Source organism: Frondihabitans sp. PhB188, from assembly GCF_003752365.1.
GTDB lineage: Bacteria > Actinomycetota > Actinomycetes > Actinomycetales > Microbacteriaceae > Frondihabitans.
This window is the reverse complement of record NZ_RJUO01000003.1, coordinates 399,593-456,460: the sequence shown is the minus strand read 5'-3', so window position 1 is coordinate 456,460 and position 56,868 is coordinate 399,593. Positions and strand designations below refer to the sequence as shown.

Here is a 56,868-nt window from a genome sequence, read left to right as displayed (position 1 = left end):
GACGGCGGGTCCTCGCGGCAGACGTGGTCGCTCCGATCGACCTCCCTCCCTTCGACAACTCGCAGATGGACGGCTATGCCGTTCGCAGCCGCGAGCTCGCCGACGGGCCGAGAGCCCTGACGATCGGGCGCAGGATCCCGGCCGGCGTCGCACCCCCACCCTTAGAGGCCGGCACCGCCGCCCCGATCATGACCGGCGCACCCATCCCCGATGGGGCCGACGCGGTCGTGCAGATCGAGGTCGCCGACCCGCCGCGGTTCCTTCCCGAGGGCGAGCACGGCGACGTCGTGCTCCCGCACGCGCCCGCCGGGCAGTTCGTGCGGACCGCAGGCTCCGACGTCCGCCGAAACGACCTGCTGTTCGCCGCGGGCACGGTGCTCGGCCCGGCCCACTGGGGCGTGCTCGCCTCGGCCGGGGTCGCCGCCGTCGACGTCGTCGCCCAGCCGCGCGTCGCTGTCGTCTCGACGGGGTCGGAGCTGCGGGTCGAGGCCTCACCCGCATCGGCACCCGCACTGAGACCTGCGTCCGGGCAAGCACCTGCGTCCGCGCCGGCACCTGCGTCTGCGCTCGCCGCCGCTGAGATCCACGACGCCAACGCGGCATCTCTCAGCGTCGCCCTCACCGATCTCGGGGCTCGAGTCGAGGTGTTCCAGGTGCCCGACGCCGTCGACGCCCTCCTGGCGCTGCTCGTCGGGTTCGCCACCGCCGACGGCCCGGCGTTCGACCTCGTCGTCACCACCGGCGGCGTGAGCGCCGGTGCCTACGAGGTCGTCCGCGAGGCGCTGGAGCCCCGTGGCATCGAGTTCGGCTCGGTCGCCATGCAGCCCGGCGGCCCGCAGGGGTGGGGTACCCTTCCCGTCGGCGAGGCCTCGCTGCCGGTGGTGTGCTTCCCGGGCAATCCCGTCAGCGCACTCATCTCGTTCCAGGCTTTTCTGCGGGTGCCGCTCGCCGCCGGGGCCCGCCGAGCGCTCCCGCGACGCGACGCGACGGCGGTCCTCGCCGAGGGTGCCGACTCTCCTCCAGGCAAGCACCAGCTCCGTCGAGCCCGCCTCGATGCCGCCGGGCTCGTCCACTTCGTCGGCGGCCCGTCGTCGCACCTCCTCCACCAGTACGCGCAGGCCACCGTGCTCGCGCACATCCCCGTCGGCGTCGGCCGCGTCGAGGCCGGCGACGAGGTCGTAGTGTGGGCGCTCGATGACTGACACCACGCCTCCCGGAACGCCGCAGCCCGCCCTCTCGCACGTCCGCGCCGACGGCAGCGCCCACATGGTCGACGTGACGGCGAAGGCCGAGACGAAGCGGATCGCGACCGCGCAGGCCGTGCTCCGCACCCGCGTCGACGTCGTCGCCCGGATCGTCGACGGCAGCCTGCCCAAGGGCGAGGCGCTCAGCACGGCCCGCATCGCCGGGATCATGGCGGCGAAGCAGACGTCGACGCTGATACCGCTGTGCCACCCGCTGCCCATCGGATCGGTGACCGTCGACTTCACCTCCGAGGGCGACTCGGTCACCGTCATGGCGACCGTGTCGACGCGCGGGGTCACCGGCGTCGAGATGGAGGCGCTCACCGCCGCCAGCGTCGCGGCGCTCACCCTCTACGACATGATCAAGGCCGTCGACAAGCTCGCCGAGATCGGCGAGATCAAGGTGCTGGAGAAGTCGGGTGGCAAGAGCGGCGACTGGAGCCGGGCATGACGGCGGGCGACCCCGCCGAGTCGACCCCGGCGACCCCGCTCGGTCAGCCTCGCACGGCGCTCGTGGTGGTGGCGTCGACGCGGGCAGCGGCCGGGACGGCTGAGGATCGCACCGGCCCCGTGATCCTGCGCTGGCTTCGCGACCGCGGCTTCGCCGTCGACGAGCCGGCCATCGTGGCCGACGGCGAACCGGTCGGTCGGGCTCTGATCGCCGGCATCGCGCAGCCTGTCGACCTCGTCGTCACGACCGGCGGCACCGGCGTGACGCCCACCGACGCGACGCCCGAGATGACGCTGCCCCTGCTCGACAGGCAGCTGCCCGGGGTCGAGGAGGAGCTGCGGCGCCGTGGCCTGGCGGTCACGCCCACGGCTATGCTGAGCCGCGGCGTGGTCGGCGTCGCGGGGCGCACGCTGGTCGTCAACCTCCCGGGATCGCCCGGCGGGGTGAAGGATGGCCTGGCGGTGCTCGACACCGTGCTCGACCACCTGCTCGACCAGATCACCGGGAGCGACCATGGCTGAATCGTCCGTCCTGCAGGCTCGCGTCACGTCCGACGTGCTGGGCGTCTCCGACTGCGCCGACCTCGTGCGGCGCGCGCACGCCGGTGCCGTGGTCACGTTCGAGGGCGTGGTCCGCGACCACGACGGCGGCCGGGAGGTGGCGGCGCTCGAGTACGAGTCGCATCCGACGGCCGGTGACGTGATGGCAGAGGTCGCGGCCGAGGTCGCGAAGGCCCACCCCGGCGTGCACATCGCCGTCGAGCACCGCGTCGGCGCGCTGATGATCGGCGACGTCGCGCTCGCCGCCGCCGTGTCGAGCGCGCACCGCGCCGAGGCGTTCGCGGCCTGCGGCGCCCTGGTCGACGAGATCAAGAAACGCGTGCCGATCTGGAAGAAGCAGGACTTCGCCGACGGATCGAGCGAGTGGGTGGCGTCGCTGGGCTGAGAGGTCGGCGGGGGTCGGCGTCAGCCCGTGCCGCCGGGCGGAGCCCCGCCGTTTCGGCTCGCGCCCGCCGTCGCGCGGGCGGGATCCTGCCGATTCAGCGGGCCCAGCCCCGCGGCCGCGAGCCCGTTCCGCCACCGCAGGGCCCAGCCGGTCGGACCGCCGGCCGATACCGCCTACCCTTGTCAGGTGGCACACCTCCTCGGCGCAGAAGCGCTTCACCTCGAGTTCCCGACCCGCGTCGTCTTCGAAGGCGTCACCCTCGGCATCGACGAAGGCTCGCGCATCGGCGTCGTCGGCCGCAACGGCGACGGCAAGTCGACGCTCCTCTCCATCCTCGCGGGGCGGCTCGAGCCCGACTCCGGCCGGGTCACGACTCGCCGCGGCGTCACGATGGGCGTGCTCGACCAGCGCGACATCCTGCCCCTCGACGCCATCGTCAGCGAGGTCATCGTCGGCGACCGTGAGGAGCACGAGTGGGCCGGCGACTCGCGCATCCGCGACGTCATCTCCGGTCTCGCGACCGATATCCCGTGGGGCTCCACGATCAATGACCTCTCCGGCGGCCAGCGCCGCCGTGTCGCCCTCGCGGCCCTGCTCGTCGGCGACTGGGACATCCTGTTCTTGGACGAGCCCACCAACCACCTCGACGTCGAGGGCGTGGCATGGCTGGCCGAGCACCTCAAGCGCCGCTGGTCGTCGAACCAGGGCGCGCTCGTCGTCGTGACGCACGACCGGTGGTTCCTCGACGAGGTGTCGACCGACACGTGGGAGGTGCACGACGGCATCGTCGAGCCCTTCGAGGGCGGCTACGCGGCGTACGTGCTGCAGCGCGTGGAGCGCGACCGCTCGGCCTCGGTCACGGAGGCAAAGCGGCAGAACCTGATGAAGAAGGAGCTGGCCTGGCTCCGCCGCGGTGCTCCGGCCCGCACGGCGAAGCCGAAGTTCCGGATCGAGGCCGCCGAGACGCTGATCGCCGACGAGCCGCCCGTCCGCGACAAGGTGGCCCTGAGCCAGATGGCGACGTCGCGCCTGGGCAAGCAGGTCGTCGACATCATCGAGGCTGACGTGTCGTACGGCGAGCGGCAGATCCTGAAGAACATCGAGTGGCGCATCGCACCGGGGGAGCGCACCGGCATCCTCGGCGTCAACGGGGCCGGCAAGTCGACGCTGCTCAAGCTCGTCACGGGCGAGGTCGAGGCCACGGCAGGCCGCGTCACGCGCGGCAAGACGGTCAAGTTCGCGATTCTCGACCAGCAGCTCTCCGACCTGGCCGAGTTCGCTGACGAGCGGGTCAACACCGTGGTCGGCCGCTACCGCACCTCGTACGTCTCGGGCGGCAAGGAGATGACGCCCGGCCAGCTCCTCGAGCGCCTCGGGTTCACCACGCCGCAGCTCCAGACCGCCGTCAAAGACCTGTCGGGTGGCCAGAAGCGCCGCCTGCAACTCCTGCTGATCCTGCTCGACGAGCCGAACGTCCTGATTCTCGACGAGCCCACGAACGACCTCGACACCGACATGCTCGCCGCGATGGAAGACCTGCTCGACACCTGGCCGGGCACTCTCCTCGTCGTGTCGCACGACCGGTACCTGCTCGAGCGCGTCACCGACATGCAGTACGCCGTCATCGGCGGACGCATGCAGCACCTCCCCGGCGGAGTCGACCAGTACCTGGCTATCCGCCGCGAAGCCGTCGACGGTCAGGGCGAGGCGACCGACCGGCCCACCGCCACCCAGGGGGCCAGTGCCTCGGTGGTCGCCGCCGCGAAGGCCTCCGGGCTGTCGGGCGCCGAGAAGCGCAACGCCGAGAAGGAGCTCGCCTCCCTCGACCGCCGCCTCAAGAAGGCCGGGGTCGAGCGCCAGACCCTCCTCGACACGTTCGCCGCGCACGACCCCAACGACTACGCCGGGCTCGGCGAGCTCCAGAAGCAGGTCGCCGCGGTCGAGTCCAAGGCCGAGGAGCTCGAGCTCGCCTGGCTGGCCGTCAGCGAGAAGCTCGAGGGCTAGCGGCTCGGCCCTGCACAGGGCTGAATCGACGCAGGAACGACCGGCCTCAGTCCCCGAGGCTCAGCGACAGCGCCCGGAGCAACCCCGCCAGCGCCTGCCGCTCGTCGGGGGAGAGGTCGACGAGGAGTTCCTGCTCTGCCTCGACCAGCTTCTCGATGGCCGCGTCGACGACCCGCCCGCCCTCGCGCGTGAGCCGCACGAGGATTCCGCGACCGTCGCTCGGGTCGGTGCGCCGATCGACGAGCCCGCGGGTCTTCAGGCGGTCGATGCGGTTCGTCATGGTGCCGCTGGACACCAGGGTCTGCGTCAGGAGCGCCTTGGGCGACAGCTCGTAGGGGGCGCCGGCGCGGCGGAGGGCGGAGAGCACGTCGAACTCCCACGACTCGAGCTCGCTCGCGGCGAAAGCGGAGCGGCGTGCCCGGTCGAGGTGCTTCGACATGCGGCCGACCCGCGACAGCACGTGGAGGGGCGCGAAGTCGAGGTCGGGGCGCTCGCGGTTCCACGCGGCGACGATGCGGTCCACCTCGTCGTGCGTGCCCTCGGCGTCGGGTTCGAGCATCCTGCCATTATGGCCGTGCCCGCCGTGTCGGCGGGGTGCTTCGGCGGGTGCCGGTCGGCTCGGGCGGGCCTCCGGGGGCGTGCCCGTACCGACCAGCACCCGCCTACACCGCGCGAGCCGCTCCGCGCGCCGGCACAGGCGCGATCTGGCAGACTGATTCGGCGCCTGAGCGCGCGATCCGCCTTGGTGTAATGGCAGCACGACAGCCTTTGGAGCTGTTAGGTCTAGGTTCGAGTCCTGGAGGCGGAGCCGAGCGAGCGGTCAGCTCTCGCCGGAAAAGCGCCGTGCCGCCGCCATTATGGTGGCGGCCACCGCCTGCACGGGCTCGTTCTGATACAGGGCGGCGGACAGCTCACGCTGCAGGAGCTCGTTCTGCTCGGCATCGAGACCGGGGACGGAGATCGAGTCGGTCTCCGTGTCGTAGGTGATCCTCATCGCGTCGGCTTCCTTCTCTGCAGATCTGCTGCTCAGTAGGCGGGTGTGGCGCCGGCGATGGTGATCGTGGCCCCGGAGGTGTAGCTGGATTCGGGGCTGACGAGGTGGACGTACGCGGCGCCGAGCTCCGCCGGCTGCCCCGGACGACCGTACGGGGCCTGCTCGCCGAACGAGAAGACGGTCTCGGCGTCGTCGGATCCGGGCTGCAGCGGGGTCCAGACGGGGCCGGGCGCGACGGAGTTGACGCGGATGCCCTTGGGGGCGAGCTGCTGAGCGAGGGCGGCCGTGAAGACTCCGATGGCGCCCTTGGTGACCGCGTAGTCGATCTTGTCGGGAGACGGCTGCGCGCCTTGGACGGACCCCGTGGTGACGATGCTGGAGCCGGGCTCCAGGTGCGGGATCGCCGCCTGGCACAGCCAGAGGAGCGAGTACACGTTGGTCTTCATGGTCGAGTCGAACGCCTCGGTGGTCAGCGTGAGGATGTCGTCGTTGCTGTCCATGCGGCCGGCGACCATCACGAGGGTGTCGAGCCCGCCGAGCTCCGAGACGGCCTTCTCGACGAGGTCGTGGCAGTACTGCTCGTCCGAGATGTCGCCGGGGAACAGGATCGCCCGGCGCCCCTCGCCCTCGAGGAGATCGCGGACTTCCTCGGCATCGGTCTGCTCGTCGGGAAGGTAGCCGATGACGAGGTCGGCTCCCTCGCGGGAGAGGGCGATCGCCGCTGCTCGGCCGATGCCGGAGTCGCCGCCCGTGACCACGCCGCGGAATCCCTTCAGGCGTCCGAGCCCGACGTAGCTGCTCTCGCCGTGGTCCGGTCTCGGGTCCATCTTCCAGGCGCCGCCGGGAAGCGACTGCTCCTGCTTCGGGAACGGCGGGGCCGGGTAGAGGGAAACGGGGTCGACTTTGTCGTACTGGCTCATGGGTCCAGCATTCTCGTCGCCCTCGTCGTCGGGCCGAACTCGCCTACCCCTTGACAGGAGGTCCATCGGGCTCGGCCCGGTCGGAGAAGCTCAGGACACCCCGGGCCCGGATCTGCAGGTCGACGTCCCTGCGCGGCCCCACGGCCGCCGCGCCGTAAGCTGATCCGGCGTCCGGAACCCGACGACCTCAGGAGAAACCGTGCCCCCACTCGCCGTCATCGTCCTCGCCGCTGGGCAGGGCACGCGCATGAAGTCCTCCACCCCGAAGGTGCTGCACCGCCTCGCCGGCATGCCGATCGTGCACCACGTGCTCGAGACCGCCCGCGCGCTGGAGCCGGAGCACCTGCTCGTCGTGGTGCGTCACGACCGCGAGGTCGTCGCCGAGAGCGTCCGCGAGGCCGCGCCGCACGCCCGCTTCGTCGACCAGGACGAGATGCCCGGCACCGGCCGTGCCGTCGAGCAGGCAGTCGAGCAGCTCCCCGCCGACTTCGACGGCGACGTCGTCGTGGTCAGCGCCGACGTCCCCTTCCTCGACCTCGCCAGCGTCTCGGCCCTGCTCGAGCTGCACCGCGAGCAGGCGGCCGAGGTCACGCTGCTGAGCGCGATCGTCGCCGACCCGACGGGCTACGGCCGCGTGATCCGCCAGGGCCGCTCGGTGACGCGCATCGTCGAGCAGAAGGACGCATCGGCGGACGAGCTCGCGGTCACCGAGATCAACTCGGGCACGTACGCGTTCACCGTCGCCGCGCTCCGCAGGCATCTCCAGTTCGTCACGGCCGCGAACGCCCAGAACGAGAAGTACCTCACCGACATCGTCGGCCTGGTCGCGGTCAACGGCGGTGTCGTGGCCGCGCTCCCGGTCTCGGAGTCGTGGCGCGTCGAGGGCATCAACGACCGCGTGCAGCTCGCCGCGGCTGCCCGTCGCCTCAACGACCGGATCGTCGAGCACTGGCAGCGCGAGGGCGTCACGATCCTCGACCCCCAGACGACGTGGATCGACCGCGACGTGAGCCTCGCCGCCGATGTGGAGATCCTGCCGGGAACCCAGTTGAAGGGGGCGACCGTCGTCGAGACCGGCGCGATCATCGGCCCCGACACCACCCTGGTCGACACGGAGGTGGGCGAGGGCGCGACCGTGAAGCGCACGGACGCCACGCTCGCCGTGATCGGCGCCGGTGCCACGGTGGGTCCGTTCTCGTATCTGCGGGCCGGCACGATCCTCGGGGCCGACGGCAAGATCGGCGCATTCGTCGAGACGAAGAACGCCGACATCGGGCGCGGCTCGAAGGTGCCGCACCTCAGCTATGTCGGCGACGCCGAGGTCGGAGAGAGCGTGAACCTCGGTGCCGGGTCGATCACGGCGAACTACGACGGCGTGGACAAGCACCGCACCGTCATCGGCTCTCACGTGCACGGAGGCGCGCACACGGTCTACGTCGCGCCCGTTAGGATTGGCGACGGAGCGGCGACCGGGGCCGGAGCAGTCGTGCGCAAAGACGTGCCGGCGGGTTCGCTGGCCCTCACTGTCGCTCCGCAGCGCATCATCAGCGGATGGACCGAGGCCAAGCACCCCGGTTCGGCTGGGGCCCAGGCCGCAGCCGCCGCACGAGACGACGAATCGGCAGCCGTTCCCTCCGAGCGGGCCAGTGCCGAGGCCTCACGGCCAGAGAGCGAGTGACGTGTCCGGAATCAAGATCACCGGCGAGAACCGACTCGTGCTGGTGACAGGCCGCGCACACCCTCAGCTCGCGATCGACATCGCGGGAGAGCTCGGCACGGAGCTCACTCACACCGACGCTCGCACCTTCGCGTCGAGCGAGATCTACGCCCGCTACGACGACAGCGTCCGCGGCTCCGACGCGTTCGTGATCCAGTCGCACACCCGCCCGATCAACGAGTGGCTCATGGAGCAGCTCATCATGGTCGACGCCCTCAAGCGCGCCTCGGCCAAGCGGATCACGGTCGTCGCTCCCTATTACCCCTACGCACGCCAAGACAAGAAGGGCCGCGGCCGCGAGCCGATCTCGGCCCGCCTGGTCGCCGACCTGTTCAAGGCCGCCGGCGCGCACCGCATCATGAGCGTCGACCTGCACGCCCCGCAGATCCAGGGTTTCTTCGACGGCCCCGTCGACCACCTCTTCGCGATGCCCGTGCTGCTCAAGCACTTCCAGGAGAAGCTCGACGCGAGCACGCTGACCGTCGTCTCGCCCGACATGGGGCGCGTCAAGGTGGCCGACATCTGGAGCGAGAAGCTCGGCGCCCCGCTCGCCATCATCCACAAGCGCCGCGACCCCCGCGTCATGAACGAGGTCTCGGTGCACGAGATCGTCGGCCAGGTCGAGGGGCGCGTGTGCCTGCTCGTCGACGACCTCATCGACACGGGCCGCACGATCGCGAAGGCCGCCGAGGCCCTCAAGAAGGCCGGCGCGCTCGGCGTCATCGTCGCCGCGACCCACGCCGTCTTCTCCGACCCGGCGCCCGAGATCCTGCACAACGAGTTCATCGACTCGGTCGTCGTCACCGACACCCTGCCGCTCACCGAGCACCAGAAGTTCCCGACGCTGACCGTGCTGCCGATCGCACCTCTCATCGCGCGGGCGATCCACGAGGTGTTCGACAACGGCTCGGTCACGTCCATGTTCGACGGAGCCGCCTAGCCCGTGGCCTCTGAAGCTGCGCTGCCGAAGCTCGTCGTGCTCGACTTCGACGGCACGGTGTGCCTCGGCGACGACCCCGTCCTCAGCTACGCGCGGCACCTCGACGAGGCGCTGCCAGCGCCGCGGCGGGTGGTCGAGGCGACGGTGGCGCAGTTCCTGCGCGGCCCTGATGAGCAGGTCGCAGGGCTGCGTTCGTCTGCAGGGCTGCATTCGTCGGCAGTAACTCGCGCCGCTCACCTCGACTCCGTGGTCGACGCCGCCGACGGCTACGCGGCCGCCGCCACGCTCGCGACGGAGCTCGGGGCGACCCCGGCGCAGCTCGGAGCCGCGTACGAGGCCAGCCGCGTCGAGCTGGCGGAGGGTCGCCTGGAGACGTGGGCCCCCGAGGGGGTGGGCGAGTTCCTGCGCGAGATCGACGCGATCACCGTGCTCGTCACGAACGCGACGGCGACCGGCGTGGAGGCGCAGCTCGTGCACCTCGGCCTCGACGGAGTGTTCGACGAGGTCGTCACCAGCGCTGGCAAGCCCGCGGGCATGGGCCCGATCCTGACGAGGCTCCGCGCCGCGCACGGCCTGGCCGAGGCTCCGGAGCGCCTGCTGAGCGTCGGCGACATCTGGCGCAACGATCTGGCTCCCGCCGCCGAGCAGGGGTCGGTGACGGCGCTCATCGAGCGGTTCGCCGCCGCCGAGGCCGCGCCGTCGTACCGGGCGCCGACGTTCGAGCAGCTGTACGCGCCCCTTCGGCTTGGGCCGCCACCGCCTGACGCCCTCGGCGAGTTGCCCCGATCTGGGCGACCGCGTCGTCGAGCTGCCCCGATCGGGGGAAGTCGGCAGCGCCGTCGCCGACTACGCCCCGACGGGCGCCGGCGTCACCTTGAACCGGCGGCCCGGGTGGTCGGCCGACAGATGCGCGCCGGGGCGCCCGAGAACCTGCTCGCGCAGCGTCCCCTCCAGCGGCTCGGCGGGCATCCGACCGCGGCGACGGAGCTCGGGCACCACGAGCTCGGCGAAGTCGACGCAGTCGGCCGTGCCGAAGAGCGGCTCGATCATGAAGCCGTCGAGGTCGGTCTCGTCCATGATCTGCTCGAGCCGGTCGGCGACCTCGATCGGGTCTCCGACGAGCTGCAGCCCGCGGGTGCCCTTGCCCTTGAGGTCGTCGAGGATCTCGCGCACCGTCGGCGGCTTCGATCCGTCGGTGGGGAGGAACCTGTCGATGTTGCTCTGCGCGATCTGGCCGATCTGGCCGCCGTCGTCGCGGAGCTGCGTGAGGTCGCGCTCCGGGTCGAGGTCGAGCAGGTTGATCCCGGTGTTGCCGGCGTAGAGCACAGCCACCACCTCGTCGCTCTGCATGGCGTCGAACTCGGCGCGGAGGCGGTGGGCCTCCTCGCTCGTCGGGGCGACGGTGACCGAGAGGCCGATCATCGTGACGATCGACGCGGGGTCGCGTCCGTTCTCTGCCGCCTTGGCGCGGATGTCGGCGACGTTGGCCTTGGTCGCGGGCCCGGTCGTGTACTGCACGAACACGCCCTCGGCGTTGCGCGCGGCGTAGGCGCGGCCGCGGGCCGAGGTGCCGGCCTGGAACAGCACCGGGGTGCGCTGCGGCGACGGCGTCGAGGTGAAGTAGCCGTCGGAGCGGAAGTGCTTGCCCTCGAAGGTGATGCGGTGGATCTTCGACCGGTCGGCGAGCACCTGCGTCTCCTTGTCGCCGATGTAGGCGTCGTCCTCCCACGATCCTTCCCAGAGGGTCATGGCGAGGTCCAGGTACTCGTCGGCTTGGTCGTAGCGGTCGTCGTGCTTGACCATCTCGGTGTGGCCGAACAGCTCGGCGACCGTGTTGGCCGAGCCGCCCGTGACGATGTTCCAGCCGACGCGGCCGCCGGTGAGGTGGTCGAGCGTGGCGAAGCGGCGGGCGGTCTGCAGCGGGTGGTCGAGGCCGGTGGCGGCGGTGACGACGAAGCCGAGGCGCGAGGTCTCGCGGGCCAGCGTGGGGATCAGGAGCGCAGGATCGATGCCGGCGAAGTTGATGCCGCCGCGGGCCGCCATCTCGGGGAGGTCGCCGTCGATCGACGGATAGCCGAAGCCGTCGGCGAAGAACAGGAAGTCGAAGCCGGCGTCGTCGAGGACTTTCGCCATGCCGATCCAGAGGTCGAGCTCGCGGTAGCGGACGGAGTCGCTGCGGGGGTGGAACCAGCTGCGGGTACCGCCGACCTGGGGGGAGGCGACTTCGAACACGCCGAGGTGGATCTGCTTCATGGGATCAGTGAACCAAGTGGTTCAGGTCAAGTCCAGCCACGAAACAGAGACTTAACAATCCATCGGGTCAGGGCCGGGTCGCACGGGCCACGAGGCCCGCGTGAGCGTTCGCCGCGGCCCGGCGGACCACGGCCCCATCGCCCAGGCTCAGGAGCGAGGCCTGGAGTCCGCGCCACAGGGCGACCGTCTCGTGGCCGGCGTCGAGGGCCTCGTCGGCGGAGAGCCCCGCGTCTTCGAAGGCCGCGGCCACGTGCTGCACCCACTCGGTGCCGATGAGCCCGAGCAGCGCCTCGAACCTCTCGCGCTCGAAGCCGGCGAGGCCGAAGATCTCGAAGAAGAGCCGGTGAAACGGGAGGTTCTCGGGCAGCGCGATGACGTCCCAGGCGCTGCCGATCCGCTCGGCGAGCGAGAGCGACCGGTCGTCGAGCAGCTCGGCGACGAGGGCCATCGTCGGGAAGCGCGACTCGGCGCCGTGGAGGGCCGTGACGATGAGCTCCTCGCGGCTGCCGAAGTAGTAGAGCAGCATCCTGTTGTTCGAACCGACAGCTGTCGCCAAACTGCGTAAGGTGATCTGCGCGATGCCGTGGTCGATGACGTGGTCGACGATCTTCGCGAGGAGATCGTCGCGGCGCCCGGTCGGATCCGGCGTCGGGTGCTCGTTCATGGAAGCGACGCTAACGGTTCGCCGAGGATGCGACGACGGCAACACTCCCGAAATACGGGGGTAACAATCGCCGTCTAGCGTTCCGAGAATCACGGATTGATGCCAGGGCATGCAGCGGAAACAAACTCGCCCCGAACGATCCCCACTTCCCGAGACACCTAGCCCCTTGGAGTGCCCATGAGCGCCTTCTCTGCCCCGCCCGTGCTGAAGAAAGACCTCGACCGTCGCGCGTTCTTCCGCCTCGGCGGAACCGTCGGCCTCGTCGCCGGAACCACCGCGCTCCTCGCAGCGTGCTCCACCGACAGCCCCTCGTCGACCTCGTCGTCGGGTGGAGCCGCCGCCGCCGGAAGCCTCGGCACCATCGCCGTCCAGCTCTCGTGGATCAAGAACATCGAGTTCGCCGGCGAGTACTTCGCCACCGAGAAGGGCTACTACACCAAGGCCGGCTTCAAGGGCGTCACGCTCCTCGCCGGTGGTGGCCAGACCGGTGCCGAAGAGGCGCTCGTCGCCGGCCAGGCGCTCGTCGGCCTGTCGGGCCCGTCGATCACGGCTCCGGCGATCCTCAAGGGCGCACCCCTGAAGATCATCGGAACCACGTACCAGAAGAACCCCTTCTGCCTCCTGTCGCTCGAGGAGAAGACGCCGATCAAGACGGTCGCCGACCTCAAGGGCAAGAAGATCGGCGTGCAGTCCGGCGGCAACCAGACCACCTTCGAGGGCTTCCTCAAGGCCAACGGCCTGACGACCTCCGACGTGACGCTCGTCACCACGCAGTACGACATCGCCCCCCTCGAGGCCGGCAAGTACGACGCGCACATGTCGTACCTCACCAACGAGCCGCTTCTCGCCGAGGCCGACGGCTTCACGCCCGTCACCCTGGGCTTCGCCGACAACGGCCTCCCGTTCGTCGCCGAGACCTTCACGGTCACGCAGGACACCATCGACAACAAGCGCGACACCCTCAAGGCCTTCCTCAAGGCCGAGATCCAGGGCTGGACCGACGCGGTCAAGGACCCCGAGCAGAGCGCGAAGTACGCCGTCGAGAAGTACGGCAAGGACCAGGACCTCGACCAGGCCGAGCAGGTCAAGGAGATGACGGCCCAGAACAGCCTCGTCCTCACCGACGACGTCAACTCGAACGGCCTCTTCACGATGACCGACGAGCTCGTCTCCGAGACCATCAAGTCGCTCGGCGACATGGGCACGACCATCACGGCCGACAAGCTCTTCGACCTCTCGATCCTGAAAGAGGTCTACAAGGAGAACCCCGACCTCATCACCTCCTTCACGATCCCGGCTTCCTGATAGCTCCGCTCCAGTAGAGATGTCCTTCATGCCCAGTACTCAGCTCGCCCTCGCCACGAACGACCCGGCCGGTTCGCCGGACCTTGCGACCGGCATCAACATTCAGGGACTCACCAAGACGTTCCAGCTCGGCCGCAAGTCGGTGCAGGCGCTGTCCGAGGTGAACCTGGGCACGAAGAAGGATGCCTTCCTCACGCTCCTCGGCCCGTCGGGATGCGGAAAATCGACGATTCTCCGCATCCTGGCGGGGCTGGAGACCCCGACCACCGGCTCCGTCGTCGTGAACGGCAAGTCGTCGGCCGAGGTCCAGAAGAGCCACGAGACCGGCATCGCCTTCCAGGACAGCGCGCTGCTGCCCTGGCGCACGGTCGCCAAGAACATCCGGCTGCCCCTCGAGGTGGCCGGCATCACCCCCGAACCCGGCCTCATCGACGACCTGATCGACCTCGTCGGCCTCAAGGGCTTCGAGAACGCCAAGCCCGCCCAGCTCTCGGGCGGAATGCGCCAGCGCGTGTCGATCGCCCGCTGCCTCGCGGTGCAGCCGACGATCATGCTCCTCGACGAGCCGTTCGGCGCCCTCGACGACATGACGCGCCAGCGCATGAACGTCGAGCTCCTCCGCATCTGGACCGAGAAGCCCTCGACCACCCTCATGGTGACGCACGGTATCTCGGAGGCGGTCTTCCTCTCCGACGTCGTCGCGGTCATGAGCGCTCGCCCCGGACGCATCGCCGAGGTCGTCGAGATCGACCTTCCGCGCCCGCGCCTCCCTGAGCTGACCCGCACCCCCGAGTTCCACGCCTACGTCGACCAGATCTCGGAGATCCTCTTCGGAGCGCACGGGGCGGCGACCGATGACTGACATCAGGAGAGAGTACGAACGCGATCTCTCGCAGAGCATCGCGCTCGACGCCGAGACGAGCAGACGCACCCGCCGCTCCGTCATGGGCACGTTCCACGCCATGCCGCCGTGGGTCGGGGCCGTCGTCGGCATCGTCGTGATCCTGATCGTCTGGCAGATCGTCGCCGTCACGATCTTCAAGGTCACCGGCAGCGTGCCGCAGCCCGGCCTCGTCTTCGCGCAGCTCTTCCACGACCTGACCGACTCGGTCTACTGGAACGCCATCGCCAAGACCGCGTCCAGCGCCGGCTGGGGCTTCCTCTGGGGCAACGTCATCGCGCTCGTGCTCGCCGCGCTCGTGCTGGTCTTCCCCTGGTTCGAGGGCATGTCGACGCAGCTCGCGGTGGTCACGACATGCATCCCGCTGACTGCGATCGCCCCGATCGTCACCCTGCTGATGCCGGCCGGCAGCCGCACGACGTCGATCTTCCTGGCGGCGCTCAGTGTCATCTTCACGACGGTGGTCGGCACGATCCTCGGCCTGAACGCCGCCAGCCAGACTCAGATCGACGTGATCCGCGCCTACGGCGGCTCGCGCTTCACCGTGCTGGTGAAGGTGCGCCTCATCGCGGCCCTCCCGAGCATCATGGCCGCCCTCAAGCTCGCGGCGCCCGCGGCGTTCCTCGGCGCCGTCCTCGGCGAGTACTTCCTCATCGGGGTCGACTCCGGCATCGGCATCCTCCTGCTCGCAGCGACGGCCACCGCCGCCTCGGTGAAGCTCTGGGCGGTCGCGCTCATCAGCGCCGGCGTGGCCGGCCTCGCCTACTTCGTCATCGGACGCATCGGACGCCTCGTGGCGCCCTGGTCGGCCGGCGACGCCCGAGCTGGAGGAGGGTTCTGATGGCCACCGCACTCACCACCGCCCGTCGCGCTCCCGTGACAACGACGGCGAGCGCGTCCACCGCCCGGTTCATCGGGCGCCGCGTCGGGCGCACCGTGCTGACGATCGCGATCTCGCTGATCCTCATCTGCATCGCCTGGCAGCTCGCCCTGATCGCTCTGCACGCCAATCCGCTGATCGCCAAGACGCCACTCGACGTGTACCGCTACCTGTTCGTGGACAGCGCGGGCACCCCCGCGAACGACGCCTCGAAGAACCGCGAGGTGCTCGTGGGCCTCAGCGGCGAGACGCTCTTCCACTCTCTCATCGGCTTCGTGTTCGGCGTCGGGGGGTCGGTCGTCATCGCGATCGCCTTCACGCTGATCCGCCCGCTCGAGTTCATGTTCATGCCGATCGCCATGGTGCTCCGCACCGTGCCGCTGCTGGCCATGGCCCCCGTCATCTTCCTGATCTTCGGCGTCGGCTGGGTCACGGCCGCCTTCGTCGGCGGCGTGGTCGTCTTCTTCCCGCTCCTGGTCAATCTGACACTGGGCTTCAACTCGGTCAGCGCGCAGTCGGTCGACCTGATCCGCGTCTACGGCGGCAACCGCTGGACGATCATGCGCCGCGTCGCGATCCCGACGGCGCTCCCGCACTTCTTCGCCTCGATGCGGATCGCCGTCCCCGGTGCGATCACGGGTGCGATGCTCTACGAGTGGCTCTTCACGTACCAGGGGCTCGGCGCCGCAGTCACCAGCGCCAAGGCGCAGTTCGACTACGGCCAGATCTGGGCCATCGGCGTGATCGTCACGGCCCTGTCGGTGCTCTTCTACACGATCGCGACCTTCGTCGAGACGGCTGTCCTGGCCAAGTGGGGCCCTGACGCCGGAAAGGCCGTCACGAAGTGACCCGCACCGTCCACGTCGATACCGATACCGGCATCGACGACGCGTTGGCCCTGCTCTTCCTCGCCGCGCAGCCGGATGTCGAGATCGTCGGCATCAGCGCCGTCTACGGCAACTGCGTCGTCGACGACGCCCTCCGCAACATCGGCCACGTCACGCGCCTCGGAGGCCGGCCTCTGACGCCCGTCTCCCGGGGGGCCGCCGGCCCGCTCGCCGCGGAGGCGCACATCGCGCACTACGTCCACGGTCACGACGGCCTCGGCGACGTCGTCGAGACGCGTCTCCTCCCCGAGGTGCTCCTCGAGCTGACGGCGGCCGAGCACCTCGTGAAGTCCGCGAACGACGCCCCGGGCGAGGTCGACCTGCTCACGCTCGGCCCCCTGACGAACCTGGCCCTGGCACTGGCGCAGGATCCCCTGCTCTTGACGAAGTTCCGGTCCGTCACGATCATGGGCGGCAGCGGGCCCTTCCCCGAGCTCGGCGCCAGCCACATGTTCGACGCCAACATCCAGAACGACCCGAAGGCGGCTAAGGCGGTCTTCTCCGCACCGGCCACCCGTCGGGTCATGGTCGGAGTGAACGCCACGGGGACTGTCTTCACCGACGAGGCCGACATCAAGGCCCTGCACGCCTCCGGCACCCCGACCGGCACCTTCGCCGCCGACATCCTGGAGTCGTACCTCGACTTCTACCAGTTCGCCTGGGGTCGCCGCGTCAGCCCGGTGCACGACGGACTGGCCGCAGCCCTGACGGTCCGCCCCGAGTGGATCGCCGAGTCGGCGAGCGGGCCCGTCAACATCACCGACGACGGATTCACGGTCCGGGCGCGCATCATGACCGCCGCCGACGGCACCCCCGTGCCGTGGGCGATCGACGAGGTCCCCGACACGATCGCCGTCCTCACCGTCGACATCGACGCATTCCACCGAGCATTCCTCGACGCCCTCGTCGGCGGCGGGGCTCGCACCCAAGGAGCACCCGAATGACCGAAGCACCCGCAGCCGTCCGCGACCTCGTCGCCGTCCGCGACCTGAAGGACCTCCCGAAGGCCCACCTCCACATCCACCACGAGGCGGCCATCCGGCCAGAGACCCTCGCCGAGATGGGGGCGGCGGAGGGCGTCGATGTCAGCGTCCCCGATCACTTCGACGACTTCAGCGACTTCAGCCAGACCTACCGCGGCATGCTGCAGGTGCTGTCGATCAAGGAGAACCTGTTCCGCCTGATCGAGGAGTCGATCGAGGACTGCGCTCGCGACGGCGTCGCCTACGCCGAGTTCGGCGCGAGCCCGCACTTCTACGTCGACACCTTCGGCTCGACCGAGCTGGCCCTCGACGCCATGATCGAGAAGGCCCGCGAGTACGGCGCCAAGTGGGGCGTCGAGGTCGGCTACATGATCACGGCCGACCGCGTCGAGAGTCCCGACGAGGCAGTGACCTACGCGAAGACGGTCGCTCCCTACGCGGGCCGCGGCGTCGTCTCGTTCGGTCTCGCCAACGACGAGCGCGGCCACCCTGCCGCGCAGTTCGAGGAGGCCTTCCGCATCGCCAAGGAGGCCGGGCTCCTCGCGACTCCGCACGCCGGCGAGCTGGCCGGCCCCGACGAGATCCTGTCGGCGCTCGACGTGCTCGGTGCCGACCGCATCCTGCACGGTGCCACCGCCGTGCAGAGCGACGAGCTCGTCGCCCGCCTCGCGCAGGACGGCACCTGCCTCGACCTCTGCCCGACGTCGAACCTGCTGCTCGGCGTGGTGCCGACCCTCGAGGCGCACCCGCTGAAGACGCTGCTCGACGCCGGCGTGCGCTGCTCGATCAACGCGGACGACCCGGTGCTGTTCGGCCCCGGAATCCTCGAGGAGTACCAGCTCTGCCGCGATGTGCTCGGCCTCAGCGACGAAGAGCTCGCCGCGTGCGCGCTCTCGTCGATCGAGTGCAGCGGGGCGTCCGAGGTCGTGAAGCAGAAGGCCGTCGCCGGCATCGCGGCGTGGCTGGCGTGACCCGGCGCCTCGTCTTCGAGGGCGCCTATGTCGCGACGGTCGACGCGGCGGGCTCCGAGTTCGCGGCGGGCCACGTCGTCGTCGACGACTCGCGCATCGTCGCGGTGGGCGACGGGCCCGCCCCGGAGTGGGCCGGCCGTGCGTCGGGCGACGTGACCGTCGAGCGCATCGACGCTCGCGGACGCCTCCTGACGCCCGGACTCGTCAACACCCACCACCACCTGTACCAGTGGCTCACGCGCGGCATCGCGCAGGACTCCATCCTGTTCGACTGGCTGGTCGCGCTGTACCCGACCTGGGCGCGCATCGACGAGACGCTCGTCGAGGCCGGCGCGGAGGCAGGACTGTCCGTCCTCGCCAAATCGGGCTGCACCCTCGCCGCCGACCACCACTACGTCTTCCCCGCAGGATCCGGCGACATCCTCGGCGGGATCGTCCGGGCGGCGGCCCGTGTCGGAATCCGGCTCCACGGCACCCGCGGCTCGATGGACCTCGGACGCTCGGCCGGCGGCCTCCCGCCCGACTTCGCCGTCGAGACCACGTCCGCCGCCCTCGAGGCGTCCGCGGTCGCCGTCGAGAAGTACCACGACGCGTCTCCCGACGCCATGACGCAGATCGCGCTGGCGCCGTGCTCGCCGTTCTCGGTGACGTCCGACCTGCTGCGCGAGGCCGCCGTGCTCGGGCGCTCGCTCGGGGTGCGGCTGCATACGCACGGTTCCGAGACCGTCGAAGAGGACGCCTTCTGCCAGGAGCGCTTCGGAAAGACGCCGACCCAGTACCTCGACGATCTCGGCTGGCTCGGCGACGACGTGTGGATGGCGCACAGCGTCCACCTCGACGAGCACGCGATCGCCCGCTTCGGCTCCACCGGCACCGGCAGCGCGCACTGCCCGTCCTCCAACGCGCGCCTCGCCGCGGGGATCGCGCCGATCCCGCAGCTGCTCGCCGCCGGGGCTCCCGTCGGGCTCGGCGTCGACGGCTCGGCCTCGAACGAGTCCGGCCAGCTCGGCACCGAGATCCGCCAGGCCGTGCTGATGAACCGGCTCCGCGCCGGGGCCGACGGCTTCAGCGTGCGCGACGGACTCCGCATCGCGACCATCGGCGGCGCCCGGGTGCTCGGACGAGACGCCGATCTCGGCTCGATCGAGGTCGGCAAGCTGGCCGACCTGGCGCTCTGGGACGTCTCGGGCGTCGAGTTCGCCGGCCTGGTCGACCCGGTCGCAGCTCTCGGCCTGGCGTCGATGCCGCCGGTGGCGGGACTGTTCGTCGGCGGCGACCGCGTCGTCACGGACGGCCGCCTGACGACGGTGGACGAGGTCGGCGTCGCGGAAGCGGCGGCACGGGCGACGACGGAGCTGCTCGGGCGGGTGTGAGACGGACGGGCGGCGGGACAGTTCCTGCGCCCGCCGCCCGTGCTCTTCTCTGATCTGCCTCTAGTGCGTCGAAGGGTCCTGTGCCACCTCGCTGCGGTCGTCCGACCACAGCGTGTGGAAGGTGCCCTCCTTGTCGACGCGCTTGTAGGTGTGCGCTCCGAAGAAGTCGCGCTGGCCCTGGATCAGGCTCGCGGGCAGGCGCTCGGAGGCGAGCGAGTCGTAGTAGCTGAGCGCGGACGCGAAGCCGGGAACGGGGATCCCCGACAGGGCGGCCTTGGCGACGATTCGCCGCCAGGCATCCTCGCCGTCGGCCACGGCCTTGGCGAAGTACTCGTCTTCGAGGAGCGTCGCGATGGTCGAGTCGTTCTCGTAGGCGTCGACGATGCGGTTCAGGAACTGGGCCCGGATGATGCAGCCGCCCCGCCAGATCTTGGCGACGGCGCCCTTGTCGATGTCCCAGCCGTACTCCTTGGCCCCGGCGATGATCGCGTCGAAGCCCTGAGCGTAGGCGACCATCTTCGAGGCGTAGAGCGCCTTCTGCACGTCGTCTTCGAAGCCCTCGCCGGCCTCCTGGATGTCGGGACGGTTCTTGAGCGTCTTCTGCACCGCGGCGCGCTGGTCGGGCTTGGACGACACGGCGCGCGCGAACACGGCCTCGGCGATGCCGCCGACGGGGACGCCCAGGCCGACCGAGTTCTGCACGGTCCAGACGCCGGTGCCTTTGGAGCCCGCCTCGTCGAGGATGAGGTCGACGAGCGGCGTGCCGGTCTCGGCGTCCTTCTGCTTGAGCACCTCGGCGGTGATCTCGATCAGGTACGACTCGAGCTCGCCCTTGTTCCACTCCTCGAACACGGCGGCGATCGCGTCGGGGTCGTGGCCGCCGACGCGGCGGAGCAGGTCGTACGACTCGGCGATGAGCTGCATGTCGGCGTACTCGATGCCGTTGTGGATCATCTTGACGAAGTGCCCGGCGCCGTCGGTGCCGATGTGCGTCACACACGGCTCGCCCTCGGCGACCGCGGCGATCGACTTCAGGATCGGGCCGAGCGTCTCCCAGGCCTCGGCGCTGCCGCCCGGCATGATCGACGGGCCCTTGAGCGCGCCCTCCTCGCCGCCCGAGATGCCGGTGCCCACGAAGTTGAGGCCCTTCTCCTTCAGGTCGTGCTCGCGGCGGATCGTGTCGTGGAAGTTGGCGTTGCCGCCGTCGACGATGATGTCGCCCTCCTCGAACAGGTCGGCGAGCTGGCCGATGACGGCGTCGGTGCCACGGCCCGCCTGGACCATGATGATCGCCGTGCGGGGCTTCGACAGCGAGGCGACGAAGTCCTCGATCGACTTCGACGCGATGAACCCGGCGTCGCCGTGCTCGTCCATGAGCAGGTCGGTGCGCTCGGGGGAGCGGTTGTAGACGGCAACGGTGTTGCCCTCTCGGCTGGCAAGGTTGCGGGCGAGGTTCGAGCCCATGACGGCCAGCCCCACGACGCCGATGTTCGCCTTTGCGGTCTCTCCGTGTTCGGCCACGGTGCCTCCTTCACAGTAAGTACGGACAATCTATCCACGCTCCTGGGCGGACAGCCAGGGTCTGGCAGTACGAGGTTCGACCATCCGGTGAACGTGCCGTAGACTCCTACCCGAACTTCGGCGAGGGGTGCGGTGCACCCGTTATCGACGCGGTGGGCGGACAGTCCCTGTCTTTCCTCACGCTTATTGATGCGTTCGAGTTGAATTCCCGGGCTCCACGAGAGCCCACCACTTCCAGAAGGAGACACACATGTCTGACGACAACAAGCTGTCCGTCGAGATCCGCACGAGCTTCGGCAAGGGCGCGGCCCGCAAGATCCGCGCCGTCAACAAGATCCCCGCCGTCATCTACGGCCACGGCACCGAGCCGGTCCACGTGACCATGCCCGGCCACGAGACCATGCTGATCACCCGCCGCTCGAACTCGGTCCTCGAGCTCGACATCGAGGGCACCAAGCAGCTCGCCCTCGTCAAGGACATCCAGCGCGACCCGGTCCGCCAGATCATCGAGCACATCGACCTCGTCATCGTCCGCGCCGGCGAGCGCGTCGAGGTCGAGGTCCCCGTTCACATCGAGGGCGAGTCGTACCCCGGCACGATCCACGTGATCGAGTCGAACACTCTGCTGCTCGACGTCGAGGCCACCCACATCCCGCAGAACGTCGTCGTCTCGATCGAGGGCCTCGAGGACGGCGCCCAGATCCTGGCCTCGGCCGTGGAGCTGCCGTCCGGCGCCAAGCTGATCAGCGACCCCGAGTCGCTCGTCGTCATCATCAGCCTCCCTCGCGCCGAGGTGGCTGCGGAGGACGAGGTCGCTGCCGAGGGCGACGTGCCCTCGATCGAAGACGAAGAGCGCTCCGAGTAGGTTCTCGCAGCGGCACATCCCGAAGGCGGATCAGCGAAGGGCGCAGTCCTGGACGACAACAGATGGCTCGTGGTCGGGCTCGGCAACCCCGGGCCCGGCTACGCTTCCACCCGGCACAACGTCGGCCAGATGGTGCTGTCGCTGCTCGCTGACCGTCTTCACTCGGGTTTCAAGACCCACAAGACGCAGGCCACGGTCGCCGAGGGACGCTCGTTCCCCGGCGGCCCTCGGCTGGTCCTGGCGAAGCCCACCACGTTCATGAACGTGTCCGGCCCGCCCGTGGCAGCACTGCTGCGCTTCTACGACCTCGACGTGTCGCGGCTCATCGTCGTGCACGACGAGCTCGACATCCCGTTCGACACCCTCAAGATCAAGCAGGGCGGCGGGCACGGAGGCCACAACGGCCTCCGCGACATCATCTCCGCGTGCGGCTCGAAGGACTTCCTCCGGGTGCGGGTCGGCATCGGCCGTCCCCCCGGTCGGCAGGACGCCGCCGATTTCGTGCTGCATGACTTCAGCGCCACCGAGCGCAAGACGCTCCCCAACCTCCTCGACGAGGCGGCCGACGCGGTCGAGCTCATCGCGACCGACGGTCTGACCGCGGCGCAGCTCCGGTTCCACACGGCGAGTTAGGTCCGCGCTGCGGGTCGGGTCGCCGCGGCGGGCCCTGTGCGCGGCCTCCGCCCGGGCCAGTGTCGCCCGGGAGGACTCAGCCTGTGTGGCTTCTCACCTCCGCCGTACCCGCATGCCGAGACGGCCTTCGCGGATCTCCTTGCGGACTGTCAGCAAGACGGACACGGATACGCCGCCAACGACGACGAGTAGCAGACCCAAGTCATTCACGGCGAAGCTCACGTCGGGCAGGCCGTCGTTTTCCGCGAACCGTCCGGCAACGAGCCCCGGCAGGCGGATATCGACCGCACTGAACAGTGATATCGAGACCGCCGTGAGGATGACAACGACTAGTACGGCCAGCCCGCCCAGCGCGCCGCGTAGGGCGCCTGCAACGAGTCTCATAGTTACACGCAATCTGTCCTCCAGGAGCTCGCGTCACGTATGAATACAGAATTCCACACTGATCCGTGGGGCGCATCCTCTGAGCAGATAAAACCGTGCACAAAAGAGGACTCTCGTGATGGCGACCTCCGCCCGGGCCAGTGTCAGAGGGGGCCCGTACACTCGTACGAGTGATCCTCCAGGGCTTGATTCCTGCGCTTTCGCGCGCCTCGACGTTCGGCGACGCCCTCGAGGGGGCTGAGAGATCGAGCGACTTCTCCGTGGTCGACGGGCTGCGCGTTCCGCTGCTCGCCGGGCTCCTCTCCAGCCGGGAGGGGCCGCAGCGCCAGACCCCCCAGTGCCTCCTCGTCATCACCGCGACGGGCCGGGAGTCCGAGGCAGTCCGCTCGGCGATCTCCTCCTACATCCCCGAGGCCGAGGTGCTCGAGTTCCCCGCGTGGGAGACCCTGCCCCACGAGCGCCTCAGCCCGAGTGCCGAGACCGTGGGCAAGCGCATCCGCGCGCTCCGGCGCCTCGCGGAGTGGGAGAAGACCGACAAGGTCGCAGGAACTCCGCCACTCGTCGTCGTCGCCGGCGTCCGCGCGGCCCTCCAGCCCCTCTCCGACAACCTCGCCGACGTCGACCCCGTCGTGCTCGCCACCGGCACGCGCGGCCACGACCTGTCGGGCATCGCCACGCAGCTCGTCGACCTCGCCTACGCCCGCGTCGACATGGTCACGCGACGCGGCGAGTTCGCCGTGCGCGGCGGCATCCTCGACGTCTTCCCGCCGACAGCCGAGCACCCCGTCCGCGTCGACTTCTTCGGCGACGAGGTCGACCAGATCCGTCCGTTCTCCGTGGCCGACCAGCGCAGCCTCGACTCCGAGGTGACCGAGGTCGAGTTGCCGCCGAGCCGCGAGATGCTGCTCACCGAAGTCGTCCGACAGCGTGCGCGCGAGATGCAGCACGAGTTCCCGAGCCTGGCGCAGATGCTCGAGAAGCTCGGCCAGGGGATCCCCGTCGAGGGCATGGAGTCGCTGGCACCGGCGCTGGTGCACCGCCTGGTGCCGATCACGCACTATCTGCCGCAGAGTGCGGCCATCGCGGTGCTGTCTCCCGAGCGAGTCGTGTCGCGGGCGAAGAGCCTGGCCGAGACGAACCGCGAGTTCCTGCAGGCTGCCTGGATCGCGGCCACCGCCGGCGCCGAGGCCCCGATCGACCTCGACTCGGGCGACTTCCTCACCGTCGGCGACCTGCGGCTGAAGGCCGACGGCCGAGCCTGGTGGTCGATCTCGGGCTTCGACTCGGGTCTCGTGCTCACCGACGAAGAGAAGATCGAGGCCGCCGGCGACTACCGCCGCGTCGACGCCGAGACCGTCCCCAGCTTCGCCGGCAACGCCGAGGGCGCCGCCCTGCACGTCGCCGAGCGCGTCTCCGAGGGCTGGACCGTCGTCGTCACGGCCCGCGGCACCGGGCTCGTCGACCGCGCCCGCGACGTGCTCGCCGAGCTCGGCGTCGCGGCACGCGTTCAGGAGTCCCTGCCCGCCGACCCCGAACCCGGCGTCGCGCACCTCGTCACCGCCGGCGTCGAGGCCGGCTTCGAGATCCCGTCGGCGAAGCTCTCCGTGCTCAGCGAGTCCGACTTCTTCGGCCGGGCCGCCGGCTACGAGTCGCGGCAGGTCAAGAAGCTCGCCTCGCGACGCAAGAACGTCGTCGACCCCTTGCAGCTCAAGGCCGGAGACATCGTCGTGCACTCCACGCACGGCATCGGCCGGTTCCTGGAGCTCACCAGCCGCGAGGTGTCGACCGGCGGCCGCAACGCCGTCAAGCACAACCGCGAGTACCTCGTGCTCGAGTACGCGCCGTCGAAGCGCGGCCAGGCGGGCGACCGCCTCTACGTGCCGACCGACCAGCTCGACCTCCTCAGCCGCTACGTCGGCGGCGAGGCCCCGAAGCTCAGCAAGATGGGCGGCAGCGACTGGTCTCAGGCCAAGGGCAAGGCCCGCAAGGCCGTCCGCGACATCGCCGTCGAGCTCGTGAAGCTCTACTCCGCGCGCATGGCCTCGAAGGGGTACGCGTTCGGCCCCGACACCCCGTGGCAGCGCGAGCTCGAAGAGGCGTTCCCGTTCGCCGAGACGCCCGACCAGCTCACGACCATCGACGAGATCAAGGCCGACATGGAGCGGCCCATCCCGATGGACCGCCTCATCTCGGGCGACGTCGGCTACGGCAAGACGGAGGTCGCGATCCGTGCCGCCTTCAAGGCCGTGCAAGACGGCAAGCAGGTCGCCATGCTCGTCCCGACGACACTGCTCGTGAAGCAGCACATGGAGACCTTCTCGGAGCGCTTCGCCGGGTTCCCGGTGCACCTGCGCGCCCTCAGCCGCTTCCAGTCGGCGAAGGAGTCGAAAGAGACGATCAAGGGCATCGGCGACGGCACCGTCGACATCGTCATCGGCACGCACCGCATCCTGACCGAGGGCCTCGCCTTCAAAGACCTCGGCCTCGTCATCATCGACGAGGAGCAGCGGTTCGGCGTGGAGCACAAAGACCAGCTGAAGAAGCTCAAGACCAACGTCGACATCCTCGCGATGAGCGCGACGCCGATCCCGCGCACGCTCGAGATGGCGGTCACGGGAATCCGCGAGATGTCGACGCTGGCGACGCCACCCGAAGATCGGCACCCGATCCTCACCTTCGTGGGGCCGAACAGCGACCGCCAGATCGCCGCCGCCATCCGGCGGGAGCTGCTGCGCGAGGGTCAGATCTTCTTCGTGCACAACCGCGTCTCGTCGATCAACCGCATCGCCGCCCAGCTCGCCGAGCTCGTGCCCGAGGCGCGCATCGCCGTCGCTCACGGGCAGATGCCCGAGTCGGCGCTCGAGCAGGTCATGGTCGACTTCTGGGAGCGCAAGTTCGACGTGCTCGTCTCGACGACCATCATCGAGACCGGTCTCGACATCGCCAACGCGAACACCCTGATCATCGACCGCGCCGACCGGTACGGCCTCTCGCAGCTGCACCAGCTCCGCGGCCGCGTCGGCCGCGGGCGCGAGCGCGGCTACGCGTACTTCCTCTTCGACGCCGACAAGCCGCTCAGCGAGACTGCTCAAGACCGCCTGGAGACGATCGCCGCCAACAACGAGCTCGGCGCGGGCATGCAGGTCGCGCTGAAAGACCTGGAGATCCGAGGCGCCGGAAACCTGCTCGGCGGCGAGCAGTCGGGCCACATCGCGGGTGTCGGCTTCGACCTCTACCTGCGGATGATCGGCGAGGCCGTGAATGCGTTCCGCGGCGATGTGGCCGAGGGCCAGACCGAGCTGCGGCTCGAGCTGCCGGTCGACGCCCACATCCCCGAAGACTACGTCGAGAGCGAGCGCCTGCGCCTCGAGGCCTACCAGAAGCTGTCCACCGCCTCGTCGCCGACCTCCACCGACGAGCAGATCGACTCCGTCCTCGACGAGATGAAAGACCGGTACGGCGAGCCGCCCGCCGAGGTGCTCGCGCTCATCGAGGTCTCGCGCCTCCGCCGCATGGCCCAGAAGACGGGTCTGAGCGAAGTCGTCGCCATGGGCTCCAACCTCCGGGTGGCGGCGCAGGAACTCCCCGACTCCGTCCAACTCCGCCTCGGCCGGCTGTTCCCCGGCGGCCGCTACTTCGCGCAGACGAAGTCCGTGTCGGTGCCCATGCCGCGGAAGAACGGCGAGCCCCTGCCGGACGCCGAGCTGATCGAGTGGGTCGAGCAGCTGCTCACCGCGATCTACGATGCGGCGCCGGCGAAGCCGGCCGGCAGCGCGGCGCCGTCGCCGGGGTAGGCGCCGCGCGATCTGCGGGGCGCGAGATCGCGATCCGCGTCGGGTCCGACCCGGGGCGGCGACGGGAAGTGCGATCTCGCGGCCGCGTCGTGGGGCGGTCGGGCGGCGGGTCCGGAGTTCCTGCGCCCGGGGCTGCCCCTCGGAATCGGCACGGAGAGACGCGGTCGGCTGCAGAGTCCACGCGCTCGGTGCGGCCGCGCGGCTGGCTTGGGCGCGAGATCGCGATTGGCGTCGGGTCTGACCCGGCGGGGCGACGAGAAGTGCGATCTCGCCGCCTCGGCCTGCGGCCCGGTGAGGTGCGGCGGGCGCGAGGAATGCGCCGGCGCGAGGAATGCGCCGGCGCGGGGAACGCGGCGGGCGCGAGGAACGCGGCGGCGCGAGGGGCGGCGCTCGGCGGGGCGCGGCGCGGGCCGGGCTCAGCGCACGCGACGTTGGTGCGCGCGCTTGAGCATGCTCACCAGGACGGCCGCGATGACGATCGAGATGCCCGAGCCGAGGAGCACGGCGAGCGTGCCCTCGTCGACGATCTCCTCCGACTGCTTGAAGGCGAGCTCGTTCATGAGGAGCGAGACGGTGAAGCCGATGCCGCCCAGCATCGCGACGGTGACGATCTCGACCATCGACAGCGTCTGACTGCGGCGGGCCGGGTCGGGGTTGCGGAAGATGCGGGAGGCGATCCCGCCGGCGAGAGTGATCCCGATGAGCTTGCCGACGGGGAGCGCGATGACGATCGCCCAGAACACGGGGCGGAGCTCGCCGAGCCCGACGCTCGGCACGACGACCGCCGCGGCGGCGAACGCGAAGACGGGCAGCACGATGCCGTTGGTGAACGGCTCGAGCGCGTGGACGGCCTTGCGGGCCGGACCGAGCGGCAGCACCAGGCCGACGGCGACCGCGGCGATCGTCGCGTGCACGCCCGAGCGGTAGACGAGGTACCAGGTGACGACGGCCAGGACGGTGATCATCACGACAACGGCGACGCCGGCGGCGCCCGTGCGACGGCCGAGCAGCTTGCCCGCGGCGAAGGTGGCGATCACGGCCACGACGCCGAGCGCGAGAAACAGCAGGTTGCTGCCGTGGGTGAAGAACACCGCGATGATCAGGATGGCGATGAGGTCGTCGAGCACGGCGAGCGCCAGCAGGAACACCCGGATGCGACCCGGCAACGCCGACCCGAAGACCGCGAGGACGCCGAGGGCGAAGGCGATGTCGGTGGCGGTCGGCACCGGCCAGCCCGAGGAGTACCGGGTGCCGGCCGTGACGAGCAGGTAGACGCCGGCCGGGACGATCACGCCGCCGACCGCGGCGATCGCCGGCACGAGGGCCTTCGACACCGAGTTGAGGTCGCCGCGCACCAGCTCGTGCTTGAGATCGACGGCGACGACGAAGAAGAAGAGGGCGAGGAGGCCGTCCGAGATCCAGTGCCCCACCGACAGGTCGAGCCCGATGGACGGGAAGCCGAAGTGGAAGGCCTTGATGTCGAGCAGAGCGGGCCCGGTGGCGAGGTTCGCGAGGAGGAGGCCGAGCACGGCGGCGCCGAGGAGGATGCCCGCGGACGCGCGCTCCGAGCGGAAGAGAGAGCTCATGGAGTCCTGACTGATGAGGTCGAGCCCCGAGAAGAGGTCGACGGAGGAAGCGTCGACCAGACTTCCCGACTCACCGAGAAGCATTCTATCGTGAGACCACCGACATCGGCTGGGACAGGAGACACGTGACGGACCACGACGCGGGCACGGCCATCGAGGCTCTTCAGCACACGGTCGACGCCCTGCTCGACCCGCCCGGCTGCGAGTGGAACCGCGCCCAGACCCACGCCTCGCTCGTGACCTACCTGCTCGAGGAGTCCTACGAGCTGGTCGAGGCCATCGAGGCGGGCTCGGCTGACGATCTCCGCGAGGAGCTCGGCGACGTGCTGTACCAGGTGGTGCTCCACGCCGGTATCGCCCAGCGCGCGGGGGAGGGTTTCGGCCTGGCCGAGGTCGTCGAGGACGTCGATGCGAAGATCCGGAGGAGGCACCCGCACGTGTTCGGCGCGGACACAGCCGCCGACGTCGACGACATCGTCCGGCTCTGGTCGGCGGCGAAGGCCGTCGAGAAGGCGGGGCGCGAGAGCGCGTTCGACGGGGTCCCTCTCGGACTCCCGGCGCTGTCGCGCGTTCAGAAGATCGCGGGTCGCGCAGGCGAGGCAAGGGGCGCAGGAACTCGACGCGGCACCTTTGCCGCCGACACCGAGCTCGACTGGGGACGCCACCTGCTCGCCGAGGTCGACGAGGCATCGGCTCGCGGCTGGGATGCGGAACGGGCTCTGCGCGAGGCTCTGCGTGAGCGCGAGCGGGCGCTGCGTGCCCGAGAAAAGTCGCTCCGCACCCGAGAAAAGTCGCTCCGCACCCGAGAAAAGTCGCTGCGCGGAGAAGAAGAGTGGCGGGGCGCCCCACAACCCGAATAGAGGGGACCCCGCCCGGATCAGTGATCAGCCGACCCGATCGCGCTTGTTCAGCGCGACGTGATCACTCTACACCAGACTGAAATGTCATCTGAACATTCTCGGTATTTCACCAGGTCGTTTTCGTGTGCGACTGCTCTGTTATCGTGATTCAGCTTGCTCGGGGGCGCAGGGTCTCCGGAGGCGGGCAATCGTGAAGGACGGCTCGTGCCCCGGAAACCCGACCCCACTCGCAAGCCGGAGCTCCTGGGGCGGATTCTCGAGCATCTCGCCGGCCGCACGCTCGCGACCGTGTCGTTCCGGACGCTGGCCGAGGCCCTCGGTGTCAGCACGTACGTCTTCGTCTACCACTTCGGCAACCGGTCGCAGCTCGTCGATGAGATCGTGCGCGCGATCGTCGCCCGCCAGGACGCCCTCCTGGCCGTCGACCCGGTCGACCTCGACGAGCCTGCGTGGCTCCAGTTCATCGAGACGGCCTGGACCGAGGTATCGACGCCGTACAACCTGCAGCTGATGCGCCTCGAGTACGAGGCGGCGATGCTGGAGATGATCGACGGCGATGCCGGCGGGATCGCGCGCTCGGCCGTGTCGCGGTGGCAGGCCTTCACCAAGGACTGGTGCATCGCGCGCGGCCTCGACGCCGACGTCGCCGACGTGGAGTCGCGGCTGTTCACCGACACGATCTACGGGCTGCAGTACGACGCTCTGGCGACGGGCGACACCGAGCGGGTCACGGCGGCGTTCCGCCTCCACGTGCGCGCGTTCGCGGCACGAGTGCGGGCGACGGCAGCCGCGGCCGTCTGACCTGTCAGTCGTGAGATGAACGGTGCCCCGCGCTCTAGCGCGGGGCACCGCCAGCCTGGCCGGGATCGTCGCCGCAGGGAAGGGACGAGCCGCCAGGCAGACGAGCGCGCAACCCGATTCGCGCTCGTCGGTCTCGGGGAGCAGCAGTCACGACGAAGGGGTGACTCGTGTCTGCTGCTCTGCCATGCGGGCGACACCCAGCGTACATGACATGTCACATGGAGACAAGTCACGGCTTCATCCGCCCATCTGGGAGGATTGATGCATGCCCTCTCCCGTGAACCCGCCCCGCGGAATGCGCGACTTCCTCCCGGCCGACAAGCGACGGCGCGACCTCGTGCTCGGGACCATCCGCGAGACCTATCGCTCGTACGGCTTCGACGAGATCGAGACGCCCGTCGTCGAGGAGAGCTCGCGGCTGCATGCCGGGCTCGGCGGAGACAACGAGAAGCTCGCCTTCGCGATCATGAAGCGCGGCCTGAGCACTGAGAAGCTGCAGAGCGCCGAAACGGCGCTCGACCTCGCCGATCTCGGCCTCCGCTTCGACCTCACCGTGCCGCTCGCCCGGTTCTACGCCACCCACCGCGCGACGCTTCCGACCGTCTTCCGCGCCATCCAGATCGCCCCGGTGTGGCGCGCAGAGCGTCCGCAGAAGGGTCGCTACCGCCAGTTCGTGCAGTGCGACATCGACATCATCGGCGAAGCCGGCCCGATGGCCGAGATCGAGCTGATCAGCGCGACCGCCGAGGTGCTCGGGCGCCTCGGCCTCGTCGGCACCACCATCCGAATCAACGACCGGCGCATCCTCCTCGGGCTGCTGTCGCACTGGAAGGTGCCGACGGAGCGATTCGACACCGCGCTGGTGATCATCGACAAGCTCGACAAGATCGGGATCGACGGCGTCGTCGGCGAGCTGGCCGAGATCGGAGTCCCGACCGACGACCTCGCGGCGCAGCTGGCGGAGCTGGCGGGGGCCACCTGGGAGTCCTCGGCGGGTGCTCGGTGGCTCGACGCCGAGGCCTTCGGCGACCTGCTGTCGCTGCGCGAGGCGCTTCCGGACGCCCGGCTCGAGTTCGACCCGACGCTGGTGCGCGGCATGGGCTACTACACGGGCACCATCTTCGAGGTGGCCCACCCCGACTTCGGCTACTCGCTCGGCGGCGGCGGGCGCTACGACGGGATGATCGGGCGGTTCCTCGGCGCCGACGTGCCGGCGGCCGGCTTCTCGCTCGGCTTCGAGCGGCTCGTCGACCTCGTCGAGCTGCCCGGCGGCTCGGCCGAGGGCTCCGTCATCCTCTACGACGCCACAGTCCCACCCGCCGAGCTGGTGCGCCTCCAGCACGAGCTCGCCGCCGACGGCACCCGGGTGCGCCTCGACAGGCGCGCGAAGAACCTCAAGAACCAGCTCGCCGGCCTGGCCGAGCTCGGCTACACGCGCTTCGCCACCCTCGCCGATGCGGCAGCGCCCTTGGAGTGGAAGCCGCTCAGCTAGACGGGGCGGCTACGGCCGAGCGGGGCCTGTGGAGAACGTCTCCTCCCCGATGAGGCCGGTGGGTAGGATTGGGGCCGGGTCAGCGCCGGTGACGCTCGCGGCCCTCGTAGTCAGTCAACCGAAGGAGTAATTCCGTGGCAGCAATCGACGCCGTAGGCGCCCGCGAAATCCTCGACTCGCGGGGCAACCCCACGGTCGAGGTCGAAGTCCTGCTCGACGACGGCGTGGTCGCCCGCGCCGCAGTGCCGTCCGGCGCATCGACCGGTGCCTTCGAGGCGTACGAGCTCCGCGACGGAGACAAGGCCCGTTACCAGGGCAAAGGCGTGCTCAAGGCCGTCGCCGCCGTCATCGACGAGATCGGCCCTGAGATCGAGGGCCTCGACGCCACCGACCAGCGCGTCATCGACGGCGCCATGATCGCCCTCGACGGCACCGACAACAAGGCCCGCCTCGGCGCCAACGCCATCCTCGGCGTCTCGCTCGCCGTCGCCCGTGCCGCAGCCGACTCGGCCGACCTGCCGCTGTTCCGCTACATCGGCGGCCCGAACGCGCACACGCTGCCCGTGCCGATGATGAACGTCATCAACGGCGGCTCGCACGCCGACAGCAACGTCGACATCCAGGAGTTCATGATCCTGCCGATCGGCGCCTCGACGTTCTCCGAGGCGCTCCGCTGGGGCACCGAGACCTACCACGTGCTCAAGGGCCTGCTCAAGTCTCAGGGCCTCTCGACCGGCCTGGGCGACGAGGGCGGCTTCGCGCCCAACCTCTCGAGCAATCGCGCCGCGCTCGACCTCCTCGTCGAGGCGATCACGACCGCCGGCTTCACCCCCGGCAAAGACATCGCGCTCGGCCTCGACGTCGCCTCCAGCGAGTTCTTCAAGGACGGCTCGTACACCTTCGAGGGCTCCGCGAAGTCGGCCGAGCAGATGTCGTCGTACTACGAGGAGCTCGTGGCCTCGTACCCCCTCGTCACCATCGAAGACCCCCTCGACGAAGACGACTGGGAGGGCTGGGCTCACCTGACGTCCGTCATCGGCTCGAAGACCCAGATCGTGGGCGACGACCTGTTCGTCACGAACCCGACGCGCCTCGCCAAGGGCATCGAGAACGGCGCCGCCAACGCGCTACTCGTCAAGGTCAACCAGATCGGCACGCTGACCGAGACCCTCGACGCCGTCGCGCTCGCTCAGCGCTCCGGCTACAAGACGGTCATGTCGCACCGATCGGGCGAGACCGAAGACAACACGATCTCCGACCTCGCGGTCGCGACCGACGGCGGCCAGATCAAGACCGGCGCCCCGGCTCGCTCCGAGCGCGTCGCGAAGTACAACCAGCTGCTCCGCATCGAGGAGGAGCTCGGCGAGGCCGCGGTCTACGCCGGCGCGTCGGCGTTCCCGCGCTTCACGGCGTAGTCACGAGCACCGGCAGGCCCGCCCCGCGCACGTCGCGGGGCGGGCCTTCGCCGTGTCGGCGGCGGGGTGGCAGTTCCTGCGCCCAGAGCACTCTCAGCGACCCACCGCCGCAGCGGCTCGAGATGCCGGAACGGTCGCCTAGGGTCGGAGCATGGCCGAGACACCCCGCACCCGCAGTGCGTCCGACAGGCGGGCACCCGTCAAGCGCGTCCCCGTCAGCCTGCCGGCGATGGAGAGCGCCGCCGGCGGGTGGCTCCGCGGCATGCGGTTCTCCGGCTTCAGTCTGCTCATGCTCGTGATAATCGTGCTCTTCGTCGTCATCCTGGCCCCGAGCCTGCGCACGCTCATCCAGCAGCAGCAGCAGATCACGCAGCTGCAGGGGCAGGTCGACGAGCAGAAGCAGAACGTGGACGACCTCAAAGACGACGTCGCGCGCTGGAACGACCCGGCCTACATCGAGGCACAGGCCCGCGACCGCCTGCTCTACGTCTACCCGGGCGAGTACAGCTACCTGGTGATGGACGACTCGAAGTCGAGCGGCACGACGTCGACCACGTCGACCGGCACGAAGATCACCAGAGACATCCAGACCCCGACGGTCGACTGGGTGAGCGCGATGCAGGCGTCGATCCTCGATGCGGGGCTGACCGACGAGCCGGCGACGAAGCTTGTCGCCCCCGACATCAGCGGCAAGAAGTAGCGTTTAGGCTTGGTGGCGAAATGACCACGCCTCCCTTCGCCGCCGTCGCCGAGCGCGACATCCAGATCGTGTCCGCCCAGCTCGGCCGCCCCGCGCGCAACGTGATCGGCATCGCAGCGCGGTGCGTCTGCGGCAACCCCACGGTGGTCTCGACGAAGCCGCGTCTCGCCGACGGGACGCCGTTCCCCACCCTGTACTACCTGTGCCACCCGGGCGCGACCGCCGCCATCTCGACCCTCGAGGCGAACGGCGTCATGGCCGAGTTCACCGACCAGATGGCATCGAGCCCCGAGCTCAAGCAGCAGTATGCCGCGGCGCACGAGGCCTACCTCGCCGACCGCGAGAGCGTCGAGCACGTCGACGAGATCGCGCACGTGACCGCCGGCGGCATGCCCGAGCGCATCAAGTGCCTGCACGCGCTGGCCGGCCACTCCCTGGCCGCCGGCCCCGGCGTCAACCCGTTCGGCGACCTCGCCCTCGAGCGCGCGACCTGGAGCCCTGACGTCTGCACCTGCGACGACTACCTCCTCGAGAGCTGATCGGATGCGCCGGGGGAGCGCCATCGCGGCGTTCGTCGCCGCAGTCGCCCTTGCCCTCCTGCTGCCGGCCTCGGCGGCGTCGGCCGACTCGATCCGCGACCGCGAGTACTGGCTGAGCGACTACGGCATCGAGCGGGCGTGGGCGACGACCCGCGGCGAGGGGGTGAAGATCGCCGTCATCGACTCGGGCGTCGACGGCAGCGTCCGAGAGCTGCAGGGCGCCGTCGCGGGCGGCACCGACTTCTCGGGGTCGGGCGGAGCGAACGGCCAGACCCCGATCGGCGACGACTCCGCGCACGGCACGCTCGTCGCCTCCCTTCTCGTCGGGAGGGGCACGGGCGCAGGAACCGGCGTGATCGGCGTCGCACCCGACGCCCAGGTGCTCAGCATCTCCGTCGGGTTCGGCGCCCAAGCCACGGACGCCGACGACCAGATCGCCAAGGCGGTGCGGTGGGCTGTCGACCACGGCGCCAAGGTCATCAACATGTCGTTGACACGCAACACGCTGGACTGGCCGCAGAGCTGGGACTCCGCGTTCCTCTATGCGATGAAGAAGAACGTCGTAGTCGTGGCTGCCGCAGGCAACCGGGGGAGCGGCACGGACGAGGTCGGGGCGCCGGCGACCATGCCCGGCGTGCTCGCCGTGGCCGGTGTCGACCAGTCGCAGAACGCCTCGTTCGACGCGTCGAGCCAGGGCATCACCATCGGCGTGGCCGCACCGAGCGAAGGCCTCGTCGGCGTCGGCCCCGGTGGGCAGTACCTGCTCTGGTCAGGAACCAGCGGTGCGGCCCCGCTCGTCTCGGGCATCGCCGCTCTCGTGATCGCGGCGCACCCCGGCATCAGCGCGGATGACGTGATCCAGCGCATCGTCTCGACGGCGACGCCGAAAGGCAGCCCGTCGCCCGGGCCGATCTACGGGCACGGACTGGTGAACGCCGAGGCGGCTGTCACGCGCGACGTCGCCCACGCCACCGAGAACCCTCTCGGCAGCCTGACCGACTGGGTGCGGCTGCACCGTCGGGCCGAGGCCGCGCCCATCCCGACCTCGTCGCCCGAGCCCTCGGCTCCTGTGACGGCGACGCCGACGACAGCTGTCGCCAATAGGGACGGAAACGCTGGGTTCCCCCCGTCAACCCAGGAGCTGCGCTCCACTGCCATCCCGCTGGCGGTTTACGCTGGTCTCGGTGTCAGTGTGATCGCCGTCGTCATCGGGGCCGTTCGGCATTTCAAACGCTTACGCAACAGGCACTAGCCTGTTTCTCGTCCACACCTACCAAGGAGTCAATCCCTCGTGCCCAAAATCCTGATCGTCGGCGGCGGCTACGCCGGTTTCTACACCGCCTGGAAGCTCGAGAAGTGGCTGCGCAAGGGCGAGGCGGATGTCACGGTCGTCGACCCCCTGCCGTACATGACCTACCAGCCCTTCCTCCCCGAGGTCGCCGCCGGCTCGATCGAGCCCCGCCACGCCATCGTGTCGCTGCGCCGTCACCTCACGCGCACCAACGTCGTCACCGCGAAGGTGACCAAGGTCGACCACGCCTCCAAGACCGCCACCATCACCCCCGAGGTCGGCGATGCCTGGGAGATGGAGTACGACCAGATCGTCATGACGGCCGGCGCAGTGTCGCGCACCTTCCCGATCCCGGGTGTCGCTGACGAGGCCATCGGACTCAAGACGATCGAAGAGGCCGAGGCGATCCGCGACAAGCTCCTCACCAACTTCCAGAAGGCGGCGAACCTCGACGCCGGCCCCGAGCGCGACCGCCTGCTCACGACCGTGGTCGTCGGCGGAGGCTTCGCCGGCATCGAGGTCTTCGCCGAGCTCCGCAGCTTCGCGACCGACCTCCTCAAGAACTACCCGAACCTCACCATCGATGACACGCACTTCCACCTCGTCGAGGCGATGGGCCGGATCATGCCCGAGGTCGCTCTGGAGACCAGCCACTGGGTGCTGAAGAACCTCGCCGAGCGCCAGGCGATCGTGCACCTCGACACGCAGCTCCAGTCCGCCGTCGGCGGCAAGGTCGAGCTCTCCACCGGCGAGTCGTTCGAGTCCGACCTCATCATCTGGACCGCGGGCGTCATGGCGAATCCCGTCGTCCGCAGCACCGACTTCCCGCTCGAGGCCCGTGGCCGCATCACCGTGCAGCCCGACCTCCGCATCGTCACCGAAGACGGCACCGTCGTCCCCGACGCGTGGGCCTGCGGCGATGTCGCAGCGACCCCCGATCTCACCGGCGCCGGCGTCGGCGGCTTCTGCGTGCCCAACGCGCAGCACGCCGTCCGCATGGGCAAGCAGCTCGCTAAGAACATCACCGCGGTGCTCCGCGGCGAGAACACGAAGGACTACCGCCACGACAACCTCGGCGCTGTCGCGGGCCTGGGTCTCGGCATCGGCGTGTTCCAGAGCGGCAAGTTCGCGCTCAAGGGCTTCCCGGCCTGGGCCGCGCACCGCGGCTACCACGGCATGGCGATGCCGTCGTTCGAGCGCAAGATCCGCGTCGTCACCGGCTGGGCCAACAACATGATCCTCGGCCGCGACATCGCCTCGCTCGACAACGTGACCAGGCCGCGTGCGGCCTTCGAGGAGTTCGCGTCGCGTCCGAAGCCGGCCGCCCCGGCCGAGGCCTCTGCTCCGGCGCCCGAGATCGGTGCGCCGAAGGACGCCCCTGGTCCCGCTTACGCGACGCCGGCCGACTCGTCCACCGAGGCTGCGCCCGTGAAGAAGGCTCCGGCCCGCAAGGCCGCCGCCAAGAAGGCTCCGGTCGCCGAGTAGCTGTCAGCTGCCGGAACGCCCCGCGTCGACATCGGTCGGGCGGGGCGTTCCTGCGTGCGGTACATCCCCCGGCCGCTCGCACCACGATCGGGACTCCGCACCACGGCTTCGCGTGGTGCCGAGTCCCGATCGTGGGTCGAAGCGCGGCCGGGGTGGTGTCGAGTCCGGATCGTGGTGCGGCGGCGGGAGGCCGGGCGTCCCCTACGCTGGAAGCCCGCGCCCCCGTAGCCCAATTGGCAGAGGCAGGCGACTTAAAATCGCTTCAGTCAGGGTTCGAACCCCTGCGGGGGCACCGCGTGACCAGGTCAGACGTAGTCGTCGGTCGCCGGCTCGACGAACCGCACCCACGCCCACGCGCCGAGGGCGACCACGGCGAACGCTATCGCGGCGACGACCAGCGGGCCGATGGGGAAGGCCTCGGCAGGGCCCCCGGCGTAGACGACCGCGGCGGCAGCGACCCCGACGATCGCGAGCCCGACGAGGGTCGGCTTCGACCACGAGTAGAGCGCGCGGCCGGGCAGCCTGCCGACGGGCACGAGCAGCACGATGAGCGACCCGAGGCCCGCCAGGCACACGGTGGCCAGCGTCTCGCGGGTGATCTCGACGGCGAAGACGGCGTTACCCGCGGGAACGAGGCCGTGGGCGACCCAGGCGACGAGCGAGACGAGGGCGAGGCTGCCGAGCTGCGCGGTGGCGACGATTCCGCCGCGCCGCACGTCGCCGATCTCATCGAGGTCGCGCCCGGCGGTGTCGACCAGGCCGGCCGCGAGGAGCACGCCCAGCACCATCGGCGGGTCGAGGTCGAGGATGCGCGTCGCGAGGCAGGCGAGGGCCGCGGCCAGCAGCAGGCGGGGCGACAGGGTGAGACGCAGGCGCAGGCCCAGTCGGCGCCCGGCGATCCACGTCGGCAGGACGATGCCGAGCCCGTTGATGAGGCCGAGCCCGATGACGATGGCCACGGCGAGGCGGACGTAGCGGACCTGGTCGTCGACCCCGGCGGCGAGGGCGACGAGGAGAGCGCCCGCCGCCAGGGCGGTGGCCACGGCGGCGGCCGGAGAGAGCGCAGGCTGCGCGGAGTCGTCGCGGCGGGAGCGGTTGCGGCCGGTGAGGTGCCGGGCCCGCATCGCGAGGCGGCCGCCGAGCGCCGACGCGGCGAGCCTCATCGGAGCGAGCACCAGGGCGACGAAGACCAGCCCGAGAAGGAGCGCCCACGCCCACGCGGAGCCGCCCACGCTCTCCGAGAGGGTCGGCAGACTGCGGCCGAAGCCCGTCGAGGCCGTCCAGGAGGAGGCCTCGGACAGGGCGGAGCCCGGTGCGGCGGCCGAGCCGTGAGTTCCTGCGCCGCCGTCACCGGGGACAGCCCCGCCGGAGCCCGGGCCTCCTGCGCTGCCGGGGCCGCCGCCGGTCGACCCGCCGCCGCCGGGCACGCTCGGTGCGGCGGTCGAAGAGGAGCCGGGGTCGCTCGGCGTCTGGCCGCTGCCGGGTGCCTGCCCCGGCGTGTTCGTCGAGGGGGCCGACGGCGTCGACGACGGGGTGGCCTCGGCGAAGTCGACCTTCACGGCAGCGCTCGGTGCGCCGTAGTTGCCGGCGGCGTCGCGCTGCGCGGCCTGGACGCTTCGCGTACCGGAGGGAAGCAGGAGCCCGGCCGAGGTGCAGCTCCAGTAGCCGTTCTTCACGACCGCGGTGCAGACCGGGTTGCTGTCGACGTAGGTGGTGACGGTCGCGCCGTTCTGGCCGTTGCCGTCGAACGTGAGGGGCTGCGTCGAGACCGTCGAGCCGGCGGCGGGGTGCAGGAGCCGCGGGGCGGGCGGGGCCTCGCGGTCGATCGACACGGAGAGCGGCGACGACGCGCTCGACACGGGCACCTTCGGCACGGCCGTCGACGACTGGACGCCGGTGACCGAGTACGTGCCCGTCGGGACGGTCGAGGCGGGCAGCACGCTCGACCATGAGCCGTCGGAGGCGACGGTCGTCTTGACCTCGGTGCTGTAGCCGCCCTCGACGAGGGTCAGCGTCACGGTCGCGCCGGCGAACGCCGTGCCCTGCAGCCGGGCGCCCACCGAGACACCGGCCGACGTCGAGACGGCGGGGGCCGCCAGGATCGAGAACGGCTCGGAGATGACGTCGGCGAACTGCGTGTTCGTGAGGTCGCGGAGGGTCAGGCGCTGGTCGGCACCGCTCGAGACGGTCACCGAGCAGTACCAGGAGCCGTCGCTCGCCGCTGTGGTCGTGCACAGCGACGAGGCGGGGTGCGTCGGGTCGAGGATGCGGAGGCTCGCTCCGGGGGTCGCGGTGCCGGTCGCGCGCGTCGTCGATGACGGAGCGTCGGCGACCGTGATCGTGGGCGTGACCGGGGAGAGCGTGGGAGCCGCCGAGCCACCCGGGTTCGGGCCGGCGGCCGGCTCGGCGATGGCCGGGAACTGGCCGAGCACGAGTGCCCCGACTAGGCCGGCGAGAGCTGCGAGGCCGAGGAGGCCGACCACTCGGGCACGGCGACGACGCGGACCGGCGAGGGCCGCGGAGCATCGGGAGCTGGGGGTCGTGTCGGTGAGCACTGTCACCCAGTAAGCCAAGGCGCGGGGTACAAGTCAATCCACCCCAGGGCTGAACCGCGAAAAGTTTCACCAATCGTTAGATTGCGCGGTCTGCCACTTCGTGAGTTGGCTCCGAGAATGCCCAGGCCACATGAAGGCCGCACCCCGCCCGTTTATAGTGAATGCCGAATCAACAAGGAGCAACTCGAGCATGGATTCCGCCCTCATCGGCATTCTCATCGCGGTAGGCATCGTCGTCCTGCTGCTCGTCATCGTCGGCATCTACTTCTGGGCGACCTACAACTCGATGGTCACGCTGAAGGTGCGTGTCGACGAGGCGTGGAGCGACATCACGGTGCAGCTGAAGCGCCGAGGCGACCTGATCCCTAACATCATCAGCACGGTCAAGGGATACGCGTCGCACGAGTCGGGCGTGTTCGAAAGCGTCACGAAAGCCCGCGCCGAGACTCTGAGTGCTTCGTCGCCCGCCGAGGCCGCTGTCGCCGAGGGCCACCTGCAGAAGTCGCTCAAGAGCATCTTCGCCGTCGCCGAGAACTACCCCCAGCTGCAGGCGAGCCAGAACTTCCTCCAGCTTCAGTCGGAGCTCGTCGACACCGAAGACAAGATCCAGGGCGCTCGCCGCTTCTACAACGGCGGGGTCCGCGAGTTCAACACGAAGACGACCGTCTTCCCGAACACTCTCGTGGCGAAGCGCCTCGGCTTCACGAACCGCGACTTCTTCGAGGTCTCCGAGCCGTCGGCGATCGCCGAGCCCCCGCGCGTCCAGTTCTGACGCGAGGCTGAGACGCCCCATGTACAACGCCGTCGCGCGGAACAAGCGCAACACCGTCTTCATCATCCTGATCTTCCTGGTCATCATCGGTGGTCTCGGCTTCGCCGCCAGCGCCATCTGGAGCAACCCCTCCATCGGCTTCACCGTCCTGGTCGTGGCCGCCCTCTACGCCCTCGTGCAGTACTTCTTCGCCTCGCGCCAGGCCATCGCGATGAGCCACGGCATCCGCATCGACGCGACGACAGAGCCTCGCCTGTATCGAACCGTCGAGAACCTCTCGATCACGATGGGCATGACGATGCCCGAGGTGTACGTCGTGCAAGACCCCGCACCCAACGCCTTCGCCACCGGGCGCGACCCGCAGCACGCCGTCGTCGCCGCCACGACCGGCCTGCTCGAGATCATGGACGACGCTGAGCTCGAGGGCGTCATGGCGCACGAGATGGGCCACGTCAAGAACTACGACATCCGCGTGTCGACGATCGTCTTCGGGCTGGTGGTGGCCGTCGGCTTCCTCGCCGACGTCCTCGTGCGGATGTCGTTTTTCGGCGCCATGTTCGGCGGGAGCAACAACGACCGGCGCGAGGGCGGGGGCGGAAGCAACCCCGTCATGATCATCCTCGGCCTCGCGGGCATGATCGTCGCGCCCCTGGCGGCCGCCGGCGTCCAGGCCGCCGTCTCGCGCCAGCGCGAGTACCTCGCCGACGCCACCGGAGCCCTGACGACCCGCTACCCCGAGGGCCTGGCCCGGGCGCTCGAGAAGCTCGGCGCCTACGGGCGGCCGATGCTGACGCAGAACTCGTCGATGGCCCACCTGTGGATCAGCGACCCGGCCCGACCGGGCCTGATGTCGCGCATCTTCTCGACGCACCCGCCGATCGAGCAGCGCGTCGAGCGGCTGCGGTCGAGCGCAGGCACCTTCTAGCCGCGAATTCGACGGGCACCCGCCGATTCGGCGCATTCCCGTCGAACAGACGGCGGGTTCCTGCCGATCCGGCGGGCCTGGCACGGCCGGTGCGACGCGCAGAACCAGGGCGCAGGAACTGCCCAGCCCCGCCGTACCGACGTCAGGCGGCCCGCAGCGCCGACGCCACTGCCGGCGCCAGGTCGCCCCGCCCCGTCACCTCGACGTCGCCGAGCCCCTGCCACGCCGCCGTGCGCCGGAGGAGCGCCGCGAGCCGCTCCACGTCGACCGCCTGCCCGGCCTCGTGCCACGCGGCCTGGACGCGCAGGATGCCCGCCTGCCGGTCGGACTTCAGATCGATGCGGCCGACCAGAGCCTCGTCTTGGAGGATGGGCAGCACGTAGTAGCCGAAGACGCGCTTCGGCTGCGGCGTGTAGATCTCGATCCGGTAGTGGAATCCGAACATCCGCTCGGCGCGAGCGCGCTCCCACACGATCGGGTCGAACGGCGACAGCAGCGCGTCGGAGGCGATGCGACGGGGGAGTCGCGCACCGGTGTGCAGGAACGCCTTGCGCTTCCAGCCGGGCACCTCGACCTCCTGGACGATGCCGGCGTCTTCGAGCTCGCGGAGCGCGGGGATGACGTCGACGGCCTTGAGCCGGTAGTAGTCGGCGAGGTCGGACGCCGTGCCGATGCCGTGGGCGGCCGCGGCGCGAGCTACGAGCTCGCGGTGGGCGTCGGCCCGCGACACCTCCCGCGACGCGATCTCGGCGGGCAGGACCTGCTCGGGCAGGCCGTACACGCGCTCGAATCGGCTGCGACCGTCGCTCACGACCTCGCCGGTGCGGAACAGCACCTCGAGGCCGCGCTTCACGTCGCTCCAGCCCCACCAGGGGCCGCGGCGGACGTTCGAACCCTCCTGCCCCATGAAGTCAGCCTCGATGGCACTTGCCGGCAGCGGCCCCGTCGAGCGCAGCTCGTCGAGCAGCCAGTCGAGCATCGGACGATTCGTGCGCGAGAAGGACGTCTCGTCGGCCGCCCATTTCGCCCGGTAGTCGTGCATCCGCCAGCGCCAGAGGGGCCAGGACTCGGTCGGCAGGAAAGCCGCCTCATGCGCCCAGTACTCGACGTAGCGGCCGCCGCGTGCGAAGGTCAGCCGGTCGAGCAGGGACCGGTCGTAGGCGCCCAGTCGGGCGTACAGCGGGAGGTAGTGGCTGCGCTCGAACACGTTGACGGAGTCGATCTGGACGATGCCCAGGCGGTCGATGGCCAGGTTGAGCTGACGCGTCCCCACTGCGGCCGCCGGGGTCTGGCCGAACCCCTGCGCGGCGAGGGCGATGCGACGGGCGAGGGCGGGGGAGACGACGGACTTCGACACGCCCCGAGACTAGGGGGAACCAGTGACATCGGGCGGGAGTTCCTGCACCCTTTCGAGCCGTACACTCTTCCCATGCCTGACGTCATCCTTGCCGGACCCACGCTCGCGGACTTCCATGCGGCGCGGGAACGCGTCTCGCAGGTGGCACACGTGACGCCCATGGAGAGCTCGTCGTTCTTGAGCGCCGTTCTCGGCACGCCTGTCTATCTGAAGTGCGAGAACCTGCAGCGCACGGGGTCGTACAAGATCCGCGGCGCGTACAACCGCCTCTCGCAGCTGAGCGCCGATGAGAAGGCCAACGGCGTCGTCGCCGCGTCGGCCGGCAACCACGCTCAGGGCGTCGCTCTCGCGGCCCGCGAGCTGGGCATCACGGCCACCATCTTCATGCCCGTGGGCGTCGCCCTGCCGAAGCTGCAGGCCACGCGCGACTACGGCGCCGACGTCGTGCTGAGCGGACACTCGGTCGAAGACGCCCTCCGCGCCGCGCGGGACTTCTCGGAGCAGACCGGCGCCGTCTTCATCCCGCCGTACGACCACGCCGACGTCATCGCCGGCCAGGGCACGCTGGGCCTCGAGATCCTCGACCAGGTGCCCGACGTCGAGACGATCATCATGGCGATCGGCGGCGGCGGCCTCATCTCGGGCGTCGCCAGCGCCATCACGCAGACGCGGCGCGAGACCGGCGGAAGCATCCGAATCATCGGCGTCCAGGCGGCCAACTCGGCGCCCTACGCCGTGTCGATGAAGCTGGGAGAGCGCACCGGCGTCGTGCCGACCCCGACCATCGCCGACGGCATCGCCGTCGCCAAGCCCGGCGAGCTCAACTGGCAGATCGTGCGCGAGGTGGTCGACGAGGTCGTCACCGTCGGCGACGACGACACGGCCAAGGCGATCCTGGTGCTGCTCGAGCGCGCCAAGCAGGTCGTCGAGCCCGCGGGTGCCGTCGGCGTCGCCGCCGTGCTGACCGAGCAGGTGCAGGCGCTGGGCAAGACGGTGATCGTGCTCTCGGGCGGCAACATCGACCCGCTCATGATGGAGCGCGTCATCAGCCGGGGCCTCGCGGCCTCCGACCGCTACCTGCACTTCCGGGTGATGCTGCCGGATCGTCCCGGTCAGCTCACCCGTGTCTCGGAACTGATCTCCGAGGCCAACGCGAACGTCGTCGAGGTGCTGCACACCCGCCACGGCCGCGGCCTCCAGATCAGCGAGGTCGAGCTCGAGCTCAGCGTCGAGACGCGCGGGCCGGATCATGCTGAGCAGGTGCTCGCCCGGCTCGCCGACGCGGGCTTCACGCCGGTGCGCGTCGACTCGTAACCCGCGCAGACGCGAGAGGGGCCCGGGTTCGCGAACCCGGGCCCCTCTCGCGTCAGCGCGGCTCAGCCGTCGTAGGGCTCGACGCTGCTGATCGACACCGCGATGTCTTTGCCGTTGGGCGCCGTGTAGCTGGTGCTCTCGCCCGACTTCTTGCCGGTGATCGCCTCACCCAGCGGGCTGGTCGGGCTGTACACGGTGAGGTCGCTGCCGGGCGCGATGATCTCGCGGCTGCCCAGCACGAACGTCGACTCGTCGCCGGCGATCGTGGCGGTGATCAGCATGCCGGGGCCGACGATGCCGGTGTCGGCCGCACCCTCCGAGATGGTGGCGGTCTTCAGCAGGTTGGTCAGCGTGCGGATGCGCGCTTCGAGCTTGGCCTGCTCGTCTTTCGCGGCGTGGTAGCCGCCGTTCTCTTTCAGGTCGCCCTCTTCGCGCGCGGCGGAGATGCGGCCGACGATCTCGTCGCGACCCGAGGTGCTCAGGGTCTCGAGCTCGGCGACCAGGCGGTCGTGGGCCTCCTGCGAGAGCCAGGTGGTCGATTCGGCGTTGCTCATCGGTACTCCCATGAAACGGTTGCCGTGGCGTGCAAGTCTGCAGGCCAGGCCTAAAAAACGAGACCGGCCGTGTGGCCGGTCTCGAGGTCGATCAGACGAGCTTATGGCAGCCAGCACTTGTCGATCAAGCCCGTGACACCGCGGTTCATCGTGTTCAGGTCGGTCGTGTAGGTGTTCGACTGGCTGGTCGAGACGGGGAAGTGGACGACCTTCCAGCCCACCACGTCGAAGCCGGAGTTGAGTACCTGGATGGCGCAGTCGACCCTCGTACCCGGCGCGACGCTGACTTCGGAGCGAACGGTCGCCGAGTGGGCGTCGTGGATGACGTAGCCGGCATCGTCGGTCTCGATCGAGGCGCTGGTGCCGTCGAACGCGGCGAAGATCACCCAGGCACCGAAGACGACGACGAACGCGCCGCCGACGATCGCGGCGATCCAGCGACGACGCAGTCGGAACGCGCGTGTGCGCCCGTAGCGCCGGTCGAGAGCGGAGTCGGCGGGTCGCGAGTCGCGCTCACTCGTAGTCGAGGGTGTGGGGGCCACCGTGGAACTCCGTCCGATTATCCTTGGGAGAAGGTTAGCAACGCTGGCCGTGATCAAGATCCGAGGTAACCCCGTGCCCTTGCGCCTGCTGGCAGTCCACGCCCATCCCGACGACGAGTCGAGCAAGGGTGCCGCCACGTACGCCCACTACCGCAAGCGGGGCGCCGAGGTTCTCGTCGTCAGCTGCACCGGCGGGGAGCAGGGCTCGATCCTGAACGAGCACCTCGAGGCGAAGGCCCACGCCGAGCGCGACATCGCAGGACTCCGCGTGTACGAGATGGCTCGAGCGCAGGAGGTCATGGGCGTCGAGCACATCTGGCTCGGCTACGCCGACTCCGGGCTGCCCGGAGAGGGCGAGCCGCTGGCGCCGAACTCGTTCGCCACGATCCCCGTCGAGATCTCGGCCGAGCCCCTGGTGCGCATCATCCGCCGCTTCCAGCCGCACGTCATCGTCACCTACGACGAGAACGGCGGCTACCCGCACCCCGACCACATCCGCACGCACGAGGTCTCGGTCGCCGCCTACGAGGCCGCCGGCGATCCGGCGAGGTACCCCGACGCCGGGCCCGCCTGGCAGGCGTCGAAGCTCTACTACGACCGCATCATGAACTCCACCAAGATGCGCGCGATCTACGACGTCATCAAAGACGAGACGCCCGACTCCGAGGTGCTGAAGCAGATGGACGAGATGTTCGAGCGCTGGGGCGAGCGGCCCGACCTGTCGACGACGCACGTGAACGTCGCGGACTCGTTCGCGGAGCGCGACGCCGCCCTGATCGCCCACGCCAGCCAGGTCGACCCGACCGGATTCTTCTTCTTGCACTCGCGCGATCTCCAGGCCCGCACCTGGCCGACCGAGGACTTCCAGCTCGTCGACTCCAAGGTCGAGTCGACGCTGCCCGAGACCGACCTGTTCGCAGGGATCGCCGAATGATGCTCGCAGCCGTGATCACGACCGTCCTGGCCGAGACGGGCGTCCCGTCTCCCAGTGGGCAGGCCGTGCCCGACAGCCTCGTCACACCCGGCTGGATCGGCTTCCTGGCCATCTTCGGGATCGGGCTGGCCACCGTCTTCTTGATCATCGACATGACCCGACGGGTGCGCCGCACGCGGTACCGCGGAGAGGTGCGCGAGCAGATCGAGCGGGAGCGCGACGAGGCCGCACGCGCGGCGGCGGGGCTCGACGACGAGCTGCGCGGGGGCGACGTCAAGTAGGTGGCGGGGTCGCGGTTCCTGCGCCCCTGATTTCTCGCATCGGGCACTGCCCGCTCACGGCGCGGTTCAGATCGCGACGAGAAGCACGGCGGTCCAGTGGCACAGGAACGCCGCCACCGTGAGCGCATGGAACAGCTCGTGGAATCCGAAGACGCCGGGCACGAGGTTGGGGCGCTTCGTGCCGTAGCAGACGGCTCCGATGATGTAGAGGAGCCCGCCGGTGAGCACCAGGATCATGGACGCCGGGTTGTTCGCCACCATCTCGCGGACGAAGAGAAGCGCGCCGACTCCGAGGAGCACGTAGAGAGGCGTGTAGAGCCAGCGGGGTGCGCTGGTCCAGAAGACGCGGAAGGCGATGCCGGCCAGGGCGCCGCTCCAGACGATCCAGAGGAGCGTCGTCGCCTGCGGACGGTCGAGGCTCAGCACGGCGATCGGCGTGTAGGTGCCGGCGATGAGCAGGAAGATGTTCGAGTGGTCGAGCCGCTTGAGCAGCAGCTTGGCCTTCGGCTTCCAGTTGAAGCGGTGGTACGTCGCCGAGATGCCGAAGAGCAGGAGCGACGTGCCGAAGTAGATCGCAGTGCTGGCCTTGGCGGGAGCGCCGTTGGCGAGGCACACCAGCAGCACGCCGAGAGCGATGGCCACGGGGAAGGTGGCGGCGTGGATCCAGCCACGCCAGGTGGGCTTGACCTCGAGGGCGGAGGGGATGACCGTCATGGGCCGAGCGTAGGGCGCGCGGCTGGCCGTTCGCCTTGCTCTGGCAGCTGAGGCATCGTCTCATTTGCATGTGAGATTTCGGATTCTCTAGGGTGGACCTACCTCGCCGACGAGGCTGTCTAGGAGATCGATATGTCTGTTCGCGTTGCCGCCGCCTCTGCCGCCGCCCTCGCCCTCATGGGTGGCGCGATCGCAGTGGTGGCCAGCGCCCCGGATGCGTCGTCGGCACGAGCTTCTGCGGCTGCCGGGATGGACGTCGACAGCTGGCGCCTTCCGCTCGACCGGTACGTCGACGACTCGGCGGCGGACGAGCGCTACGCGGAGGCGCTGCTCGTCGCACGGTGCCTGAGATCGAGGGGGATCGATCGGCCGGTGCCTTCCCGGCCGCCGACCACGGCGGAGGCCAGAACGACGAGCGCGGCCGGGTTGACGCCATTCTCCGAGGAGATCGCGGCTCGTTTCGGCTACCACCAGGCGCCGAGACGCGATCGGTCTCCGAGTCGCGAGACCGCCCGAGACGCTGTCTCCGCGGCATGTCTGGACGAGGCTCGCACCGTTCTCGTCACCGATCATCCGGAGATCCCCCTGGCGCAGGCACTCGTCGCGGAGGCGCGCGACACGACTTCCGCCTCGGCCGCCGTGAGGGAGGCATCCGACCGGTGGGCCATGTGCATGTCCCCGCACGGGGTAAGCGACCTCGGAACACGTCCTGTCGACATGCCCAGCGATTCCGTCTCCGAGCGCTTCGGCCTGGCGGGCCATGCCGACCGAGGCAGTGCTCCCTCCGCCGCCGAGGTCGAGTTGGCGGTCGCGGACGCCACGTGCCGGGTCACGAGCGGGTACCGGGACGCGTACTACGCAGGGGAGTGGAGCCAGCAGGAGTCGCTCCTGCTCGCGAACGCCGACGAGCTCGAGCGCTCTCGGGTCGAGATCGAAGAGAAGAAGAAGCGGATCGCACGGGTCATAGACCGGCTCGCGCCATCCCGCACCACCGCTACCGAGGCTCCAGGAGGCCGCAGATGAACACAGTCCGAATCGCAATCGCCGTGGCGGCTGCTGCCGCCGCAGTCGTTCTCGTCGCCGGACCAGCAGTCGCGGCGCCTTCGGCAGCCCCGGCGAGCTGCGGGAAGGGCTACGCGTGCGTGTTCCGAGACCACAGCTACGGCGGCACGCAGGTCGCGTTCGAGTACGGGATCCCCGACCTCAGGAAGGTTCTCGTGGCCGGGCCCGGCAGCGCGAACGCCGACAACACGACGTCGTCGGCGTACAACAACGGCCGCACGCACACGGCGCAGTTCTGGGCCGACAAGAACTACAACGGGCCGTCGTTCCGCCTGCTGCCGGGCTACGGCGACAGCAACCTCAACAACTCGACCGGCACCGTCCCGGTCAACTTCAACGACCGGGTGAGCTCGGCGCAGTTCGTGCTGGGGTAGCGGAACTCGCTGCCTTTCTATCCTCCTCCCCCCCAAAGGAACCTCAATGAAACGTCCACTGCTCGCTGTGGCTGCAATCGTCGCTCTGGTCAACGGCCCAATCGCGGTAAGTGAATCAGCTCGCGCCTCGACTGCGTCGGACTCCCTGGAAGCCCGGGCCGTGTCGCCGGCTCCTGCGTCGTGCAAGAAGGGGTCCGCCTGCATCTGGCGAGACAAGAGCTACGGCGGAGATCGGATCTCGTTCACGCACCGAATCGACAGCTATGCCGCGATTCTCATTGGCGACGTCGGCTACCGGCACGCCAACGACATCGCGTCGTCCCTTTACAACAACGGTCAGTACAACAGGGCGAAGTTCTGGCAGCACAAAGACTTCACAGGTCCTTCGATCCTGCTCGAGCGGCAGAACGGCGACAAGAATCTCGCCGATGCCACTGGCACTGTAAAGAAGGTTTTCAACGACCGGATCAGCTCGAGCATGTTCGTCCAATGAGACGACGTCTGGCCGGGGTGGCAGCGATCGTCATTGCGACCGGGGTGCTCAACGGCTGCGCCTCCGGGTCTGGCGGCAGATCTCTCGAGCACCCGGAGAAGAACCAGGCCCGTTACCTCATGCCGACCGACGCGTATGCCGACAGCGAGTCCGACAACACGATGTATGCCGAGAATGTGTTCATCTCGAAGTGCTTCGCAGAGAAGGGGCTCGAGTACCCTGTCGAGCACCGCACGCTTCGCGAGGACGGCAATGCCAGTTGGAACACCGTGACGAGGCTCCTCTTCGACGAGAGCACAGCGCGGCAGTTCGGCTATCACCAGCAGGTCGGCACGGGCGGGATGACTCCCGAGGAGATCCGGCGGGGTTTCGAGGGGCCGGAGCTGACTCCAGAAGGAGAGCGCCTTTTCTCGAAGTGCCTGGGTGACGCGCGAGAGGAGCTGGGCACCGAACAGCAGATCGAGCAGTACGCGACGGAGCTCGCCGTCGACGCGTACGACGCGACACTCGTCGACCCCGAGGTGAAGGCGGCGACGGCGCGGTGGCGCGAGTGCATGAAGCCGCTCGGGATCAGCGGCCTGGACGCGTCGCCGTCGGGCCCACCGAGTGATGAGTTGAACGCGAGGTTCGGGTTGTCCGGCGACATCCTGCCGACCGAGGACGCCTCGGCCGAAGAGATCCGAATCGCGGTGTTCGACGCGCGATGCCAGGAGTCGAGCGGCTACGCGAAGACGATCTACGACACGGAGTGGGCCTTTCAGCAGGAGCTCGTGGAGAAGAACGCCGACAAGCTCCTCCGCGTGAAGGCGCAGATCGATGCGAAGAACGCGCGCGTCCACGAGTACATCGCCGAGCATGCGCCCTCGAAGTAGACGCCTCGCGCGGGTGGGCGTCACCACCCTCGTGGCCGCCGCCGTCTTCGGCGGCGGCTGGGCGGCGGCATCCGCGGTGCAGTCGCCCACCCAGCGGGAAGCAGCGGCATCGGCTCCGCCGAAGCAGCCTGTGACGGCCGCGGTCACGCGGGGCGACCTGGCCGACACGATCACGAGCGAGGCCACCGTCAGGCGCGCGGCGCGGGAGCGGCTCGCGCTGACAGCGGCGGAGGCGCCGGCCGTGGTGACGGGGACGCCAGTTCCTGCGGGCCAGGAGGTCGTCGCCGGGCACAGCCTGCTCGAGGTGAACGGGCGCCCAATCGTCGCGATGCCCGGAGCCTTCCGCTTCTACCGCGACCTCGAAGCCGGCCGGAGCGGGCCCGACGTGCGGCAACTGCAGCAGGGCCTCACCGCCGCGGGCTTCGCGGTGCCGGCCGACGGCGTCTTCGGCACGGGTACCGAGCGCGCTGCCCGCGATCTCTACCGTGCGATCGGATACCCGGCCCACGAGGTCGCCGACCCGGCCCCGGCGAAGGCCGACGCGGGTGCCAGCGACGCAGAGTCCTCACCGCCGACGACCCACATCGTCATCCCGCGTGCCGAGCTCATCGTCATGGCGACCGATCGCGCCCACCTCGTCACGGGGCCCGCGGTCGGGGCATCCGTCGACGACGAGACCGAGATCGTCGTCGAGCGCGGCGAGCTGATCGCGGTAGCGGAGGTCCCCTCGACCGTCGGCGTCCGGGTGCGGGCCGGAATGACCGGCACGCTGACAGCGGCCGGGAAAGACGCCCCCATGAAGGTCACCCGGGTCGACGACTCCGCGAAAGAGGGCGAGTCGACGATCGAGCTCGCCCCGACGGCGGCGGGTGCGACCGTCTCCTCTGCGGCGGGCAGGGCGTTCCTGAGGCTCGACATCGAAGTCGTGCGCAGGAACTCCCTCCTCGTTCCCAGCACGGCCGTCGTGACGGGCGGCACCGCCGGCGGCCACGTCCGCAAGCGCCTCGCCGACGGCGGCTTCGTGCGGGTGCCCGTCGACGAGGCCGGGCAGCTCGGCGGCCAGAGCGCTGTCGTGCCGACCACGAGGGGGATGCTGCAGACCGGCGACCTCGTGCGGGTGGACTGAGGTGGTCGATCTCGACCTGTACTCGGTGCGGCGGCGCTACGAGCCCGGCGGCCCGGAGGCGCTCGCCGGTGTCTCTGCCGTGATCCGCTCGGGAGAGTTCGTGGCGATCGAGGGGCCGTCGGGCGGAGGCAAGTCGACGCTCCTCAACACGCTCGGACTCCTCGACAGCCCCGACGCGGGAACGTACTCGATCGACGGCATCGATGCGATGTCGGCGTCGCCGGGGCGGCTGGCCGAGCTCCGGTCGGACACGTTCGCGTTCGTCTTCCAGAGCTTCCACCTTCTCGACCGGCGTCCCGTCGTCGACAGCGTGGAGCTCGGGCTGCTGTACCGAGCGGTCACGCCGTCCGAGCGCCGTAATGCGGCGCTTGCCGCACTCGCCGCCGTGGGGCTGTCCGCCTTCGCCGACAAGCGCGCTGCCGACCTCTCCGGCGGCGAGCGCCAGCGGGTGGCCATCGCACGCGCCCTCGCGACGAACGCTCCGGTGCTCGTCGCCGACGAGCCGACAGGCAATCTCGACAGCGCCAACAGCCAGCGGATCGTCGAGAGCCTGCGGTCGGTGCACGAGCGGGGCGCGACGGTGGTCCTGGTGACGCACTCGCCCGAGGTCGCGGCGGAGGCCGAGCGGCGGCTGACCATGAACGACGGCCAGCTGACCGAGCGCGGGGCCACCCCGCCGGGGCGCGACCTGCCGGAGGTGCCCGCGCCGGCGGGACGGGCTTCGCGCCTGCGGCTTCGCGACCTCCTCGCCGACGCCCGCGCGTCGGTGCTGTCGCGGGCCGGCCGCACGGCAGGCCTCGTCGCGGCCGTGGCCGTCGGCGTCGCGCTCGCCGTCGCGACGCTGGGCATCTCCGCCTCGGCCTCATCGCAGGTCGCCGACACGTTCGACGCCCACGCGAACCGCGCTGTGACAGCGTCGTGGGGTGACGGAGACCTGTCGCCCGCAGCGGACGTCGACGGAATGCCGGCTCGGCTCCGGGCGCTCGCCGGGGTGGATGCCGTCGGCATCGTCACGGACCACGGGGGTGTCGACGTCCAGGCATCGCCGCGGCGGCCGATGCTCCAGGCCGGCGGGTACAGCACGGAGGACGCCGGGCTGTCGGCCACGGATGCGTCGATCCGGTGGGCCGACGGGCACCCGCGGGCTCTCGACAACGGCGAGGTGGTGATCGGCCGCAACCTCGCCGCGCAGCTCGAGCTGGCCGGCGTGGACGCGCGGCCGGCGATCACCGTGGCGGGACGACGAGCGATCGTCGTCGGCGTCCTGCGTTCGTCTTCCCGGATCCCGACACTCACCGGCTCCGTCCTGCTGCCGACCTCGGCGGGGCTTCCGGCTGAGTCGAGCCAGGTCTACGCGTTCGTGACCGTGCGGCCCGGTGCCGCTCAGCAGGTGGCGTCGCAGGTCTCGCTGGCGATCGATCCGTACACCCCGTCAGCGGTCGCGGTCGACGCGCCACCCGATCCATCGACGCTGCGGGCCGACATCCAGAGCGACGTCCGCTCGACGCTCCTGGCGTTCACGGGACTCGCGGTCCTCGCGTCGGTGGTCGGCCTCGGCAACTCGATGGTGCTGTCCGTGCTCGAGCGCCGGGCCGAGTTCGGTCTGCGTCGAGCCGTCGGGGCGCGTCCGGTGCACATCTCCGGGCTGGTGCTCGCGGAGTCGTCGATCATCGGCGCGATCGGCGGTCTCGCGGGCCTGGCGGTCGGCGTGGCCGGGATCCTGGGCATCACGATCGCACGGCAGTGGATCCCCGTCTTCGACCTCCGTCTCGCGCCGCTCGCCGTTCTCGGCGGGATGGCGATCGGGGCACTCGGAGGAGTGCTCGCGGCCGCTCGGGCGTCGCGGATTCTGCCGCACGAAGCCCTGCGGCAATAATGGCTGCGGTGCCGGCGCGGGGGTCCGCACGGACGACCCGGGTCCACCCGACGGCCGACGCCGACTCACTGGCGGGTGGGCTACCGTAGCTTCGTGACGACACGGCGACGAACCACGGGTGGCGACGCGGGCGAGAACCCGGTCGGCCGCGGGTTCGCCTACCGCCTCTACCAGCGTCGCATCCGGCGCGGCCTTGCGGGCCTGGAGCTGCCGCACCACGTCGCCATGATCGTCGACGGCAACCGGCGCTGGGCGAAGCAGCGGATGCTCGAGACGGCCGCGCACGGCCACCGGGCGGGTGCGGCGAAGATCCGCGAGTTCCTGACCTGGTGCGACGAGCTCGGCATCAAGGTCGTCACGCTGTACCTCCTGTCGGCCGACAACCTCACGAACCGCCACGACGCCGAGCTGGAGGCGCTGGTCGACATCATCTCGGAGCTGGCGCACGACCTTTCGCGCACCGGCGACTGGCGCGTGCAGCACGTCGGAGCCGTCGACGGGCTGCCCGGGTCGCTCGTCGACGCCCTCCACGATGCCGAGTCGCGCACTGCCGACCACACCGGCCTGCACGTCAACCTCGCCGTCGGCTACGGCGGCCGTCGCGAGATCGCCGACGCGATGCGCAGCATCGTGCGCGCTCACGGAGAGGGCGGCGGTACCATCGACGACCTCGCCGAGGTGCTCACCCCCGAGCTCATCGCCGACCACCTCTACACCGGCGGCCAGCCCGATCCCGACCTCGTGATCCGCACCTCGGGCGAGCAGCGCCTGAGCGACTTCATGCTGTGGCAGAGCGCCCACAGCGAGTTCTACTTCGTCGAGGCGTTCTATCCCGATCTGCGCGAGGTCGACTTCCTCCGAGCCGTGCGAGACTTCGCCAACCGCCATCGCAGGTACGGTAGTTAGGTTCAGTTTTCAGCAAGGAGCCCGATTGAGCAGCATCGACGACTACAGAGACGGCTTCTCTGAAGACCCCGGCTACCTCGACTTCGCCTCGTTCGGCCCCATGGGCCGCGCAGTGGTGGCGGAGCAGGCGGCCCTCGACGAGATCCACGTGCGCGCCCGCTTCGGCGCGGCGAACGTCTTCGACGAACAGGACATCCGGGTGCGCGAGGCGGTTCGCCGCGTCACCGGGTTCCCGACCGAGCGCATCGTGTTCCAGCCGAACACCTCGATCGGCCTCTTCCACGCGATGTTCGGCCTGTCGGGCCAGGTGCTGTACTCGGCGCGCGAGTACCCGAGCATCCCGGTGGCCGCACAGCGCGCCGCTCAGGCGCTGCACGTGCTCGACCAGATCACGATGGAGCCCCCGGCGGGCGTCGTCACTCCGTCGGTCGTCCGCGACAACCTGACGCCGGCCACGACCGCCGTCGCGGTCAGCCTCGTCGACTACCGCACGGGCTACAAGGTCGATCTCGAGGGCATCCGCGACGTCATCGGCGACCGCCTGCTCATCGTCGACGCGATCCAGGGCTTCGGCGTCACCGAGGCGCCGTACGAGGTGGCCGACGTGGTCGTCGCCGGGGGCCAGAAGTGGGTCCGCGCCGGCTGGGGCACCGGCTTCCTCGGCCTCAGCGAGCGTGCCGCGACCGATCTCGTGCCTCTGATCAGCGGCGTGAGCGGCACGATCGTCCCGCTCGGGGGCTCGTACGACGAGGTGCCGCCGCCGCTCCAGGGCGCCGCGGCCTTCCAGGTGACCCGTTGCGACCCGATCGCGCAGGCTCGGTTCGCGACCGCACTCGAGGGCATCGCCGACGCCGGCGTCGGGCAGATCGCCGGCGCCATCGCCCTCACCGTCTCGGCAGTGATCGACATCGCCGACGAGTTCGCCATCCCGGTCGTCTCGTCGCGCGACGAGACCGAGCGCGCCGGCATCGTCGTCCTCCAGCCCGAGGCCGGTCACGTCACCGCCCTCACCGCCGCCCTCATCAACCACGGCGTCACCGCGACCGTGCGCGACGGGCTCGTGCGCCTCAGCGTGCACGTGTCCACCGGCGAAGAGACCCTCGGGGCCCTCCGCGGGGCGCTGACCTCGTACGGGTCGGCGATCCAGTACTGACGGGCGCAGGGCGGTGCTGATCGGCGCAGGAACGCCGGCCCTCGCGTCGGCGGGGCGCGAGTTCCTGCGCCCTGTGACGCCTGTGACGGGGGTTAATCTGCTCGTAACCCGGCGTCAGCGTGTCGCATTTGTGGGATGTCGGTGGGCTGACGTAGCTTCAACCCATCAGGTAAGGCACCTGATCGAGACGGCCACGTAAGTTCGTTTCGAAACTGCTCCACGGCCGTCTTGAGGGAAGGTACCGAGTGCCCACCGCACCCGGAGATGGAGTCGGTCGTGACCGCATACGACGTCGCAGAAACCCCCACCACCAGCGCCGAGGGGGTGAAGACCGGCCAGAAGACCTACGTTCTCGACACCTCGGTTCTGCTCAGCGATCCGCAGGCGATGTTCCGCTTCGCGGAGCAGTCGGTCGTGATCCCGGTCGTCGTCATCGGCGAACTGGAGAAGAAACGTCACGACCCCGAGCTCGGCTACTTCGCACGTCAGGCTCTGCGCCTGCTCGATGAGTTCCGCGTCAAGCACGACCGCCTCGATTTTCCGGTCGAGGTCGGCAAGGGCGGTTCGCTCCGCGTCGAGCTGAACCACTCGAACATGACCGTGCTGCCCTCGGGCCTCCGTCTCGACGACAACGACTCCCGGATCCTCGCCGTCGCATCGAACCTGTCGAACGACGGACTCGAGGTCGTAGTCGTGTCGAAAGACCTCCCGCTGCGGGTCAAGGCGGCGTCGATCGGTCTCGCGGCCGAGGAGTACCGGGCCGAGCAGATCGTCGACTCCGGCTACACGGGGCTCGCCGAGGTCGACATCTCGAGTGAGCAGATGGCGAAGCTGTACGACGACGAGCACATCTCGACGCGTGCCGCAGAGCAGCCGGTCAACACGGGTCTCGTCATGCACTCCGATCGCGGTTCGGCCCTCGGCCGCGTGGTCTCGAAGGGGCACGTGCGCCTGGTGCGCGGCGACCGCGACGTCTTCGGCCTGCACGGTCGCTCGGCGGAGCAGCGCCTCGCCATCGACCTGCTCCTCGACCCCGAGGTGGGCATCGTCTCGCTCGGCGGCCGCGCCGGCACCGGCAAGTCGGCGCTCGCCCTCTGCGCGGGCCTGGAGGCCGTGCTCGAGAAGCAGCAGCACAAGAAGATCATGGTGTTCCGGCCGCTGTACGCGGTCGGCGGCCAGGACCTCGGCTTCCTGCCGGGCGACGCAGGCGAGAAGATGAACCCGTGGGCGCAGGCCGTCTTCGACACGCTCGGCGCGATCGTGTCTCAGAACGTTCTCGACGAGGTCGTCGAGCGGGGCATTCTCGAGGTGCTGCCGCTGACGCATATCCGCGGTCGCTCGCTGCACGACGCGTTCGTGATCGTCGACGAGGCCCAGTCGCTCGAGCGCAACGTGCTGCTCACGGTCCTGTCGCGCATCGGCCAGAACTCGCGCGTGGTGCTCACGCACGACGTCGCCCAGCGCGACAACCTGCGGGTCGGACGCCACGACGGAGTCGCCTCGGTCATCGAGACGCTCAAGGGGCACCCCCTGTTCGCCCACGTGACGTTGACGCGTTCGGAGCGGTCGGCGATCGCCGCGCTGGTCACCGAGCTGCTGGAGTCGAACGAGCTGGCCTAGTCGCCGTCGGGCGGCCTCGGGTCTCCTGCACAGTGCAGGGCTGTGCTCACACGAGCAGGACTGTGTGCACACAGGCAGGACCCGGGGGCCGCTCTCCACAGATCGAGCCCGGGGTGACCGGGGGTGCATCGCCGGCTCCTACGGTCGACGCATGCACCCCCTCGTCGACGCCCTGGTCATCCTCGCCCTGCTCGGCGTGAGCGTCTCCCTGCCAGTGGCGGCGCTTCCGCTGGCCGTGTGGCTGGCCTTCACGACGCCGCTTCTGGTGCGGAGTGATGTCGCGTCGCTCCGCCTCCCCAACGCCGTGACGCATCCGGCTCTGGCAATCGCCGCGGTCGGCGGGGTGGTGGCCGTCGTCGCGGGCGACTGGCCGCCGTCGGCCGCCGCCGTCGCGCTGGGCGTCGTGGTCGCCACAGCCGCCGTCGGCTGCCTGGCGGCCTCCCGCGGCGCCGTGGGAATGGGCGACGTCAAGCTGGCCACCGCCGTCGCCTGCGGGGCGCAGTCGGCGTGGCCGGGCGGGGCCGCCGTCGCACTCGTCGGGTGCGGCGTCGCGGGTCTCGTCACCCTCGTCGTGTCCCGGCGCCCGCGCCCGACGCCGCTCGTGGTGCCGTACGGCCCGGCCGTTCTCGCGGGCTTCTGG

54 protein-coding genes and 2 tRNA genes (2 of these 56 only partly in view) are annotated in these 56,868 nt (G+C 70.0%); 42 read left to right on the top strand and 14 right to left on the bottom strand.

Features of this window, described 5'->3' with window-relative positions; translation table 11 throughout:
- From glp to EDF46_RS10905, 5 genes are all read left to right on the top strand, one after another.
- Positions 1–1,202, top strand: partial view of a gephyrin-like molybdotransferase Glp gene (glp, locus tag EDF46_RS10925; protein WP_233579997.1) — the 3' portion only. The gene continues 124 nt to the left of window position 1, outside the view; only the last 1,202 of its 1,326 coding nucleotides appear in the window; the start codon falls outside the window, past its left edge; the stop codon is at positions 1,200–1,202.
- A complete protein-coding gene (gene moaC / locus EDF46_RS10920; protein WP_123506292.1) occupies positions 1,195–1,695 on the top strand; it encodes a cyclic pyranopterin monophosphate synthase MoaC in 501 nt (166 codons plus the stop codon). Before glp ends, moaC begins: the two co-directional genes overlap by 8 nt.
- Complete coding sequence (locus EDF46_RS10915; protein WP_123506291.1) at positions 1,692–2,216, top strand: molybdenum cofactor synthesis domain-containing protein; 525 nt, start codon at positions 1,692–1,694, stop codon at positions 2,214–2,216. Before moaC ends, EDF46_RS10915 begins: the two co-directional genes overlap by 4 nt.
- Positions 2,209–2,640 carry a molybdenum cofactor biosynthesis protein MoaE gene (locus EDF46_RS10910; RefSeq protein ID WP_123506290.1) on the top strand — a complete coding sequence of 144 codons (432 nt, stop codon included), beginning with the start codon at positions 2,209–2,211 and terminating at the stop codon, positions 2,638–2,640. Before EDF46_RS10915 ends, EDF46_RS10910 begins: the two co-directional genes overlap by 8 nt.
- A 186-nt stretch (positions 2,641–2,826) precedes the next feature.
- Complete coding sequence (locus tag EDF46_RS10905) at positions 2,827–4,644, top strand: ABC-F family ATP-binding cassette domain-containing protein (protein ID WP_123506289.1); 1,818 nt, start codon at positions 2,827–2,829, stop codon at positions 4,642–4,644.
- 46 nt (positions 4,645–4,690) lie between these two features.
- Here EDF46_RS10905 and EDF46_RS10900 read toward each other — a convergent pair whose 3' ends face one another.
- Positions 4,691–5,203 carry a MarR family winged helix-turn-helix transcriptional regulator gene (locus EDF46_RS10900; protein WP_123506288.1) on the bottom strand — a complete coding sequence of 171 codons (513 nt, stop codon included), beginning with the start codon at positions 5,201–5,203 and terminating at the stop codon, positions 4,691–4,693.
- Positions 5,204–5,380: 177 nt separating this feature from the next.
- Between EDF46_RS10900 and EDF46_RS10895 the strand changes: the two genes are divergently transcribed.
- A tRNA-Gln gene (locus EDF46_RS10895) sits at positions 5,381–5,452 on the top strand.
- Between the two features lie 12 nt (positions 5,453–5,464).
- Here EDF46_RS10895 and EDF46_RS18340 read toward each other — a convergent pair.
- Together EDF46_RS18340 and EDF46_RS10890 are read right to left on the bottom strand one after the other, a co-directional pair.
- On the bottom strand, positions 5,465–5,638 hold the full coding sequence (locus tag EDF46_RS18340) for a hypothetical protein (RefSeq protein WP_158614222.1): 174 nt from the start codon (positions 5,636–5,638) through the stop codon (positions 5,465–5,467).
- Positions 5,639–5,670: 32 nt separating this feature from the next.
- Positions 5,671–6,558 carry an SDR family oxidoreductase gene (locus EDF46_RS10890; protein WP_123506287.1) on the bottom strand — a complete coding sequence of 296 codons (888 nt, stop codon included), beginning with the start codon at positions 6,556–6,558 and terminating at the stop codon, positions 5,671–5,673.
- A gap of 199 nt (positions 6,559–6,757) precedes the next feature.
- Between EDF46_RS10890 and glmU the strand changes: the two genes are divergently transcribed.
- Both glmU and EDF46_RS10880 read left to right on the top strand, forming a co-directional pair.
- Complete coding sequence (gene glmU, locus EDF46_RS10885; protein WP_255410951.1) at positions 6,758–8,236, top strand: bifunctional UDP-N-acetylglucosamine diphosphorylase/glucosamine-1-phosphate N-acetyltransferase GlmU; 1,479 nt, start codon at positions 6,758–6,760, stop codon at positions 8,234–8,236.
- Position 8,237: 1 nt separating this feature from the next.
- Positions 8,238–9,215: a ribose-phosphate diphosphokinase gene (locus EDF46_RS10880; RefSeq protein ID WP_123506286.1), complete on the top strand. Its 978-nt coding sequence runs from the start codon at positions 8,238–8,240 to the stop codon at positions 9,213–9,215.
- 266 nt (positions 9,216–9,481) lie between these two features.
- Here the strand turns inward: EDF46_RS10880 and EDF46_RS10875 are convergent, their stop codons facing one another.
- The 3 genes from EDF46_RS10875 to EDF46_RS10865 all read right to left on the bottom strand — a co-directional run bounded on the left by EDF46_RS10875 (position 9,482) and on the right by EDF46_RS10865 (position 12,132).
- Positions 9,482–9,751, bottom strand: a complete 270-nt coding sequence (locus EDF46_RS10875) for a hypothetical protein (protein ID WP_148061193.1) — start codon at positions 9,749–9,751, stop codon at positions 9,482–9,484.
- A gap of 310 nt (positions 9,752–10,061) precedes the next feature.
- Positions 10,062–11,468 carry an NtaA/DmoA family FMN-dependent monooxygenase gene (locus EDF46_RS10870; protein WP_123506284.1) on the bottom strand — a complete coding sequence of 469 codons (1,407 nt, stop codon included), beginning with the start codon at positions 11,466–11,468 and terminating at the stop codon, positions 10,062–10,064.
- A 67-nt stretch (positions 11,469–11,535) separates the two neighbouring features.
- On the bottom strand, positions 11,536–12,132 hold the full coding sequence (locus tag EDF46_RS10865) for a TetR/AcrR family transcriptional regulator (RefSeq protein WP_123506283.1): 597 nt from the start codon (positions 12,130–12,132) through the stop codon (positions 11,536–11,538).
- A gap of 177 nt (positions 12,133–12,309) precedes the next feature.
- Between EDF46_RS10865 and EDF46_RS10860 the strand changes: the two genes are divergently transcribed.
- Genes EDF46_RS10860 through EDF46_RS10830 form a run of 7 tightly spaced genes read left to right on the top strand, consistent with a single transcriptional unit; the run spans position 12,310 to position 19,432 of the window.
- Positions 12,310–13,437, top strand: a complete 1,128-nt coding sequence (locus EDF46_RS10860) for an ABC transporter substrate-binding protein (protein ID WP_123506282.1) — start codon at positions 12,310–12,312, stop codon at positions 13,435–13,437.
- Between the two features lie 28 nt (positions 13,438–13,465).
- Positions 13,466–14,299, top strand: coding sequence for an ABC transporter ATP-binding protein (locus EDF46_RS10855; protein ID WP_233579996.1), 834 nt, complete (start codon positions 13,466–13,468; stop codon positions 14,297–14,299).
- On the top strand, positions 14,292–15,179 hold the full coding sequence (locus EDF46_RS10850; RefSeq protein WP_123506280.1) for an ABC transporter permease: 888 nt from the start codon (positions 14,292–14,294) through the stop codon (positions 15,177–15,179). Before EDF46_RS10855 ends, EDF46_RS10850 begins: the two co-directional genes overlap by 8 nt.
- Positions 15,179–16,066, top strand: a complete 888-nt coding sequence (locus EDF46_RS10845; protein WP_123506279.1) for an ABC transporter permease — start codon at positions 15,179–15,181, stop codon at positions 16,064–16,066. Before EDF46_RS10850 ends, EDF46_RS10845 begins: the two co-directional genes overlap by 1 nt.
- The gene (locus tag EDF46_RS10840; protein WP_123506278.1) at positions 16,063–17,049 is read left to right on the top strand and encodes a nucleoside hydrolase; all 987 of its coding nucleotides are present in this window, start codon (positions 16,063–16,065) and stop codon (positions 17,047–17,049) included. Before EDF46_RS10845 ends, EDF46_RS10840 begins: the two co-directional genes overlap by 4 nt.
- Entirely contained in the window at positions 17,046–18,059 is a 1,014-nt protein-coding gene (gene add, locus EDF46_RS10835; RefSeq protein WP_123506277.1) for an adenosine deaminase, read from the top strand. Before EDF46_RS10840 ends, add begins: the two co-directional genes overlap by 4 nt.
- Positions 18,047–19,432, top strand: a complete 1,386-nt coding sequence (locus EDF46_RS10830; protein WP_233579995.1) for an 8-oxoguanine deaminase — start codon at positions 18,047–18,049, stop codon at positions 19,430–19,432. Before add ends, EDF46_RS10830 begins: the two co-directional genes overlap by 13 nt.
- A 60-nt stretch (positions 19,433–19,492) precedes the next feature.
- Here the strand turns inward: EDF46_RS10830 and gndA are convergent, their stop codons facing one another.
- The gene (gndA, locus tag EDF46_RS10825; protein ID WP_123506276.1) at positions 19,493–20,953 is read right to left on the bottom strand and encodes an NADP-dependent phosphogluconate dehydrogenase; all 1,461 of its coding nucleotides are present in this window, start codon (positions 20,951–20,953) and stop codon (positions 19,493–19,495) included.
- Between the two features lie 250 nt (positions 20,954–21,203).
- Here gndA and EDF46_RS10820 point away from each other — a divergent pair, with 250 nt between their 5' ends.
- Positions 21,204–21,818 carry a 50S ribosomal protein L25/general stress protein Ctc gene (locus tag EDF46_RS10820; RefSeq protein ID WP_123506275.1) on the top strand — a complete coding sequence of 205 codons (615 nt, stop codon included), beginning with the start codon at positions 21,204–21,206 and terminating at the stop codon, positions 21,816–21,818.
- 48 nt (positions 21,819–21,866) lie between these two features.
- A complete protein-coding gene (gene pth / locus EDF46_RS10815) occupies positions 21,867–22,451 on the top strand; it encodes an aminoacyl-tRNA hydrolase (protein ID WP_123506274.1) in 585 nt (194 codons plus the stop codon).
- Positions 22,452–22,544: 93 nt separating this feature from the next.
- Here the strand turns inward: pth and EDF46_RS10810 are convergent, their stop codons facing one another.
- A complete protein-coding gene (locus tag EDF46_RS10810; protein ID WP_123506273.1) occupies positions 22,545–22,835 on the bottom strand; it encodes a hypothetical protein in 291 nt (96 codons plus the stop codon).
- Positions 22,836–23,005: 170 nt separating this feature from the next.
- Between EDF46_RS10810 and mfd the strand changes: the two genes are divergently transcribed.
- Positions 23,006–26,629, top strand: coding sequence for a transcription-repair coupling factor (mfd, locus tag EDF46_RS10805; RefSeq protein WP_123506272.1), 3,624 nt, complete (start codon positions 23,006–23,008; stop codon positions 26,627–26,629).
- A gap of 416 nt (positions 26,630–27,045) precedes the next feature.
- Here mfd and EDF46_RS10800 read toward each other — a convergent pair whose 3' ends face one another.
- Entirely contained in the window at positions 27,046–28,215 is a 1,170-nt protein-coding gene (locus tag EDF46_RS10800) for a Na+/H+ antiporter NhaA (protein WP_123506545.1), read from the bottom strand.
- Positions 28,216–28,340: 125 nt separating this feature from the next.
- Here EDF46_RS10800 and EDF46_RS10795 point away from each other — a divergent pair, with 125 nt between their 5' ends.
- The 9 genes from EDF46_RS10795 (at position 28,341) to EDF46_RS10755 (ending at position 37,090) form a co-directional block, all read left to right on the top strand.
- Entirely contained in the window at positions 28,341–29,075 is a 735-nt protein-coding gene (locus EDF46_RS10795) for a MazG nucleotide pyrophosphohydrolase domain-containing protein (RefSeq protein WP_123506271.1), read from the top strand.
- 204 nt (positions 29,076–29,279) lie between these two features.
- A complete protein-coding gene (locus tag EDF46_RS10790) occupies positions 29,280–29,876 on the top strand; it encodes a TetR/AcrR family transcriptional regulator (RefSeq protein WP_123506270.1) in 597 nt (198 codons plus the stop codon).
- A 265-nt stretch (positions 29,877–30,141) separates the two neighbouring features.
- Positions 30,142–31,368 carry a histidine--tRNA ligase gene (gene hisS, locus EDF46_RS10785; RefSeq protein ID WP_123506269.1) on the top strand — a complete coding sequence of 409 codons (1,227 nt, stop codon included), beginning with the start codon at positions 30,142–30,144 and terminating at the stop codon, positions 31,366–31,368.
- A gap of 134 nt (positions 31,369–31,502) precedes the next feature.
- Entirely contained in the window at positions 31,503–32,783 is a 1,281-nt protein-coding gene (gene eno, locus EDF46_RS10780; RefSeq protein ID WP_123506268.1) for a phosphopyruvate hydratase, read from the top strand.
- 151 nt (positions 32,784–32,934) lie between these two features.
- Positions 32,935–33,483 (top strand): septum formation initiator family protein, encoded by a 549-nt coding sequence (locus EDF46_RS10775; protein WP_123506267.1) that lies wholly within the window; start codon positions 32,935–32,937, stop codon positions 33,481–33,483.
- Positions 33,484–33,503: 20 nt separating this feature from the next.
- Positions 33,504–34,022, top strand: a complete 519-nt coding sequence (locus tag EDF46_RS10770; RefSeq protein WP_123506266.1) for a DUF501 domain-containing protein — start codon at positions 33,504–33,506, stop codon at positions 34,020–34,022.
- A gap of 4 nt (positions 34,023–34,026) precedes the next feature.
- Positions 34,027–35,274 (top strand): S8 family serine peptidase, encoded by a 1,248-nt coding sequence (locus tag EDF46_RS10765; RefSeq protein WP_123506265.1) that lies wholly within the window; start codon positions 34,027–34,029, stop codon positions 35,272–35,274.
- A 39-nt stretch (positions 35,275–35,313) separates the two neighbouring features.
- Positions 35,314–36,798 (top strand): NAD(P)/FAD-dependent oxidoreductase, encoded by a 1,485-nt coding sequence (locus tag EDF46_RS10760; protein ID WP_123506264.1) that lies wholly within the window; start codon positions 35,314–35,316, stop codon positions 36,796–36,798.
- Between the two features lie 218 nt (positions 36,799–37,016).
- Positions 37,017–37,090, top strand: a tRNA-Leu gene (locus EDF46_RS10755).
- A 13-nt stretch (positions 37,091–37,103) separates the two neighbouring features.
- On the opposite strand, the gene EDF46_RS10750 is transcribed toward EDF46_RS10755, so the two are convergent.
- The gene (locus EDF46_RS10750; protein WP_158614221.1) at positions 37,104–39,359 is read right to left on the bottom strand and encodes a hypothetical protein; all 2,256 of its coding nucleotides are present in this window, start codon (positions 39,357–39,359) and stop codon (positions 37,104–37,106) included.
- A 184-nt stretch (positions 39,360–39,543) separates the two neighbouring features.
- Here EDF46_RS10750 and EDF46_RS10745 point away from each other — a divergent pair, with 184 nt between their 5' ends.
- A complete protein-coding gene (locus EDF46_RS10745; RefSeq protein ID WP_199738261.1) occupies positions 39,544–40,125 on the top strand; it encodes a LemA family protein in 582 nt (193 codons plus the stop codon).
- A gap of 19 nt (positions 40,126–40,144) precedes the next feature.
- On the top strand, positions 40,145–41,050 hold the full coding sequence (locus EDF46_RS10740) for a M48 family metallopeptidase (protein ID WP_123506262.1): 906 nt from the start codon (positions 40,145–40,147) through the stop codon (positions 41,048–41,050).
- A gap of 142 nt (positions 41,051–41,192) precedes the next feature.
- Here EDF46_RS10740 and EDF46_RS10735 read toward each other — a convergent pair whose 3' ends face one another.
- A complete protein-coding gene (locus tag EDF46_RS10735; RefSeq protein WP_123506261.1) occupies positions 41,193–42,407 on the bottom strand; it encodes a winged helix-turn-helix domain-containing protein in 1,215 nt (404 codons plus the stop codon).
- A gap of 72 nt (positions 42,408–42,479) precedes the next feature.
- Between EDF46_RS10735 and ilvA the strand changes: the two genes are divergently transcribed.
- The gene (gene ilvA, locus EDF46_RS10730; protein ID WP_123506260.1) at positions 42,480–43,721 is read left to right on the top strand and encodes a threonine ammonia-lyase; all 1,242 of its coding nucleotides are present in this window, start codon (positions 42,480–42,482) and stop codon (positions 43,719–43,721) included.
- Positions 43,722–43,783: 62 nt separating this feature from the next.
- On the opposite strand, the gene greA is transcribed toward ilvA, so the two are convergent.
- Together greA and EDF46_RS10720 are read right to left on the bottom strand one after the other, a co-directional pair.
- Positions 43,784–44,275 (bottom strand): transcription elongation factor GreA, encoded by a 492-nt coding sequence (gene greA, locus EDF46_RS10725; protein WP_233579994.1) that lies wholly within the window; start codon positions 44,273–44,275, stop codon positions 43,784–43,786.
- A gap of 101 nt (positions 44,276–44,376) precedes the next feature.
- Entirely contained in the window at positions 44,377–44,817 is a 441-nt protein-coding gene (locus tag EDF46_RS10720; RefSeq protein WP_158614220.1) for a DUF4307 domain-containing protein, read from the bottom strand.
- Between the two features lie 73 nt (positions 44,818–44,890).
- Between EDF46_RS10720 and mca the strand changes: the two genes are divergently transcribed.
- Positions 44,891–45,751 (top strand): mycothiol conjugate amidase Mca, encoded by an 861-nt coding sequence (gene mca, locus EDF46_RS10715; RefSeq protein WP_199738260.1) that lies wholly within the window; start codon positions 44,891–44,893, stop codon positions 45,749–45,751.
- On the top strand, positions 45,748–46,032 hold the full coding sequence (locus EDF46_RS10710; RefSeq protein WP_199738259.1) for a hypothetical protein: 285 nt from the start codon (positions 45,748–45,750) through the stop codon (positions 46,030–46,032). Before mca ends, EDF46_RS10710 begins: the two co-directional genes overlap by 4 nt.
- Before the next feature lie 66 nt (positions 46,033–46,098).
- Here the strand turns inward: EDF46_RS10710 and EDF46_RS10705 are convergent, their stop codons facing one another.
- Positions 46,099–46,746: a hemolysin III family protein gene (locus tag EDF46_RS10705; RefSeq protein ID WP_123506258.1), complete on the bottom strand. Its 648-nt coding sequence runs from the start codon at positions 46,744–46,746 to the stop codon at positions 46,099–46,101.
- 132 nt (positions 46,747–46,878) lie between these two features.
- Here EDF46_RS10705 and EDF46_RS18335 point away from each other — a divergent pair, with 132 nt between their 5' ends.
- From EDF46_RS18335 to EDF46_RS10660, 10 genes are all read left to right on the top strand, one after another.
- Positions 46,879–47,769, top strand: coding sequence for a hypothetical protein (locus EDF46_RS18335; protein ID WP_158614219.1), 891 nt, complete (start codon positions 46,879–46,881; stop codon positions 47,767–47,769).
- On the top strand, positions 47,766–48,182 hold the full coding sequence (locus EDF46_RS18330; RefSeq protein WP_158614218.1) for a peptidase inhibitor family I36 protein: 417 nt from the start codon (positions 47,766–47,768) through the stop codon (positions 48,180–48,182). The genes EDF46_RS18335 and EDF46_RS18330 overlap by 4 nt, the downstream gene beginning before the upstream one ends.
- 46 nt (positions 48,183–48,228) lie before the next feature.
- Positions 48,229–48,675, top strand: a complete 447-nt coding sequence (locus EDF46_RS10695; protein WP_123506256.1) for a peptidase inhibitor family I36 protein — start codon at positions 48,229–48,231, stop codon at positions 48,673–48,675.
- Positions 48,672–49,547, top strand: a complete 876-nt coding sequence (locus EDF46_RS10690; RefSeq protein ID WP_148061192.1) for a hypothetical protein — start codon at positions 48,672–48,674, stop codon at positions 49,545–49,547. The genes EDF46_RS10695 and EDF46_RS10690 overlap by 4 nt, the downstream gene beginning before the upstream one ends.
- A 13-nt stretch (positions 49,548–49,560) precedes the next feature.
- Positions 49,561–50,673: a peptidoglycan-binding domain-containing protein gene (locus EDF46_RS10685; RefSeq protein ID WP_158614217.1), complete on the top strand. Its 1,113-nt coding sequence runs from the start codon at positions 49,561–49,563 to the stop codon at positions 50,671–50,673.
- A gap of 1 nt (position 50,674) precedes the next feature.
- Positions 50,675–52,549: an ATP-binding cassette domain-containing protein gene (locus tag EDF46_RS10680; RefSeq protein WP_123506253.1), complete on the top strand. Its 1,875-nt coding sequence runs from the start codon at positions 50,675–50,677 to the stop codon at positions 52,547–52,549.
- Between the two features lie 93 nt (positions 52,550–52,642).
- Entirely contained in the window at positions 52,643–53,455 is an 813-nt protein-coding gene (locus EDF46_RS10675) for an isoprenyl transferase (RefSeq protein ID WP_123506541.1), read from the top strand.
- A gap of 25 nt (positions 53,456–53,480) precedes the next feature.
- The gene (locus tag EDF46_RS10670; protein ID WP_123506252.1) at positions 53,481–54,608 is read left to right on the top strand and encodes an aminotransferase class V-fold PLP-dependent enzyme; all 1,128 of its coding nucleotides are present in this window, start codon (positions 53,481–53,483) and stop codon (positions 54,606–54,608) included.
- A 264-nt stretch (positions 54,609–54,872) separates the two neighbouring features.
- Positions 54,873–56,228, top strand: a complete 1,356-nt coding sequence (locus EDF46_RS10665; protein ID WP_123506251.1) for a PhoH family protein — start codon at positions 54,873–54,875, stop codon at positions 56,226–56,228.
- 151 nt (positions 56,229–56,379) lie between these two features.
- A protein-coding gene (locus EDF46_RS10660) for a prepilin peptidase (RefSeq protein ID WP_123506250.1) crosses the window boundary here: on the top strand, positions 56,380–56,868 show its 5' portion. Its footprint extends 24 nt past the window's final position; only the first 489 of its 513 coding nucleotides appear in the window; it begins with the start codon at positions 56,380–56,382; its stop codon lies beyond the right edge, outside the window.

Excerpts from the sequence above, each read along its gene's own strand:
- moaC (WP_123506292.1), top strand. The coding sequence starts at position 1,195 with ATGACTGACACCACGCCTCCCGGAACGCCGCAGCCCGCCCTCTCGCAC.
- EDF46_RS10915 (WP_123506291.1), top strand. The coding sequence starts at position 1,692 with ATGACGGCGGGCGACCCCGCCGAGTCGACCCCGGCGACCCCGCTCGGT.
- EDF46_RS10910 (WP_123506290.1), top strand. The coding sequence starts at position 2,209 with ATGGCTGAATCGTCCGTCCTGCAGGCTCGCGTCACGTCCGACGTGCTG.
- EDF46_RS10900 (WP_123506288.1), bottom strand. The coding sequence starts at position 5,203 with ATGCTCGAACCCGACGCCGAGGGCACGCACGACGAGGTGGACCGCATC.
- EDF46_RS18340 (WP_158614222.1), bottom strand. The coding sequence starts at position 5,638 with ATGAGGATCACCTACGACACGGAGACCGACTCGATCTCCGTCCCCGGT.
- EDF46_RS10890 (WP_123506287.1), bottom strand. The coding sequence starts at position 6,558 with ATGAGCCAGTACGACAAAGTCGACCCCGTTTCCCTCTACCCGGCCCCG.
- EDF46_RS10875 (WP_148061193.1), bottom strand. The coding sequence starts at position 9,751 with ATGCCCGCGGGCTTGCCAGCGCTGGTGACGACCTCGTCGAACACTCCG.
- EDF46_RS10870 (WP_123506284.1), bottom strand. The coding sequence starts at position 11,468 with ATGAAGCAGATCCACCTCGGCGTGTTCGAAGTCGCCTCCCCCCAGGTC.
- EDF46_RS10865 (WP_123506283.1), bottom strand. The coding sequence starts at position 12,132 with ATGAACGAGCACCCGACGCCGGATCCGACCGGGCGCCGCGACGATCTC.
- EDF46_RS10860 (WP_123506282.1), top strand. The coding sequence starts at position 12,310 with ATGAGCGCCTTCTCTGCCCCGCCCGTGCTGAAGAAAGACCTCGACCGT.
- EDF46_RS10855 (WP_233579996.1), top strand. The coding sequence starts at position 13,466 with ATGCCCAGTACTCAGCTCGCCCTCGCCACGAACGACCCGGCCGGTTCG.
- EDF46_RS10850 (WP_123506280.1), top strand. The coding sequence starts at position 14,292 with ATGACTGACATCAGGAGAGAGTACGAACGCGATCTCTCGCAGAGCATC.
- EDF46_RS10845 (WP_123506279.1), top strand. The coding sequence starts at position 15,179 with ATGGCCACCGCACTCACCACCGCCCGTCGCGCTCCCGTGACAACGACG.
- add (WP_123506277.1), top strand. The coding sequence starts at position 17,046 with ATGACCGAAGCACCCGCAGCCGTCCGCGACCTCGTCGCCGTCCGCGAC.
- EDF46_RS10820 (WP_123506275.1), top strand. The coding sequence starts at position 21,204 with ATGTCTGACGACAACAAGCTGTCCGTCGAGATCCGCACGAGCTTCGGC.
- EDF46_RS10810 (WP_123506273.1), bottom strand. The coding sequence starts at position 22,835 with ATGAGACTCGTTGCAGGCGCCCTACGCGGCGCGCTGGGCGGGCTGGCC.
- EDF46_RS10800 (WP_123506545.1), bottom strand. The coding sequence starts at position 28,215 with ATGAGCTCTCTCTTCCGCTCGGAGCGCGCGTCCGCGGGCATCCTCCTC.
- hisS (WP_123506269.1), top strand. The coding sequence starts at position 30,142 with ATGCCCTCTCCCGTGAACCCGCCCCGCGGAATGCGCGACTTCCTCCCG.
- EDF46_RS10775 (WP_123506267.1), top strand. The coding sequence starts at position 32,935 with ATGGCCGAGACACCCCGCACCCGCAGTGCGTCCGACAGGCGGGCACCC.
- EDF46_RS10770 (WP_123506266.1), top strand. The coding sequence starts at position 33,504 with ATGACCACGCCTCCCTTCGCCGCCGTCGCCGAGCGCGACATCCAGATC.
- EDF46_RS10765 (WP_123506265.1), top strand. The coding sequence starts at position 34,027 with ATGCGCCGGGGGAGCGCCATCGCGGCGTTCGTCGCCGCAGTCGCCCTT.
- EDF46_RS10745 (WP_199738261.1), top strand. The coding sequence starts at position 39,544 with ATGGATTCCGCCCTCATCGGCATTCTCATCGCGGTAGGCATCGTCGTC.
- EDF46_RS10740 (WP_123506262.1), top strand. The coding sequence starts at position 40,145 with ATGTACAACGCCGTCGCGCGGAACAAGCGCAACACCGTCTTCATCATC.
- ilvA (WP_123506260.1), top strand. The coding sequence starts at position 42,480 with ATGCCTGACGTCATCCTTGCCGGACCCACGCTCGCGGACTTCCATGCG.
- greA (WP_233579994.1), bottom strand. The coding sequence starts at position 44,275 with ATGAGCAACGCCGAATCGACCACCTGGCTCTCGCAGGAGGCCCACGAC.
- EDF46_RS10710 (WP_199738259.1), top strand. The coding sequence starts at position 45,748 with ATGATGCTCGCAGCCGTGATCACGACCGTCCTGGCCGAGACGGGCGTC.
- EDF46_RS10705 (WP_123506258.1), bottom strand. The coding sequence starts at position 46,746 with ATGACGGTCATCCCCTCCGCCCTCGAGGTCAAGCCCACCTGGCGTGGC.
- EDF46_RS18335 (WP_158614219.1), top strand. The coding sequence starts at position 46,879 with ATGTCTGTTCGCGTTGCCGCCGCCTCTGCCGCCGCCCTCGCCCTCATG.
- EDF46_RS18330 (WP_158614218.1), top strand. The coding sequence starts at position 47,766 with ATGAACACAGTCCGAATCGCAATCGCCGTGGCGGCTGCTGCCGCCGCA.
- EDF46_RS10695 (WP_123506256.1), top strand. The coding sequence starts at position 48,229 with ATGAAACGTCCACTGCTCGCTGTGGCTGCAATCGTCGCTCTGGTCAAC.
- EDF46_RS10690 (WP_148061192.1), top strand. The coding sequence starts at position 48,672 with ATGAGACGACGTCTGGCCGGGGTGGCAGCGATCGTCATTGCGACCGGG.
- EDF46_RS10665 (WP_123506251.1), top strand. The coding sequence starts at position 54,873 with ATGGAGTCGGTCGTGACCGCATACGACGTCGCAGAAACCCCCACCACC.